The sequence below is a fragment of the Salidesulfovibrio brasiliensis JCM 12178 genome (assembly GCF_001311825.1).
Classification (GTDB): Bacteria; Desulfobacterota; Desulfovibrionia; order Desulfovibrionales; family Desulfovibrionaceae; genus Pseudodesulfovibrio; species Pseudodesulfovibrio brasiliensis.
On the sequence record NZ_BBCB01000014.1, the window covers coordinates 1 to 51230 of the forward strand.

The 51230-nt window shown below is 53.2% G+C and carries 51 protein-coding genes, 1 tRNA gene and 1 pseudogene; 32 read left to right on the plus strand and 21 right to left on the minus strand.

Annotated features, from left to right (window positions below; all coding sequences use genetic code 11):
• A partial coding sequence (locus JCM12178_RS18615; protein WP_172677073.1) for a hypothetical protein occupies window positions 1-1061 on the plus strand: 1061 nt, incomplete at its 5' end.
• 103 nt (window positions 1062-1164) lie between these two features.
• On the opposite strand, the gene JCM12178_RS05960 is transcribed toward JCM12178_RS18615, so the two are convergent.
• The gene (locus JCM12178_RS05960) at window positions 1165-1521 is read right to left on the minus strand and encodes a hypothetical protein (RefSeq protein WP_054649625.1); all 357 of its coding nucleotides are present in this window, start codon (window positions 1519-1521) and stop codon (window positions 1165-1167) included.
• Window positions 1522-1563: 42 nt separating this feature from the next.
• Here JCM12178_RS05960 and JCM12178_RS05965 point away from each other — a divergent pair, with 42 nt between their 5' ends.
• Window positions 1564-1815, plus strand: a complete 252-nt coding sequence (locus JCM12178_RS05965; protein ID WP_054649627.1) for a WYL domain-containing protein — start codon at window positions 1564-1566, stop codon at window positions 1813-1815.
• Window positions 1816-2017: 202 nt separating this feature from the next.
• Here the strand turns inward: JCM12178_RS05965 and JCM12178_RS05970 are convergent, their stop codons facing one another.
• Window positions 2018-3292: a terminase large subunit domain-containing protein gene (locus tag JCM12178_RS05970; protein ID WP_054649629.1), complete on the minus strand. Its 1275-nt coding sequence runs from the start codon at window positions 3290-3292 to the stop codon at window positions 2018-2020.
• Between the two features lie 52 nt (window positions 3293-3344).
• Here JCM12178_RS05970 and JCM12178_RS05975 point away from each other — a divergent pair, with 52 nt between their 5' ends.
• Entirely contained in the window at window positions 3345-4256 is a 912-nt protein-coding gene (locus tag JCM12178_RS05975) for a tetratricopeptide repeat protein (protein ID WP_054649631.1), read from the plus strand.
• On the opposite strand, the gene JCM12178_RS05980 is transcribed toward JCM12178_RS05975, so the two are convergent.
• A complete protein-coding gene (locus tag JCM12178_RS05980) occupies window positions 4253-4468 on the minus strand; it encodes a hypothetical protein (RefSeq protein ID WP_054649633.1) in 216 nt (71 codons plus the stop codon). The genes JCM12178_RS05975 and JCM12178_RS05980 overlap by 4 nt on opposite strands.
• Complete coding sequence (locus JCM12178_RS05985) at window positions 4465-4872, minus strand: hypothetical protein (protein WP_054649635.1); 408 nt, start codon at window positions 4870-4872, stop codon at window positions 4465-4467. The genes JCM12178_RS05980 and JCM12178_RS05985 overlap by 4 nt, the downstream gene beginning before the upstream one ends.
• A gap of 157 nt (window positions 4873-5029) precedes the next feature.
• On the opposite strand from JCM12178_RS05985, the gene JCM12178_RS05990 reads away from it, so the two are divergent.
• Entirely contained in the window at window positions 5030-6226 is a 1197-nt protein-coding gene (locus JCM12178_RS05990) for an HD domain-containing phosphohydrolase (RefSeq protein ID WP_054649637.1), read from the plus strand.
• Between the two features lie 51 nt (window positions 6227-6277).
• Here JCM12178_RS05990 and JCM12178_RS05995 read toward each other — a convergent pair whose 3' ends face one another.
• Genes JCM12178_RS05995 through JCM12178_RS06005 form a run of 3 tightly spaced genes read right to left on the minus strand, consistent with a single transcriptional unit; the run spans window position 6278 to window position 7761 of the window.
• Window positions 6278-6565 carry a helix-hairpin-helix domain-containing protein gene (locus JCM12178_RS05995; RefSeq protein ID WP_083465758.1) on the minus strand — a complete coding sequence of 96 codons (288 nt, stop codon included), beginning with the start codon at window positions 6563-6565 and terminating at the stop codon, window positions 6278-6280.
• Window positions 6566-6567: 2 nt separating this feature from the next.
• On the minus strand, window positions 6568-7497 hold the full coding sequence (hemC, locus tag JCM12178_RS06000; protein WP_054649639.1) for a hydroxymethylbilane synthase: 930 nt from the start codon (window positions 7495-7497) through the stop codon (window positions 6568-6570).
• Between the two features lie 21 nt (window positions 7498-7518).
• Window positions 7519-7761 (minus strand): FmdB family zinc ribbon protein, encoded by a 243-nt coding sequence (locus JCM12178_RS06005; protein ID WP_054649641.1) that lies wholly within the window; start codon window positions 7759-7761, stop codon window positions 7519-7521.
• Between the two features lie 189 nt (window positions 7762-7950).
• On the opposite strand from JCM12178_RS06005, the gene JCM12178_RS06010 reads away from it, so the two are divergent.
• Window positions 7951-8835 (plus strand): tetratricopeptide repeat protein, encoded by an 885-nt coding sequence (locus JCM12178_RS06010; RefSeq protein ID WP_054649643.1) that lies wholly within the window; start codon window positions 7951-7953, stop codon window positions 8833-8835.
• 100 nt (window positions 8836-8935) lie between these two features.
• The gene (locus JCM12178_RS06015) at window positions 8936-9415 is read left to right on the plus strand and encodes a hypothetical protein (RefSeq protein WP_054649645.1); all 480 of its coding nucleotides are present in this window, start codon (window positions 8936-8938) and stop codon (window positions 9413-9415) included.
• Here the strand turns inward: JCM12178_RS06015 and JCM12178_RS06020 are convergent.
• Complete coding sequence (locus tag JCM12178_RS06020) at window positions 9400-10410, minus strand: YheT family hydrolase (protein ID WP_439646695.1); 1011 nt, start codon at window positions 10408-10410, stop codon at window positions 9400-9402. The two genes, JCM12178_RS06015 and JCM12178_RS06020, sit on opposite strands and share 16 nt — an antisense overlap.
• A 37-nt stretch (window positions 10411-10447) precedes the next feature.
• Between JCM12178_RS06020 and JCM12178_RS06025 the strand changes: the two genes are divergently transcribed.
• Complete coding sequence (locus tag JCM12178_RS06025; RefSeq protein ID WP_054649647.1) at window positions 10448-11461, plus strand: heparan-alpha-glucosaminide N-acetyltransferase domain-containing protein; 1014 nt, start codon at window positions 10448-10450, stop codon at window positions 11459-11461.
• A 60-nt stretch (window positions 11462-11521) separates the two neighbouring features.
• Window positions 11522-15061, plus strand: coding sequence for an ABC transporter substrate binding protein (locus JCM12178_RS06030; protein ID WP_054649649.1), 3540 nt, complete (start codon window positions 11522-11524; stop codon window positions 15059-15061).
• Here JCM12178_RS06030 and JCM12178_RS06035 read toward each other — a convergent pair.
• On the minus strand, window positions 15058-17352 hold the full coding sequence (locus JCM12178_RS06035) for a PAS domain S-box protein (protein WP_054649651.1): 2295 nt from the start codon (window positions 17350-17352) through the stop codon (window positions 15058-15060). The genes JCM12178_RS06030 and JCM12178_RS06035 overlap by 4 nt on opposite strands.
• A gap of 164 nt (window positions 17353-17516) precedes the next feature.
• On the opposite strand from JCM12178_RS06035, the gene JCM12178_RS06040 reads away from it, so the two are divergent.
• A complete protein-coding gene (locus JCM12178_RS06040; RefSeq protein ID WP_054649653.1) occupies window positions 17517-18731 on the plus strand; it encodes an EAL and HDOD domain-containing protein in 1215 nt (404 codons plus the stop codon).
• Window positions 18732-18735: 4 nt separating this feature from the next.
• Here JCM12178_RS06040 and JCM12178_RS06045 read toward each other — a convergent pair whose 3' ends face one another.
• From JCM12178_RS06045 to JCM12178_RS06055, 3 genes and pseudogenes are all read right to left on the minus strand, one after another.
• Window positions 18736-19422 carry a response regulator gene (locus tag JCM12178_RS06045; RefSeq protein WP_054649655.1) on the minus strand — a complete coding sequence of 229 codons (687 nt, stop codon included), beginning with the start codon at window positions 19420-19422 and terminating at the stop codon, window positions 18736-18738.
• A complete protein-coding gene (locus JCM12178_RS06050; protein ID WP_083465760.1) occupies window positions 19419-21422 on the minus strand; it encodes an ATP-binding protein in 2004 nt (667 codons plus the stop codon). The genes JCM12178_RS06045 and JCM12178_RS06050 overlap by 4 nt, the downstream gene beginning before the upstream one ends.
• A pseudogene (locus tag JCM12178_RS06055) lies at window positions 21419-22622 on the minus strand (ABC transporter substrate-binding protein). Before JCM12178_RS06055 ends, JCM12178_RS06050 begins: the two are co-directional and overlap by 4 nt.
• Before the next feature lie 171 nt (window positions 22623-22793).
• Here JCM12178_RS06055 and JCM12178_RS06060 point away from each other — a divergent pair.
• Window positions 22794-22869 (plus strand) — tRNA-Thr (locus JCM12178_RS06060).
• A 94-nt stretch (window positions 22870-22963) separates the two neighbouring features.
• Here JCM12178_RS06060 and JCM12178_RS06065 read toward each other — a convergent pair.
• The 4 genes from JCM12178_RS06065 to JCM12178_RS06080 all read right to left on the minus strand — a co-directional run bounded on the left by JCM12178_RS06065 (window position 22964) and on the right by JCM12178_RS06080 (window position 25584).
• Complete coding sequence (locus JCM12178_RS06065) at window positions 22964-23467, minus strand: hypothetical protein (protein WP_054649657.1); 504 nt, start codon at window positions 23465-23467, stop codon at window positions 22964-22966.
• Window positions 23468-23487: 20 nt separating this feature from the next.
• Window positions 23488-24498, minus strand: coding sequence for a tyrosine-type recombinase/integrase (locus JCM12178_RS06070; RefSeq protein WP_054649659.1), 1011 nt, complete (start codon window positions 24496-24498; stop codon window positions 23488-23490).
• Window positions 24495-24725, minus strand: coding sequence for a helix-turn-helix domain-containing protein (locus JCM12178_RS20725; protein ID WP_054649661.1), 231 nt, complete (start codon window positions 24723-24725; stop codon window positions 24495-24497). The genes JCM12178_RS06070 and JCM12178_RS20725 overlap by 4 nt, the downstream gene beginning before the upstream one ends.
• A gap of 64 nt (window positions 24726-24789) precedes the next feature.
• On the minus strand, window positions 24790-25584 hold the full coding sequence (locus JCM12178_RS06080) for a hypothetical protein (RefSeq protein ID WP_054649663.1): 795 nt from the start codon (window positions 25582-25584) through the stop codon (window positions 24790-24792).
• A gap of 1303 nt (window positions 25585-26887) precedes the next feature.
• Between JCM12178_RS06080 and JCM12178_RS06090 the strand changes: the two genes are divergently transcribed.
• The 14 genes from JCM12178_RS06090 (at window position 26888) to JCM12178_RS06150 (ending at window position 39397) form a co-directional block, all read left to right on the plus strand.
• Window positions 26888-28057: a site-specific DNA-methyltransferase gene (locus JCM12178_RS06090; RefSeq protein WP_218185631.1), complete on the plus strand. Its 1170-nt coding sequence runs from the start codon at window positions 26888-26890 to the stop codon at window positions 28055-28057.
• Window positions 28058-28061: 4 nt separating this feature from the next.
• Window positions 28062-28400 (plus strand): hypothetical protein, encoded by a 339-nt coding sequence (locus JCM12178_RS18940; RefSeq protein WP_218185632.1) that lies wholly within the window; start codon window positions 28062-28064, stop codon window positions 28398-28400.
• Between the two features lie 3 nt (window positions 28401-28403).
• Window positions 28404-28883, plus strand: a complete 480-nt coding sequence (locus tag JCM12178_RS20255) for a DEAD/DEAH box helicase family protein (RefSeq protein ID WP_054649667.1) — start codon at window positions 28404-28406, stop codon at window positions 28881-28883.
• Window positions 28880-31036 carry a DEAD/DEAH box helicase gene (locus tag JCM12178_RS06100; RefSeq protein WP_054649669.1) on the plus strand — a complete coding sequence of 719 codons (2157 nt, stop codon included), beginning with the start codon at window positions 28880-28882 and terminating at the stop codon, window positions 31034-31036. Before JCM12178_RS20255 ends, JCM12178_RS06100 begins: the two co-directional genes overlap by 4 nt.
• 10 nt (window positions 31037-31046) lie before the next feature.
• Window positions 31047-32855, plus strand: a complete 1809-nt coding sequence (locus JCM12178_RS06105; protein WP_054649671.1) for a PIN-like domain-containing protein — start codon at window positions 31047-31049, stop codon at window positions 32853-32855.
• 9 nt (window positions 32856-32864) lie between these two features.
• Complete coding sequence (locus tag JCM12178_RS06110) at window positions 32865-33707, plus strand: GIY-YIG nuclease family protein (protein ID WP_054649673.1); 843 nt, start codon at window positions 32865-32867, stop codon at window positions 33705-33707.
• Between the two features lie 29 nt (window positions 33708-33736).
• Window positions 33737-34261, plus strand: coding sequence for a tetratricopeptide repeat protein (locus tag JCM12178_RS06115; protein ID WP_054649675.1), 525 nt, complete (start codon window positions 33737-33739; stop codon window positions 34259-34261).
• A 22-nt stretch (window positions 34262-34283) separates the two neighbouring features.
• Complete coding sequence (locus tag JCM12178_RS17620) at window positions 34284-35240, plus strand: restriction endonuclease (protein ID WP_157054788.1); 957 nt, start codon at window positions 34284-34286, stop codon at window positions 35238-35240.
• A gap of 19 nt (window positions 35241-35259) precedes the next feature.
• On the plus strand, window positions 35260-36072 hold the full coding sequence (locus JCM12178_RS06125; RefSeq protein ID WP_054649679.1) for a restriction endonuclease: 813 nt from the start codon (window positions 35260-35262) through the stop codon (window positions 36070-36072).
• Window positions 36073-36594: 522 nt separating this feature from the next.
• Entirely contained in the window at window positions 36595-37212 is a 618-nt protein-coding gene (locus tag JCM12178_RS06130) for a tyrosine-type recombinase/integrase (RefSeq protein ID WP_083465763.1), read from the plus strand.
• Window positions 37213-37290: 78 nt separating this feature from the next.
• On the plus strand, window positions 37291-37650 hold the full coding sequence (locus JCM12178_RS17625) for a DUF2958 domain-containing protein (protein WP_218185633.1): 360 nt from the start codon (window positions 37291-37293) through the stop codon (window positions 37648-37650).
• Window positions 37604-37816 (plus strand): hypothetical protein, encoded by a 213-nt coding sequence (locus JCM12178_RS06140; RefSeq protein ID WP_157054790.1) that lies wholly within the window; start codon window positions 37604-37606, stop codon window positions 37814-37816. The genes JCM12178_RS17625 and JCM12178_RS06140 overlap by 47 nt, the downstream gene beginning before the upstream one ends.
• A gap of 39 nt (window positions 37817-37855) precedes the next feature.
• Complete coding sequence (locus tag JCM12178_RS06145; protein WP_157054792.1) at window positions 37856-38344, plus strand: cysteine peptidase family C39 domain-containing protein; 489 nt, start codon at window positions 37856-37858, stop codon at window positions 38342-38344.
• 33 nt (window positions 38345-38377) lie between these two features.
• Complete coding sequence (locus JCM12178_RS06150; RefSeq protein WP_054649689.1) at window positions 38378-39397, plus strand: hypothetical protein; 1020 nt, start codon at window positions 38378-38380, stop codon at window positions 39395-39397.
• On the opposite strand, the gene JCM12178_RS17630 is transcribed toward JCM12178_RS06150, so the two are convergent.
• Window positions 39342-39590, minus strand: a complete 249-nt coding sequence (locus JCM12178_RS17630) for a helix-turn-helix domain-containing protein (protein ID WP_245628650.1) — start codon at window positions 39588-39590, stop codon at window positions 39342-39344. The two genes, JCM12178_RS06150 and JCM12178_RS17630, sit on opposite strands and share 56 nt — an antisense overlap.
• Before the next feature lie 165 nt (window positions 39591-39755).
• Here JCM12178_RS17630 and JCM12178_RS06155 point away from each other — a divergent pair, with 165 nt between their 5' ends.
• A complete protein-coding gene (locus JCM12178_RS06155; protein ID WP_054649691.1) occupies window positions 39756-40043 on the plus strand; it encodes a hypothetical protein in 288 nt (95 codons plus the stop codon).
• 15 nt (window positions 40044-40058) lie between these two features.
• Window positions 40059-40634, plus strand: coding sequence for a hypothetical protein (locus tag JCM12178_RS06160; RefSeq protein ID WP_157054793.1), 576 nt, complete (start codon window positions 40059-40061; stop codon window positions 40632-40634).
• Between the two features lie 550 nt (window positions 40635-41184).
• Here the strand turns inward: JCM12178_RS06160 and JCM12178_RS06165 are convergent.
• Both JCM12178_RS06165 and JCM12178_RS06170 read right to left on the minus strand, forming a co-directional pair.
• A complete protein-coding gene (locus JCM12178_RS06165) occupies window positions 41185-42195 on the minus strand; it encodes a hypothetical protein (RefSeq protein ID WP_157054795.1) in 1011 nt (336 codons plus the stop codon).
• Window positions 42196-42336: 141 nt separating this feature from the next.
• Window positions 42337-43047 carry a hypothetical protein gene (locus tag JCM12178_RS06170; protein ID WP_054649697.1) on the minus strand — a complete coding sequence of 237 codons (711 nt, stop codon included), beginning with the start codon at window positions 43045-43047 and terminating at the stop codon, window positions 42337-42339.
• 244 nt (window positions 43048-43291) lie between these two features.
• Between JCM12178_RS06170 and JCM12178_RS06175 the strand changes: the two genes are divergently transcribed.
• From JCM12178_RS06175 to JCM12178_RS06180, 4 genes are all read left to right on the plus strand, one after another.
• Window positions 43292-44332, plus strand: coding sequence for a GSU2403 family nucleotidyltransferase fold protein (locus tag JCM12178_RS06175; RefSeq protein WP_054649699.1), 1041 nt, complete (start codon window positions 43292-43294; stop codon window positions 44330-44332).
• A 268-nt stretch (window positions 44333-44600) separates the two neighbouring features.
• Window positions 44601-44729 (plus strand): hypothetical protein, encoded by a 129-nt coding sequence (locus JCM12178_RS20450; RefSeq protein ID WP_284690204.1) that lies wholly within the window; start codon window positions 44601-44603, stop codon window positions 44727-44729.
• 30 nt (window positions 44730-44759) lie between these two features.
• On the plus strand, window positions 44760-44897 hold the full coding sequence (locus JCM12178_RS18620) for a hypothetical protein (RefSeq protein WP_172677074.1): 138 nt from the start codon (window positions 44760-44762) through the stop codon (window positions 44895-44897).
• Between the two features lie 541 nt (window positions 44898-45438).
• On the plus strand, window positions 45439-47295 hold the full coding sequence (locus JCM12178_RS06180; RefSeq protein ID WP_054649701.1) for an ankyrin repeat domain-containing protein: 1857 nt from the start codon (window positions 45439-45441) through the stop codon (window positions 47293-47295).
• On the opposite strand, the gene JCM12178_RS06185 is transcribed toward JCM12178_RS06180, so the two are convergent.
• Complete coding sequence (locus JCM12178_RS06185; protein WP_054649703.1) at window positions 47288-48400, minus strand: hypothetical protein; 1113 nt, start codon at window positions 48398-48400, stop codon at window positions 47288-47290. The genes JCM12178_RS06180 and JCM12178_RS06185 overlap by 8 nt on opposite strands.
• A 526-nt stretch (window positions 48401-48926) precedes the next feature.
• Between JCM12178_RS06185 and JCM12178_RS06190 the strand changes: the two genes are divergently transcribed.
• Both JCM12178_RS06190 and JCM12178_RS06200 read left to right on the plus strand, forming a co-directional pair.
• Window positions 48927-49301, plus strand: coding sequence for a hypothetical protein (locus tag JCM12178_RS06190; RefSeq protein WP_054649705.1), 375 nt, complete (start codon window positions 48927-48929; stop codon window positions 49299-49301).
• 72 nt (window positions 49302-49373) lie between these two features.
• Window positions 49374-50539, plus strand: a protein-coding gene (locus JCM12178_RS06200) for an IS3 family transposase (RefSeq protein WP_439646696.1) whose coding sequence is annotated in 2 segments (ribosomal slippage) — window positions 49374-49649 and window positions 49652-50539 — 1164 coding nt in all. Because the reading frame shifts where the segments join, the coding sequence is not laid out codon by codon here.
• A gap of 152 nt (window positions 50540-50691) precedes the next feature.
• Here JCM12178_RS06200 and JCM12178_RS18210 read toward each other — a convergent pair.
• The coding region (locus JCM12178_RS18210; RefSeq protein ID WP_218185634.1) for a hypothetical protein at window positions 50692-51230 on the minus strand (539 nt) is incomplete at its 5' end.

The window sequence follows — 51230 nt, forward strand, 5'->3', positions numbered from 1 at the left end:
CCGGCTCTGCGGGCAGACTCTCGGCTCCGCCAGTGGGTCTCTCCCCCATCGTCGGCGCGGGCGGCGCCATTACCGTCCCGCCCCTCGGCTTTGGCGCGGCACCCGACATCTCCGGCTATACGCCAGTCAGCCCGAGCGGCTACGTACGTCCGCACAAGATGACCGACTGGCACGGCCCCGGCATCGGCCACACTTTGAACTGGCCCGCCAAGAACACCCAGCGCATCGTGGAAGAGAAGGGCTGGGAACCTGAAGAGACCGACTTCCTGTGGATTCCCGTGGGCAGCGGCTACGCATCGGCCAACATGCTCGACACCGTCAAGGGCGGCCAGCCGCCGACCAAGGAAGAAGCCAAGGGCGGCGCATACTACGATTTCAGCAACACGAACTCGTACATCAACAACAGCACCAGCGACATCACCATGGACAACGGCGTGACCGAAAACATCACGCGCGAGTTCAACCCGGACTACAGCACCCGGCGCAACATCAACACCGAAAACGTTGAAGAACTGAACCAGAACATCGACAGCTCCAGCGACACCACCATGGACCTGTCCGAAACCAACGTCGAGAACAACAAGACCGAGAACAAGCAGATAACCCAGAACGAGCACACCTCGAACCTGAGCTATGAAACGCAGGCCCACTACGACAGCGAGACCAACTTCGTGAACGACGTGGACCAGCACCGCACGAGCAACGTGGAAAACCGCGAGATCAAGAACGTGGACGCCTCCACCACGGAATTCGCGCATGACACGAACATCACCAACCGTCCGGACAACTCCACCACCTACAACATTCAGGAGAGCAGCCGGACTTACAACGAGGACAGCTCTCGGCAGGTGGTCAACAATGTCGAGGACCTTGACACCCACACCACTGAATACACCTTCGTGGATCAGGACCTCTCTTCCACCCGCTCCGTGCACACCACCGAGACCAATTTCAACAGCGAAACCCACCCGAACTTCGACTTCAGCATGTCCATGGACATCACCCACGTGAACCGTCAGGCTCCCGAGCTGGGCGGCAACGTCATGGCCCTCTCGGCCTAGCACCTCGATCACGCTCCGCAGTAAAGGCGGAAACCATTCCGTGGATACGTGCGCCCACCGCCCGAAAAACGGGCCGCCGGAACATTGTCCGACGGCCCGAAAGCTACAGTTCCAGCGTGGCGGTCTGCACCACGCCGATATTCCCGAATCCGAACAGGCCCACGAATTTTGCCCAGCGCGGGTCCGGGTGTTGCCCGGCCTCGGCTTTCAGCCCGATGAGCCGCCGTTTGCCGCGCCTGCGGGCCTCGGCCTTGACCCACTCCAGATCGCTGGTCATCGAACGCCGCGCCTGCGGTCCCCAGCGGACCGCCTCAAGATGCAGCTCCATGTCCTCGCCGCTCTCGGCAAGCGCCACCCACGCGAACAGGCCTTCCTCGTCCTCGGCCCGAAACCACTCGTACCGCTCCGGCGAGGGGAAGCCCTGGAAGGGCTGGGGTGCTTTTCTATTTTTTATTAGCAAAACAATACTCCACATGCTATCAGTATAAAAAAGGAGGGCCACATGGTCACGAAAATAGCTCAAGCCATCAGAAACAGACAAATCTTGATCTGCCAGTATAACGGAGGCGAAAGGATCGTTGAGCCACATTGCGTCGGCTACGGCAGGGAGCAGCAGCCATTGCTTCGTTGCTACCAGACGGCAGGGCATAGCGAGAGTGGTAGACTGGGCTGGAAACTCTTTCGCGTTGACCGGATTGATGAGTTGACCAATAACGGTGAAACCTTTGAGGGCCCCCGCCAAGGCTACAACTGACGGGGACAAGGCTATTCCTGAAGTCGTCGAGATGCTTTAGCCTTCTCGACCCCGCAGTCACACTTGCCCGCCCTTTGTGCGGGCAAGTTGTGCAGCGAACAGTCACTCATGTGAAACGTCCTGTCAGGGCACGTTTTGCAAATTCTGCAAAGATCATCCCTTGTCCTGTCCCCGCGAGGACAGTTGTTGATGCAGTTTTCCATTAGTTCCTCCTGAATGGGTTGTAGTCGTTGTTCGTTCTCCCGGGACGCACGCCCGCCCGTTCCTCACGAAATCCCACCGCAAAGTAGCGGAAGGCGTCCACGGCGTGGCTGGTCCAATCGTGAACCGGACGGGGCGTGAAGTCTCCGACGCGTTCGTTGAATTCGCGCCGGTAATGGCGCAGGGCGTCGATGCCCGCCTCGCAACGTGCTGCATCAAACCGAAAGCGCGGCAGCACCTGCCGCACCGCGTTGATGCCGTCCTGCACCGGGATGTTCGGGCAGATGTCGAAGCGGATGCCGAGCTTGAGGGCCGTTTCCAGCCGGGACCGGCCCGTGCCGAGCTCGCGCACCCGGATGTCGTGCGGGGCGATGTGGCGGCCGTATTTGTACCCCTTGCCGTCCAGCACCTTGGCGTAATGATCCAGCCCCTGACCGGTGGCCTCGTAGTAATCCACGGCGCGAAACTCCCCGCCCGGCCCCGCCTGTACGAACCAGATGGCCGTGGAGTCGCTCATCCCGAGGTCCCATGCAGTGTGGACCGGCATGACCGGGTCCACCGGAACCGCGCCGATGCGCCCGTCCCGTTCGGTGTCGGCCATGAGTCCGCCGAAGTATGCGCCGCGAATGGCTGCGGTGAACGAGCACTCGAACTCCTGTTCATATTCTTCCGGGCTCATCTCCCGCCGCGCCGCCTGCAACTCCGCATCGTCCAGCACGCCCGTCTCCGAGGCGCGAAACATTGCCGCGTACCATTCATCGTCCAGTTGCGCCCGCTTCCAGAGCTCATAGAGGGCGTTCTTGCCCTGCGGCGTTCCGATGAACATGCCCCACCCTTTGCGGTCCGAAAGCGCGGGCCGCACCACTTCGCTCCAGATGCGGTAAGGCATCTGGGCCACTTCATCGAAAACCACCGCGTCGAGGTAGAGACCGCGCAGCGAGTCCGGGTTTTCCGCGCCGAAGAGCCGGATGCGCGCGCCGCTTGCAAAATCCGCCCGCAGCTCGGACTCGTTGAATTTCACGTCGCAGCCATCCAGCCCCAGCCCGCAGAAATGCTTGAGGTGATCCCAAACCACGGCCTTGGCCTGTTTATAGAGCGGCGCGATATACGCGCCCCGCCAGTCCGGCAACGTGGTGCGCCGGGCCTCCTGTATCAGGCGGTTGACGGAAAGCACGGTCTTGCCGAAACGGCGGTGGCAGACCAGAACGGAAAACCTCGCAAGATTTTGTTCGATCCGCGCCTGATGCTTTCTCGGTGTATAGAGTTCGTCCATCATGTCCTTCTTTCTTCACGTTGACGCCCGGCCCCGCCGGGAGTATCCCCAACGGATGTTCGCACGTCTCACGATTGTTCTCCTCATTGCCGCGTCGCTTCTCTCCGGCTGTGTTCTCAAGCGCATCGTCAACAAGGGCGAGGTGGAGCACCACCCCATGTCCGAGCAGGACCGGCGGGAAGCCACGGCCTCCCAGAAGGTCTCGGAAGCCCTCTCCATGTTTCACGAAGGCGACTTCCTCGACCGCGAAAGCGCCATCGGCATCCTCACCGAGGCCGTGCATCTGGACCCGGAAAACTTCGACGCCCGGTTCTACAGAGGGCTGGCCTATCTCCGCTCCGGCCTGCCGCAACCCGCTGAACGGGACCTGAGAAAGGCCGTGGATATCAAGCCCTCGGACGCCAAGGCGCGCTATCTGCTCGGGTACACGCTCTTTGAGCTCGGCAAGTCGCAGGAGGCCATCAAGGCCCTGACCGGAGCCATCGAGAAGAACCCCTCATTCTCCGAAGCCTATGCCCAGCGAGCCACGATCCATTCACGGCTCGGCGACCACGAGCGCGCCATCGAGGACTACCATCAGTCCATCGCCCTCGCGCCCGGGGCCTTTGATCCGTGGTTCAGCCTCGGCGTGGCCCTGCTTGAGCTCAAACGCCATGACGAGGCCTACCGGGCCTTTTCCGAGGCCATGTCCCTGCGCCCGGACTCGGGTGCCGCCTTTGAGGGGCGCGCCCGTGCGCTCACCGGACTCGGCCGGTTCGAGGAGGCTGCCCGCGACATGCACTTCGCCCTGTCCATCAATCCTGAAAACACCGAACTGCGCGCCCTCTACGCCGAGGCACTTGAGAAGTCCGGCGACAAGGGCGGCGCGCTGCGCGAATACCGCCGGGCAGAAGCCCAGTTCTCCCGTCAGGGGGAGACTGACGATGCCGCGCGCATGAGCGCCGCCATCAAACGCCTGACCCGCTAGCGAAACACATCGTAGAGCAGGCGCACGCCAAGTCCGGTCACGCAGGCCATGCAGCCCCAGAGCATCCGTTCCAGCGTGCGGATGCGTTCGCGGTGCGAGTGGCACCGCCTTGTGTCGTTGATCTCGCGAATGTCCTCCTGAACCGCCCGGACCCGCTCGTCGATGCGAACCAGAAGCTCCCGGACCTCCTGCGCCGACTCCGCCGGGGTCATGACCGGCCTCCGAGGGCGTCGCGCAGGCCGCGCGCCATGCCGGGCAGATAGTCCCCGATCTTCTTGACGCCCAGCACCGCGGCCACGATCCAGAAGGTTATCTCCAGAAACCACTGGGGCAGCAGCTCCCACGCGCGGATGACCTCGCCCGCCTTCTCGGGGAACACCCCGCTCCAGATGAAAAATCCGATCCATGCGAAAAAGAGCACGTCGTCCTTCCAGCCGGTGTTTTCCAACTGGCGCATCTCCCATTCGTGATTGAACTCGCGGTCGCTGGACGCCAACCGCATCCTGTTCTCCATGACCGTCTTCTTGAGTTCCTGCCGCTGCCTGAGGTGTCCGGTCACGCCGTCCACCACGGTGGAGAAGAGCCCGGCCAGCGCGGCCACAATGCCCACTGCCATGATTTACCTCCCGTTTTCGGGGTTTTCTCCCCGGCCCGGCAAGTATGACACGGGTTTTTCGGTCAGGAAGAAAACGCCCTCCCAGAGGAAGAAAAAGGCATGGACTTTCCTATTGACAGGGTCTTGAAAAAGGGGTCAGGCTTCAAAAGGACGTATTATGCACGTAAAAATCATCGACCTCATGGTCGGCATTTCCGGCGCGCTGGACCTCATCAGTCCCGAAGTGGTTGGACACCACAGACGCACGGCCGAAATCGCCACCACACTGGCCCATTCCCTGAACCTGCCTGAAAAGGATCTCGGCGACCTTTATCTGGCCGCTCTGCTCCACGACATCGGTGCGTTCAGCCTCAAGAGCCGCATCGACGCCCTTGACTTCGAGTTCTCCGACATCCGACACGCCGAGCTGGGCTACCGGCTCGTGGCCCGGGTTCCGCACCTGCAGCGCCCGGCCCGGCTCATCCGCCTGCATCACACTCCGTGGAACGGCATCGGCGAGGACGTCCCGGCGGACGAGGCCCTGCTGGCCAACATCCTGAACCTCGCAGACCGCGTTGACGCCGCCGACGGGCAGCCCGAACACATCGACCGCCTGCACCGGCTCTCCGGTACGGTCTTTTCGCCGCGCACCCTGAGCACCCTGACCCGGGACATTCTGATCCTGCACCACAAGCTCGGCAGCGGCAGCAAGGGCAGTTGGAAAGACACCCTCGAAGACACCATCATTCCGCAGAGCGAACTTCTGGACTTTGCCGACGCCTTTTCGCACGTCATCGACTTCCGGAGCCGCTTCACCGCCACGCACTCCTGCGGCGTTGCCGAGACAGCAGCGGCGCTCGGCAGGCTTGCCGGGCTGAGTGAAACAGAAACCCGCACCCTCAAGCTCGCTGGGCTCCTGCACGACATCGGCAAACTCGCCGTCCCCTCGGAGATCATCGAGAAAAAGGGCGGACTGACGGACAGTGAATTCGAAATAGTCAGAAGCCATCCGGGAATCTGTGAAACCATTCTGTCAGGCATCTCCGGCTTTGCCGACATCTCCCACTGGGCCTGCCAGCACCATGAGCGGCTCAACGGACGCGGATATCCGCACGGCCTGCTCGCAAGCCAGCTTTCCACCGGCTCGCGGATCATGGCAGTTGCCGACGTGTTCACCGCCCTGACCGAAGACCGTCCATACCGCGCAGGCATGAGCAAGTCTCAGGCTCTGGAAGTCCTGGGCTCCATGAGCACCAGCGGTTTCCTCGACCCGACCCATGTCTCGCTGCTGCACAAGCACTACGAAAACATCGACACCATCAGGGTCGAATCGCAAAGTGTTGCCATGAAGCGATTCTGCTCTCTGGCGGCCTAGCCTCCCCTGAACAGACAAATAAAAAGGCCCGCCGAAGCGGGCCGTACATTGTCATGCTTTTTCGATGATCTCGGTGTCTTTCCAGTTCCACCACTTGAGTTTGTCGGGGTCGTGGAAGGTATGTGAGGCGTAATATACCGCGCAGCGGAACACGTAGAGAACGCAGCGGTCCACGTGCTCGCCCATGAGGGCCATGAGGCTGCGATAGATGGCCTCTGGGTCCTGATCCCGCAAATCCTCCACCCGGCGAAACCCGAGGTCGTAGAGATCCTGCGCGATGCTTCTGCCCACCCCCGGAATCCGGGTCAGCTCATCCATGGCTGCCGCGTGTTCGTCCACGGCTAGCAACGCTCGTAGACTTCGTCGAGAATCTCCTTGGCACCGGCGGCAAGCACCTTGTCGGCAAGACGGGAACCGATGTCCCACGCCTCGTCCACCGGGCCGGAGAGTTCCATGCGGATGGGCCGGGAGCCGTCCACGTCGGCCACGAAGCCCACAAGGGTGATGCTCTCGCCGTCCAGACGGGACCACGCCGCGATGGGCACCTGACAGCCGCCGTCGAGGCCGGTCAGGAAACCGCGCTCGGCCAGCACCTGATGCTTGGTGGCCTGATGGTCGAGGAAGGCGAGCATGTCCTGCACTTCCTTGTCCTCGATGCGGTATTCGATACCGAGCGCGCCCTGCGCCACGGCCGGGAGGAACTCCGGCGGGCCGAGGATTTCGACCTTGGGCGCGGAAATTTCGAGACGGTTGAGGCCTGCGGTGGCCACCACGATGGCGTCGAACTGGCCGTCGATGAGCTTGCCCACGCGGGTGTCGAGGTTGCCGCGCAGGGACTCGATGGTCAGGTCCGGCCGCAGATAAAGAAGCTGGGACTGGCGGCGCAGGCTGCTGGTGCCGACCACGGCCCCCTGGGGCAGGTTCTTCAGGCCGTCGTACTTGACGGAAAGAAGCGAGTCGGTGGCTGCCTCGCGCTCGGGGATGATGCCGACCTCAAGGCCTTCGGGCAGTTCGGTGGGCACGTCCTTCATGGAATGCACGGCGATGTCCGCGCGTCCGTCGAGGAGCGCTTCCTCGATCTCCTTCACGAAAAGGCCCTTGCCGCCGACCTTGGCCAGCGGGACGTCGAGGATCTTGTCGCCTTTGGTCTTGATCTTGAGCAGTTCGACCTCAAGGCCTTCGTGCTCGGCCCGGAGCAGTGCGGAAATGTGCTCGGCCTGCCAGAGGGCGAGCTTGGAGCCTCTGGTGGCGATGGTGATTTTCTGTTTCATGTCGCTCGGGATGTAAGAAGTCTAGCCGCAGCTGGAGCAGTCGCCGCCGACGCAGCCTGCACAGCCTGACGGCGCGCTGGGCGCTGCGGTCGATTCGGATTCGGTTTCGGGAGCGGCTCCGCCCATGCGGGTCCTGCAGGCGGAGATGAGCTTTTCGGTCGCGCCGGACTTGCACTCCGAGCACGCCGGGATTTCGTCATGACTGAAGACCAGTTCCTCGAACTCCTTGCCGCAATCCTTGCAAACGTATTCATATATGGGCATTGATTCCCCCGTGTCGGTTACTCTTCGCGCGCCGGGCGCGGTGTTTCTGCTTATCGGAAAAGACTCCGGCTGGCAACGTCCGGGAAACAATGGTAAGACTTCGGACACAAATGTCCACACGCTTTTTCAGCATTATACTGGCATTTTGACGTCCTCCCCTGTACTCGTAGCTTTCAGGACGAGCAAATAATGCAGAGAAAACCGCCGCGTTTACCCCCCAATGAGCCGGACTTCGGACATCAGGGCATCGACAGCCTCGACGAGCTGGTCCGGTGTGCCTTTTCCACCACCCGGGAGTTGACCATCGGCACCGGCACCACCAAGCGCAAGCAGGACAGCAAGATCCTCTGGATGGTGGAGCAGCAGGCCGAGGACGCTTACGCGGTGCGCAAGATCAACTCCCAGTTCGTGCCCGTAGGGGAAGAAACCATCATCACTGGCGACAAGCTCTTCCGTGAATTCACCCCTGAGGTGGAGATACACCTCACCAAGGTGGAGCCCGCCATGGTCAAGCTGCACCGCACGCTTGAACGCGGGGACCTGCACCGGCTGGTAGGAGAGCGCGACGAGGCCGAACTCGAATACAGCAGCGCGCTGGAGATCGACGAACTCAACGTCCGGGCCATCTTCGGCCTCGGCATCGTTCTGGCCCAGCGCGGGGCCAAGCGCCGGGCAAAGGCGGTCTTCCGGGACATCGTCAAGCTCGACGCCGCCTTCAACGAAGAGCACAAACACCTCTTCAACGAGTTCGGCATCAGCCTGCGCAAGGCGAAACTCTTCGACGAGGCCGTGCAGTACTACACCCGGGCCATGGAGCTCACCGAGAGCGACGACCACCTGCACTACAACATGGCGCGCGTCCACTACGAGCTTGGGCAATGGGGCGAATGCGCCGACCACCTCGACCACAGCCTGCGGCTCAACGGAGAGCTGGAAGAGGCGGTCATGCTCTGCAAGCTCATCCTCGCCATGCATCTGGACAGGAAGGTCCTCGACAAATACGGCAAGCCGCCCATACCTGACGAGGTCGGCAAGCTGGTGGACGAACTGATCAAGGACGGGAGCCGGACATGAAACTCGACATAACGCTGGTCGGCAACTACTTCGCCCTCGGCCTCCTGCATCTCAGGCGCCCCACCATCAAGGCGGGCGTGAGCGCCTTCGGGAGCAGACGATGGGGAGAACTCCTGAACGGCATAGCTACGGGCCGGAACCGGAGAAGCTGCAGCAGGCCGTGGAAACGGCCATCGGCAAGCGCCTCGACGTGCCCTACAGCGGCGGCGGGGTCTGCCTTGACGACCAGTTCGGCATGGAGGTCTTCGTGGACAGCGAAGAGCACCCCTATGAACACGTGGACGGAAAATCCCGCATGATCCGGCTCGCCAGCTTCATGCGCGGCTTCACGAAGAACGACATGCTCTGCGAATGCAAGGCTACCGGCATCGGCTCGCTTGTCTGCCGCTGGAAGGACGTGGGCACGTTCGACGAGCGCAAGATCCGGCTCGAATACGACGACCTGCGTCAGGTCATCGGTTCCAACGATCCCTTCGAGGTGGTGACAGGCGTGACCTATGACGGCCATGAGCCCGACGTTCTACGCCGTGACGACGGCGAGGGCCTCAATCCCGAAAAACCCGTCTACCGCATCTCCTGATCCGCGGCAAAGAACGCCGCGAGGCGTCTGTCCGACCAGTACAGGTCTCCGCCGAAGGCCACGAATCCCACATGCCCGCCGTGTCGAGGCGTTTCCAGCAGCAGGTTCCGGTTCGTCCGGGCCGCCCGCTCCGGGTAGCACGACGCCGACAGAAACGGATCGTCACAGGCGTTGACCAGCAGCGTGGGCACACCGACATTCTCCAGGAACTGCAACGACGAGCTGCGGGCGTAGTAATCCTGCGCTCCGTCGAACCCGTGCAGTGGCGCGGTGTAGCGGTCGTCATAGACCTCGAAGGTACGAATGTCGTCCAGCCCGTGGAGGGAGATGTCGAGCTCCGGAAATCGTGCCGCCTTCTCGCGGACCTTTTCTCTGAGGCCGCGCAGAAAATAGGCCATGTAGACGCGGTTTGCCGGGCGTCCCATGACCTCTGCGGCTCCGGAGAGGTGGCAGGGCACGGAAAAGACCACGGCCCGGCGCACTTCGTCAGGCACAAGGTCGGGGTTCTCGCCGAGATACTTGAGGGTCTGGTTGCCGCCCATGCTGAAGCCCACCAGCCCGGCTTCGGCGTACCCGCCCCGCTCCAGCGTGTGGGTCAGCACGGTATGCAGGTCGTCCGTGACGCCGGAGTGATAGAGCCTCGGCAAACGGTTGGGCTCGCCGGAGCAGCCCCGGAAGTTCAGATTCACCGTATCCCAGCCCGCACGGTTCAGGGCCAGCGCGGCCCCGGCCACGTACTTGCGCCGGGAGTTGCCCTCCAGCCCGTGGGAAATGACCGCCACGCGATCCGACCCCACACGGCTCCAGTCGAGGTCGATGAAGTCGCCGTCAGGTGTTTCGATACGCTCCCGCTCAAAGGAAACAGGAGGGTGAGGGCGGGCCAGCACCGGGAACATGGTCTGCAAATGACCGCTGGTGAAGGGAAACCGGGGATGGTATGATGAGTCGTCGATAATGGGCATGCATTGGGCAATGCCCCATTTGATCCAAGACATCAAGCGCACGCCTTGAAATCGGTGTAGAGGTGCGCTCATGAACAAACACGTTTCCCACGACAGGGTCGCGGCGATGGATGTTGCGCGCGGGTTCGCGGTCCTCTGCATGGTCATGATCCACGTCGAGATGTTTCTCGCGCCAGAAGGCCCGGACCTGATTTCGATGCGCGCCGTGGTCGAATTGCTCGGATCGGTCCCAGCCGCTCCGGTCTTCATGTTCCTGATGGGCGCGTCGCTGGCCTTTTCCTCGCACACCGCGCCGGGACAGCTCATACGGCGCGGCCTGCTGCTCCTTGGCGCAGGATATGCGCTGAACGTGCTGCGGCTCATGCCCGAGGCAGGATATGCGCTGACCAAGGACATCCCGCCCATGGAGGTCCTGCCCCAGATGTACGAAATCGACATCCTGCACTTTGCGGGACTGGCGCTAGTGATTTTCGGTCTCTTCCGGCTGAACCGGCTGGGACGTCCGGGGCTGCTGCTTCTGGCGGCGACAGTCGCCCTGTGCTCCCCCCTGCTCTGGGGGCTGCATACCGGCATACCGCCGGTCGACATGCTGCTGGCCCCGATATGGGGAAAGCGGCCGAACACTTTTTTCCCGCTCTTTCCGTGGCTTGCCTATCCCTTGGTCGGGCTTGCCTTCGGGCGCACGCTGACCTTGGCCGAAGACCGCAGACAGTGTTTGTTCCGCCTTGGCATGGCCGGACTCACGGTCGCCACGGTGACAGGACTGCTACTACTGGCTTTTCCTGATCTCGCCCGCTCGTTCTACCGGCCGTACCCGCTGCTGGTGCTCTTCATCATCGGCTTCGTCCCGTTCTGGACGTGGTGCTGCGGTCTGGTCGCGCCCCTGCGCGCCCTGCGACAGCCCGTCCGGCTTCTGAGCGAGTGGAGCCAAGGCGTCACCGTATTCTACGTGGCCCACTGGATCATCATCGGCTGGATCGCAGTTCTGTCATTCGACATCGAGACCCGTACCGAATTCCTGCTTGTCTCGGCATTTGTCGCGGCTGGCGCGCATTGCGTCATGCGGGCTTGGCGCAAGGAATAACCACACAAAAAATCGACTATTATCATTGCATCTTCGTGTGCTTTGTATAGTAGATATTGAATGACCTTCCGAACCGGATCGGCCCTGCTTCTGGCCGCTGCACTCCTTGCGCTTACCGCGCCTGTGGCCTTCTGCATGGGCAACCGGGCGCTGCTGATCTGCTCGTACCATCCTGCGTTCCCGACATTTTTCAAACAGGCGAAGGGGTTGCACTCCGTCCTCGACCCCGCCGGGGTTCAGCTCGACATCGAGTTCATGGACTCGAAACGTTTCAACACGCCTTCGGACATCAGACGCTTCAAGGGCATGCTGAAGACCAAGCTGAGCGCGCTCGCCAAGTACGACATTCTGCTCACGGCAGACGACAACGCCTTCAACTTCGCCATAGACAACCACGAGGAACTCTTTCCCGGACTCCCTCTCGTCTTCTTCGGTATCAACAATCGCGATAACGCCCTGCGGCGCATCCGGGACAAGGACTATGCAACCGGCGTGTTCGAAGAGCTCTCCATTCGCAGGACCATCGCACTCATCACCGAACTCCTGCCCGAAACGCGAGAGATCATAGCCATATCCGACCCGACACTGACGGGGCAAACCGACCTGCAATCCTTCCTTGAAGAACAGCGGCGGACCAAGGCCAACCTCCGGGCGCTCGACCTCTCAATCCTCAGTTGGGAAGAGCTGGCAGAAAGGCTGAATGGCCTTGAAAAGGGACAGGCCCTGCTTTTGCTCTCGGCCTTTCATGACCGCAGAGGCAGCCTGAAAAGCTTTGAAGAAGGAGCCAAACTCATTCTTGACCATGCACCAGTGCCGATCTTCCACCTGTGGGAGCACGGCGTGGGGCAAGGGCTGGCAGGCGGGCACGTGGTGAGCCACTATAATCAGGGACGTCTCGCAGCCCTCATGGCCACGGAGATTCTTGACGGCCGCTCACCGGACAACGTCCCGGTCATAGACGGGGATGACGCCAACGTCTGCATGCTTGACAGAAAAGTCATGGACCGTTTCAACATGCAAATGCGCCGCCAGCGCCACGACGCCATACTGCTCAACGACACCCCGCCGATCTGGGATCGTCACTGGGCCATCATCCGTACTGGCGGACCGATAATGGTCGTGCTGCTCTTGGCAGTGGGATACCTGCTGTACCTGAACAGGGCGCTGCAAAAAGCCAGAGACAGGCTGCGGGCCAGCGAGACCCGCTACCGCACCTCCATCAACTCCGCGCCCGATGCCGTGTTCATGACGTCCACGGAAGGCTCCATTCTCGAGGCAAATAAGGCTGCATACTCGCTGACAGGGATGGACGAAGCCCGCAGGAGGCTCGAAGGGCGCAGCATCTTTGACCTGCTGCCTCAGGACGAGTGGCAGCGGGCCCGTGAGGCGCTTATCACCCTGAACGAGAAGGGTGTCTATCGAGGCGGGAGCACTTCGCTTGTTTTCGGCAACACGGATCGGTACGCCTATGTGGATGCCGTCAAGATGCCCGAAGGGGCTCTCCTCTGGTTCTGCAAGGATGTTACTGAAATACGGACCGCACAAAAGGCGCTGGAGGAAAGCGAAGCCCGGTTCAGAAGCCTTATCGATCAGGCCGCGGACGCGATCCTGGTGCTGAACATGGGCGGGGAGATCATCACTGCCAACCGCAGCGCGTGCTTTGCCCTCGGATACGGCTCCTCCGAAATTCTGGCCCGCCGCTTCGAGGATCTGGTCCCGGACATGGAACTGGCAAACGGCTGGGGCTCCTGGCCGCAGCAGCCAGAGACTCTGGAGCGCGACCTCAGGCGCAAGGACGGAACAATCCTGCCCGCCGAGATTCGCGTCGGGGGCATCTCATACGGTGGCAAGCACATGTTGCTGGCCATCGCCCGCGACATCACCAAGCGCAGGCGCAACGAGAACCGCATCCTGCGGGAATCCGCGGTGAACCTCGCACAGGCGACCATCGCAAGGGAGCTCACGCAGCCCGACATGAGCCTTGCCGAGATCACCAGACTCATCCTGCAGCACACACTTGAAATCACCGGCAGCGAGCTCGGCTTCGTCGGAACCATCGATCAGGAAAGCGGCGACCTGATCGTGCACACGTTCCGCTATATGATCGAGGATCAGCTGTGCAACATGAAGAAAAAGAATCCGGTCTTCCCCAAACGAAACGGCATTTACCCGGGCCTTTGGGGCGCACCGCTCAACTCGCTGGAACCGCTCCTGACCAACAGCCCGGAAACACATCCGGCCGCCATCGGCATGCCCGAAGGGCACGTTCCCCTTCACCGGTTCGCCAGCGTGCCGGTGGTGCACGAAGGACAGCTCGTGGGGCAGATCGCCGTGGCCAATTCCCCGGAGGATTACACGGATGCCGCCATCAACGCGCTCTCAAGCATGGCCAGCCTGCTGGCACTTGCGCTTAGCCGCAAAAACATGGACGAGGCCATGGTCGCGGCCAAGGAACAGGCCGAGGCCGCCAACCGGGCCAAGAGCGAGTTTCTGGCAAACATGAGTCACGAGATTCGCACCCCCCTCAACGGCATCTTCGGCATGTTGCAACTGGCCCTCTCCGAAGACCTGCAGCCGTCACTGCGTAGGTATCTGGAAACCGCGCTGGAGTCTGGACGCAACCTTCTCGGCGTCATCAACGACATTCTCGACTTCTCCAAGGTCGAAGCGGGCAAAATAGAACTTTTCAAGGAAGACTTCTCGCTGGCCTCCACCGTCTCCTCAGTCATGGAAATGTTCCGGCTCTCGGGAGACCAGCGCAACATCGCGGTCACATGGCATGTGTCACCCGCATTGCCGTCGCTGGTGCATGGGGATGCGGGTCGCGTGCGCCAGATTCTCTTCAACCTCGTGGGCAACGCCATGAAGTTCACGGAACAGGGCTGTGTCTCCGTGGAGTGCCACCCACTGCCCGGCGGCGCGGACGAGGTCAGAATTCTGATGGTCGTCGAGGACACCGGCATCGGTATCCCCGATGACAAGCTGGAGGATATCTTCGAGGCCTTCTCGCAGGTGGACGGCTCTCACAGTCGGCGCTATCAGGGCTCCGGTCTGGGCTTGCCCATCGTTCGCCGCTTCGCGCAGCTGATGAAGGGGGACGCGCTCCTTGAAAGCGAACTGAACGAGGGCACGAGCGCACTGATATGCCTTTCGCTTGAGCAGGCCATGGGCCGCGCCGAGGCGGATCCCCTTCAAATCTCGGATGCGTCAAGGCTTACGGGCCTCAAAATTCTTCTGGTGGAAGACGAACGCGTGAACAGGCTTGCCGCAAGCAAGATGCTGGAGCAGGCAGGGCACGAAGTGCTTACCGCGGAAAACGGACGGAAAGCTTTGGCTGTACTCGCCGAAACCAAGCTCGACGTAATTCTCATGGATATCCAGATGCCGGAAATGGACGGCATGGAGGCAACTCGAACCATCCGCGAAGACAACGTGGGAGGACAGGGCGACATCCCCATCATCGCCCTGACGGCCCATGCGCTCAAGGGTGACAAGCAGGCGTTCCTCGCCGCAGGCATGGACGGATACATCGCCAAGCCGGTGCAGAACGACGACTTTGACGCCGAATTGCAACGCGTGCTTGGAAACAGGTCCGACTAACCGTTGAGGGGCAGGAGGATTGTGAAAGTGCTTCCCCGTCCGAGAGCGGAGACGACCTCGATGCTTCCACCATAGTGGTCAACGATTTCACGGGCAATAGTCAACCCGAGACCGGAGCCGCGCCGCGTGCGCCGGAGCGTGTCGCCCTGCTCCACGCGATGAAAGCTTTCGAAGATGCGGTCCAGTTCGTCTTCCGGAATACCCCTGCCCGTGTCATTGATCTCGATGCGCACCTGCGCATCCTCGACGTTCACCAGAAGCGAAACAGTACCGTTTTCGGTGAACCTCGCGGCGTTGTTGACCAGGTTGAGCACGGCCTGCTCCAGCCGCACGGGATCAAGTCGCATGGTCGGCAGCGCGGCGGGCATGTCCCATTCAAACGCGACGTCCTCATTTTCGCTGAACAGCCGCTCGCCTGCGGCAACAGCTCCTTCCAACGCCTTGCCGAGGTCGACGTCCTCATCGCGCCACTGCATCTCGCCGCTTTCCAACTGCGTAAGGTCAAGAAAATCGTTCACCAGCTTGGTCAGGTGCTCGCCCTCTTCCTCCACAATGCCGAGTTTGCGCTCCAGTCTGCGCGCGGCAGCGCTGGACTGATCACAGGAGTCGCCTGCGGAGAGAACGGCCTCCACATCCTTTCTGAGCAGCTTTGAAAAACCGATAATCGAGGTCAGGGGAGTGCGAAGATCGTGGGAGACCGTTGTCAGCATGGATGATTTCATCTGGTCCAGCTGCAACAGCCGGGTTCTTGCTTCGTCCAGTTCACGCGTCTTTCCGGCAAGTGCGTGGCTCCTGTCCTTCAGGTCTTCAGCCATCTTGAGGTTGGCCTGCAACTCCTGCTCCTGAAGGCGGCGCTTTTCTGTGACGTCCAGCATCATGGCCAGATCGGCAGGCTCCCCGCCGTGGTGGACCGTGCGGGAGAAAATCTCCACCCAACAGGTGCTGCCATCCTTGCGCAGCCCCCGGAAAACATAATTCTCCCTGACGTCGGGCTTTCCTTCCTGCTTGCGCTCCATCTGTTCGGCAACCATGAGACGGTCATCCGGGTGGATGATCGAAAGCACGTCGTCGGGAGCAAAAGCCAGCAGCTCGGCCCGCGTATAGCCGAATATCTTTGCCATGGCCCTGTTGACGTACTCGAACCGGCCATTGCGCAACACGCAAATGCCGAGCAGGGCTTGGTCAGTATAGATCCGAAACCGCTCCTGACTCTCAAGCAGGTCACGGCGGGCCAGTCCCTGCTCCAACGCCCTGTGCAGCCGGTCACCCATGGCACGAAAGAGCGCCTTCTCCCGTTCGGTCCAAACCCGATCGCACGAGCACTGGTGAAGCCCGAACAGCCAATGGGTGCCGTCATCGGTTCTGATGGACATGGCCAACATGCTGCGCACTGAAAAACTGGCCGCCAGCATGGCCGGGACCGACACCTTGCCGCCAAGCTCCGCTGCCGTGGGCTCCTCGTTTCGCAACACCACGTCCAAAAAATACTTGTCGGAATCGGCTATGGAGTATTCGCCTCCCACGCTGGCAAGACCCGGATAATCCATGGCCGTGCGCTCCGCCGGAATCTCCCACGACTGCAAGTCTTCACTCGTTGCGCGCATGAGCCACGCCCTGTCCGAACCGAGCGCCTGCCGGACGACTTCGAGCGCCCTGCCCGCGGCATCCTCCAGACTCCCCCCGCATCCGAGCGCGTGCTCAAGGGACTCCATGGCCTCACGGTGCCAGCGCAGGTCCTCGTGCTCACGCTCTGCTTCCTTGCGGGACATGATGTCCACGACAAGCGCATCCACAAGCACCGTATCGCCTTCACGCACAACTTGGCCCCGCTCCTGCAGCCAGCGCAACGAGCCGTCTTTGTGAATCATGCGATATTCGATCTCGTAGGCGTCCTCAGCCTCGACGGCCTTCCGGACAGCCGCAGCCACCGAGGCTCGGTCATCTGGATAAATGAACGGAAGGTAGGCTCCCCGATCCATGAAGCGCTCTTGGGAAAAGCCGGTCAGCGCCTCAATCTGGCTGCCCATATACCGAAGCGTCCGCTCCTCGTCCGGCTGGCAGCGCAAGACCATGCCGGGCACGTTTGCGGCAACGGTGGCCAACGGATCACTGACGGCGACGCTTGCAACCCCGGCATCATCCTGCCTCTTGAGCAGCCCGAACCCGGCGGCAGCCGCAGCGCCGATCGCGGTCAGGCCCCCAGCGGCATGACCAGGCAGCGCAAAGCACAACACCGCAGACGAAGCGGCAAGCACGCATGATGCGGCAAACCAAGGCTGGCGCGAACTCATGGGGACAGCTCCTCCGGTTGATTCCCGACGAGATTAGCAATGTTTTCATGGAAATGCCATCACAGGATTGTCCTCGAAATAATGGACTCGGATTCATCTGACGTGCTATGCGCATTCATGCGGGACCAATCGACATACGAGACAGCTTTATTGGAGAGAATCACGTGGCAACCGAACAGTTGAACGACGCGAAAACCATTCTGAACCGTACCCCTGTATTTGACCGCGACAAGAACGTCTGGGCCTATGAACTGAGCCTGCACAACACCACCCCCGAGGCCGACTCCGAAGAGGAAACAAGGCTCATCCTCGAAGAGTTCGAGGCGCAGCTTGCATCGGACAAGCGAATCCTTCTGGAGTTCGACAAGCAAACCCTGCCCGAAGACCTCGGCCAGTGGGGCATCGGCCCGCGTCACGTCCTCACCCTTCCCGGCTCAGAAGAGGCCGACCCGCATTCGATGCTCGAAACCGCCCACAACATCGGCGCCAAGGTCGCCGCGAGCTTCGATGCCTTGCGAAACACCAACGGCGGCCTGCTGGAAAAAAGCGACTACCTGCGGGTTTCGATCCGAAACAAAAGCCCCCGCGAGGTCATGAGTATCCGAAAGGAAGCCGAGGCCTTCAACGGTGAAATCCTCGCCGTGGACATCGACTCGTGGGAAGCCTTTGAAGGCACGCGAGCCCTCGGGTTCCAGTATTTCCAAGGCCCCTTCTTCACCAAGCCCTTCTTCAGGCCGGGCGAGCCGGTGAGCGCAGCCGCCGTGGCCAAATTGCAGATTCTGCGCGAGCTGAACATGCCCGAGTGCGACATGACCAGACTGGCCGAGTCCATCGCCTCGGACGTAGCCTTGAGCTACCGTCTGCTCACCTACATCAACTCGGCATCCTTTTGCATCGCGCATCGCATCAAGTCCATTCAGCAGGCCGTGACGCTCCTCGGCCTCAATGAAATCAAGAAATGGGCGATGGTGGTACTGATGTCCGGCATGGACGACTCCGAACGGGGCAGCGAACTGGCTTACATGGCCCTGCAACGCGCCCGTTTTCTGGAATCCATGGCCTCGCTCGACAGCGTGAAATACACCGCAGGGACCATGTTCATGCTCGGCCTCTTCTCCAAGCTTGACGCACTGCTGGCGCATCCCATGGAACAGGTACTGGAGAACCTGCCCATTGACGACGAAGTCAAAGGCGCGCTGACCGGCGGCGATGTGCCGCTGAGAAGCTGGATTCGGATGCTTGAGGCAATCGAATGCGATGACTGGAAAAAGGCAAACGACGTGCTTGTGTCACACGGAGCCTGCCTGCCCCACGCTGCCGCCAACTACCTGAAGTCGTGCTCATGGGCCAATCGGCAGTGCAGCCTGATGCGCGGATAGCGTGCTACTGGCGCAATTCAGCAAGACGGAACAGGCCCATCATGTCGAACACCGTGCGGAAGTTCTCGGACAAGCCCGAGATGTAGACGCGGCGGCCACGATCCACGCACTCGGACATCTGCGACGCCAGTGAAGAAAGCCCGGCGCCGTTGATGGAAGTGTTGTCGTCGAACCGCAGCACGATATCCCCTTCCAGACGGCAGGCATCCTTGAACGCCCGCGCCAGAGTCGGCCCGCTCAATGCCGTGACGTTGCCCCGCACGTGAATGGTGGTGTCGTTCCCGTCTATCTCCACACGAACAAGGCTGTCCTCGTTGCGGGAAAGCGAGATACGCTCCTCGGCCCTGCGCAGGGCCTGCTCCAGCGCGTCGCGTCGCACGGGCTTGTCGATGAAATCCGTGGCGTCGAGGTTGAGCGCCTTGATGGCCAACTCCATGTCGCCGTGACCGGTGATGACGATGACCTCCGCCGCGGGAGAAGCCTTCTTGATGGCCCTGAGCACCTCGATGCCGTCCATAATGGGCATCTTGATGTCCGTCAGCACGATCTCCGGCCGCTCCTCCATAAACTTGTCCACCCCCTCCTGTCCGTCGGACGCGCACACGGTCTCGTAGCCCATGGCCTCCAAGAGAAGCGTGAACATTTTCAATGTCGGCTGCTCATCATCGATAATCAGTATTTTTCGCGTCATGCTGACTCCCTCTCCGGCGCGGCAGGCAGTTCAAGGATGAACCTCGTCCCCTGCGGCGGATTACTCTCGATGTTCATTGACCCGCCGTAGTCCTTGACGATGCCGTAGGATATGGCAAGCCCGAGGCCCATGCCCTGCCCCGCTTCCTTGGTAGTAAAAAACGGTTCGAAGACTTTGTCCAGCACATCCGCCGGAATGCCGCCCCCGGAATCTTCCACCTCGATGAACACTCGTCCGGAATCGCTCCATGTTCGGATGCCGATGCGCCGGCCGTCCTCTTGATCCTTGTCGTTGATGGCGTCACGAGCGTTGGTCACAAGGTTGAAGAGCACCTGCTGCAGCCGGTTGTTGTGTCCGAGCACCTCAAGCCGCCCCTCGGCCAGATCAAGATCAAAGGTGATGTTGTCCAGCTCGAACTGCCGCTTGAGGATGGAAAGCACGTCCGTGACCACCGCGTTGACCGGCACACGCTCCCGCACGAAGTCAGACTTGCGGCCAAAGGAGCGGAGGGTATTGATGATGCCGGAGGCACGGTCCACCTGCGCGCTCATCTCCCGCACCACGTCACGGTACTGTTCGGGAGTTACGGGCACGCCGCCGTCATCCATCATAAGCATAAACTCGCTGCCCATCTTGATGGCGTTGAGCGGTTGGTTGAGCTCATGGGCGATACCGGCGGACATCTCGCCGAGCGATTTCATCTTGCCCGCCTGAATGAGCTGGGCGTCCTTTTCGATCATCTCGGTGATGTCGGTGGCGGACACAATTACCGCCCTGCGCCCTTTGTACGAGATGGCACAGGCATGCATGTTGACGTAAAAAGGTTCGCCCCGGCGCTTGTAGTGCAGCACTTTCGGGTAGTAGATGCAGTCGGAACTCGAGGTGTGGCTGTCGAAGCTCCCAGCCACGTATTCCGGCCAGAACTCGGAAAAAAGCACGCCGGCCACCTCAGTGCGATCATACCCATAAAGATCCTGCACACGCGGGTTGGCGTCGATGACCTGTCCGGTCTCGCAATCGAGCACGAACACCGGGTCCGGACCGGAATCGAACAGCGAACGGTACTTTTCCTCAGATTCCCTGAGCCGACGCCGGTACAGCTTGATGCTCCAGACCATATTGCGGAACGAATCCGCGAGCTGGACCACCTCGTCCCCCTTTCTGACTCCGTAAAACAGACAACGGTTGCAGGCCTTGTATGTGTCCGAACTGACAAGGTCGGCCCGCTCCTGAACGGAGAGGTCGAAGTGCCAGCAAGGCAGATTGGAGTCGCAGAAGGCCGGACAGTCCGAGGGGTCCCACGCCTTGGCGGTGCCGAGGTTGATGGGAATGTCGAAGTTGCCCCGGCTGATCTCGTCGGCGATTTCCGTAAGGTTGCTGATTGGTCTGGTAATGTAGTGCGACAATCGGTTCGACAGGTACACCGCGATGAGCACGATGCCTGAGATGAAGCCGAGGAAAGCCACGCGCAGCTTCGAGATGAGGTTGTCTATGTGGCTTTTGCTCAAGCCCACATGCACCGTGCCGATGCGGTACAGCCCCTCCTTGATCGGCACGGCGATGTCAATGGCCGGGTTGCCGAAAAAGCTGACGATCTCCACACTGCGCACTGCGCCGTCGGGCACCGAGTTGACGGTCAGGCTCTCGGGCAGGGGCTGCGTCAGGGTGTGGGCCACGATGTCGCCCTCAAGGTCTTCGATGAAAATGTATGAAACGAGCCGCCGCCGTTCATGCAGCCGGGCTTCGTCGAAAATCAGGGCCAGCAGACGCGGGTGGTCTCGGTCAAGGATGTAGCCGCCACCTCGCTCTGCTATGGAGTGGGCGATGGCGCTCCCGCGCATTTCAAGCTCTCTCGTCAGGGACGAAACGAGAATCCAGCGTGCGATGAACGCAATGGCCACGCTGATGAACATGACGCCCACGAGCATGGAGAAAACCAGCTTGTTCTTGAGGCTGGCCTGATCGAACCGCTTCCACGCGGAACGGAAGAGACTCATCATGACGAGCCTCCGGAGCCATTGGCATCCTCAAACACGCCCCAATCCTCCAGCGGCACGAACTTCCCGTCATGCAGACGGGTGAAATGCACGCTGTCCATGCCCTGGTGGTCTCCGGGGCCGAATGAAATGGTCATGCCTGCCCCGACACCGTACTGCTCGATGGACTCAATGGCGTTGATGAATTTTGCACGCGTGAGGTCGCGCCCGGCACGCTGCAGGCCCTCAACGAGGACTCTCGCGTTGAAGAACCCTTCCAACCCAACATAGCTCGGCCGTTCGCAGGGTAATACTTTTCAAGCAGTTCCACATATTCAAGCGCAACACCAGACGGCTCGTACGTCCCGAAACCGAACGGCGAGGGGACCACCTGCGACATAACCACCGGTGCATCCGGCTCGGTACTCAGCCTGCGAGCAAGCTCCTCCGCGCCGACGAACGAAACGGTATAGAAAAGAGGGTTGTATCCGTTTGATTCGGCCCGCAGAATAAACTCGGCGCACGCCCCGTAGGTTCCTATCATGACAACGGCTTCTGCGCCCGACTCCATGATGCGCGACAAACCTTCGCCCACGCCGAGGGTGCCGCGGATGTAGGAGCCGCGAGCCACAGGCTCCAGACCGAACCGCTTCAGGGCCAGCTCAGTGCCTACGAGGCCGTCGAAGCCGTAGGCATCGAACTGATAGAAAACCGCGATCTTGCGCAGCCCGAGTGTCTGGACCATCTGCCGCACGGCTGCTTCGGTTTCCTGATAATATGACGCGCGGATGTTGATGACGTAGCGATTGAACGGCGTCCGCAGGGCCTTGGCTCCGGTGAACACGCCAAGCAGCGGGATACGCGCCTCCTCAAGCATGGGCAGCACACGAACAGTTGTCGGGGTACCGACGTAACTGAACAAGGCAAAAACGTTGTCCCTGATGAGGAATTCCTGGGTATTGGCAAGGCACTTGGGCGGATCGTAGGCGTCATCCTTGACGATGAGCCGAATTGTCCTGCCGTGCACGCCGCCATTTTCGTTGACGTGCCGGATGTAACTCATGGCGCCGCGCAGGGTCTGGGTGCGAGGTAGCCCGCATGCCCTGTCAGCGCAAGCGACGAGCCGAGGACGACCTCATTGTCAGTAATCCCCGAACGGCCTCCTCTCGCCCTTTGCTGCTCGGCCTGCGGCGAGCAGGCCATCAACAACACGGCGAGGGCCATAAACAGCACGCGCTTCACACCAACCCCCTCAAGCAACCAGAATTACGGTCACGTTACGTTCCAAAGAGGTAAAATACAAGTGGCGAAGCGTAATCCTCCCTTTGATCCCATGAAAACCCTCTGTTTCCCCTTGACCCGCGCCGTTTGATCGATTAATCATCTCCTCCCTCAGCCAGAGTAGCTCAGTTGGTAGAGCAACTGATTCGTAATCAGTAGGTCGTCAGTTCAACTCTGATCTCTGGCTCCAGGGATAGTCAAGCCCCACAAAGACTTATGTCATTGTGGGGCTTTTCTTTATTTGGTTATATTGACAACTGTACGCAAAATGTACGCAATATTACTCATTCAACCCTAAGGTGCTCCAGTTTGCACGCCAGCTCTTCCGCAACCCCTGAGATCATACAATGCAGTCGTTTTTGGGCCGCTATATACCCATCCAGTTTTTCAGCTAAGGGAACAAATATCGAGTCCTCATAGAAATCCCAACACCTATACGCGAACTCCATTTCCACATAGTGAATAGTCGGACACAACTCCTTAAGGGCTTTAATGTTGTGCTTCGCCCTATCTATTCCATAGTCAGCCATCGCAAAAACTTCTAACTTTTGCCCTTTTGAATTCAAGATCAAAATCTCTTTTGCCATCTCAGCGCAAGCGTCATACTCGTTTGCACTGACCAGAAAGACCACAACGTCATAATCGTCTTTCCACATGTAGTCTTCTGGTGACAATATCACAAAAAAACCTCCCCCATTTTTCGAATCAGAGTATGAAGTAAAGATTCCTTGTGACCAGCAAATCATAGAATCACCCTGTTCACCCTTTCCTACGATCGCAATTTTCATTTTAAACTCCTTTAAGTTGATCAATTGTCCAGCTTCAAACGATTCAACGAAGCCCGGAGATGATGATCAGACAGATGAGCATAAATCTCCGTAGTTCGCTTATCAGTGTGTCCCAACAACTCACCGATAGCCTGAAGCGATTCACCAGCCTCCGCCAGATTCGACGCAAAGGAGTGTCGAAGGTCGTGTAAACGCATGTCAGGATGTCCGGCATCTACTAAAGCTTGCTTCACAAGCCCTGTTAATGTGTCCGGGTGTCCAAAGCACTTGAAAACGCGCCCCTGGCGGTCATCGAAGGATTCCAAGATTGCACGAAACTCGGGATGCATTGGATAACGCTTTGCCAAGTGGGTCTTACTCTTCCGAACAAGATAGCAATCTCGCTCGAAGTCGATATCTGCCCATTCAAGCGCAAACAGCTCTCCTCTGCGCCGCCCTGTGTACAACAAAGCAATCACAAAACGGCGGAGGTCCATATCCTCTATGGATTTGATGAGATTCGTGCATTCCTGTGCGGAAAGAAACGCGGGTGGCCGCTTGGCAGTCCTCAACTCCTTGTAGCCTTTGAAGGGATTCTCGTTCACGTATCCCCAATCAACTGCCTTGTTGAAGACAGCCCTCACATGCCGGATGTAGACATTGATTGTTGTAGTCTTCAGCTTCTTGCCCTTGCATTTCGCTACAAGGGTATCCAAAGACTTGAACCCGAGCTTTTCCAGGAACACAGAACGCTTTTCGACCTCAAGCAGCTTTCTCAAAGCAAGTCTGTTGGCCTTGAAGGTCTTTGGTTCCTGGGTAGACTCGGCCCATTCGAGGTATTCGTCTTCAAACTCGCCGAGGGAAACTGTGCTTTCCTCTTCTTTCAACTCTTCGAGTCGGCCAGCCAGATATTGGCGTTTGATCTCCGCGAAAAGCAGCTTGGCTTCAGACTTTTTCGAGGTACGAAGACTCATCCGTTTCCGGTTGACTTCGTAGTACCAAACACTACCCCGTTTAAAAGGTTCACGGAGTCCCATTATGCCCATAGTCATAGCATAAGTCTCCGCAAATGTTCAACAACTAGCCTGTCTCGACATTGCAGAAGTTGCTCAATACTCCCCTGCTCGATACGCCAATGACCAGACGGTAACTTTTCCGCACGAACAAGCCCCTGAACACAATAAGAGCGCATGGTATCGCGGCAGACGTTGAGCATGCTCATCGCCTGTCCCATCTTGAGCCAACGGCTCCGCTCTGTGTTTAAGGGCTTATTAGACATGAAATCCTCCTACGCAAAAGCATAGGAGGATTCTTCTAGACCTCAAAAGACCAAATGAGTTAAACTAGTCTAAACCACTTACATCAGTTGGCTTAATCATCTTCTCTTGGAGTTGATTCTCGTAGTCATAGAGTAGATATTTATACAATAGGTCGACAGAATAAGGTTTTATATCATTGGGATCGACCGCCACCTTAGTACGAGAGTGGACTATATTCAACAAATGCGCTTTGCTGACAAGCTTCTTCTTGCCCACATCTTTGGCGTGCTCATAGTCTAAACAAAACTCTTTATACTCATACGCTAAGGCAAGAAATCGATCCAAACGCCTTTCAAATTCGATAGACGAACTAGCAGACGTAGGACAACACCTTATATGAGCAGCGCAATACGGCAAGGCGTCTCTGTGATCTTTCCGGCTCTCGTCTGCATATGTTTTTGAAATATTAAATTTGAATTTCTTACCTTTCTTTTGGGCTTTTCTCTGCTTATCCGCATACCGCCAAGAGTACAGAGATTTTGCTTTGTTTATACCAGGTTCAGGAATGTCGTAATGTCGCATTGAAAACAACAGATGAAGAAACATCCCTGCCACATTTGACGACAACTTTCTCTTTCGCATGTCATCTAAAAATGTCTTTTTCCCAATCAACTTGGATAGACGGATAGCAATTTTCTTATAGGGTATCTTGCCAAAATCGAAGGCTTCGTTGTTTCGATGCTTGATAAGAAACCGGTAGTGTAGATAATCATATGCCTGCTTTTGGCGAAGGGAATTGTCAGGAAAAAGCATCGCAGCTCTAAGGCGAAACCAATTTGAATAGATCGATTGGTCCTCCTCGATAAAAAACTTGGTCATGTCTACCTCAACGCCACTAATAATTTGTACGCCAATTTGACTTCATCATTCGGACACTGGGCTATGTAATCGATCAAGAGTTTACGAAGGGTATCAACCTCTTCTTCATGCTCACATTGAATTAATTCATGGACTTTCATCCCAAGAGCACTTGCTATCTGATCAAGAGATTGGATAGTCAGATTGACCTCACCTCGCTCGATCTTGACCTGCCCCCAGTTTATGTTCCGGGCTTATGTTAGTCTGCACTCTTCTTGGAGATGCCCCCCCCGAACATGGCATGTGAGTTTAGTTACGATGGAGGCGAAATCTCCTTCAAGCGATAACAACTCGCACTTTTTAAGATTTTATACGAAATCTTAAAAAAGTGATCTCCGCAGAAGGGACATACTGTCAGATCAAGTATGAACCACTACATGTTAACAGCCCTCCCTGTACTATGAAGAGTCGCTTGGGGCTGGCCTTGCTCGGTAAGCTTCTTGAGGTACCGATTTGTTTCGCGCAATTCTGTCAAGATGCTTTCCTGACCACTGTCTATGACTGATTGCATCTCCCGCAATTGCTCAACTGTCGCTTCCCTGTTGTCAGTAAAATGAACAGCCAACTCATCTACCAAATCACTTTTCAGCATAGTAACTTCGGATTGGAACAAGCGAATCAAGCCCGCATAGGGGGACAACTTCCCCTATTCCTTCAGGTCTTTTTCCATCTGGTATTCTTCTTCGCTTATAGCCACGGCATCCTCACAGGCGGTAAAAACAAACTTATAACAATCCAAAACTTGAATTTAGAGTGTTTTGAATTGTTTTTCTAGCCCTAAAAGTCAGTATCCTTGCTTAGGGGCTAGATATGTCTGATTTTTCTGAAAGACTTGGCAAAAGAATACGCGCACTACGGCTGCAACGGGGGCTAACACTTGATGGGCTGGCTGAAATAGCTGCGTAAACGGGAAACACCTCGGCAAGTGCGAGCGTGGCCAAGCTAATGCTACGCTGGAGTTCCTCGAAAAGGTTTCAGCAGCCCTTGGAATTGAGCCTATTGCACTTTTTGACAATGCCCATGAGATGGATCGAAAGTCGCTTGCCGATGGATTAAAGCGGCATATTGACACGGCAAATGATCAAGAATTGAAGCTCATCTCCCGCATCGTTACTGCTGTTCTCAACTAACCGGATTCCGGTTGCCCTCACTCCCCCTAATATGTCATCACTTTTCCGAGGTTAATTGCCTCGGCTGGTTGACATTTTTCTTTTTTCTACTCACGATTCGTTAAATATTTAATCGTCGAATTTGGACTTGATATATGCCCACATTGCATTGGCTCACCCGTGACAAAGATATAGCAGCATCTTCGTTAGCCCCCTATCGCCTTCTTGAGGCCGTTGAGACATATGGCGATGATCCTGAAACGCAAAACATGTTGATCCATGGAGACAACCTTGATGCGCTTAAAGCATTGCTTCCGTTCTATGCTGGTAAGATAAAGTGCATATACATTGACCCGCCGTACAATACGCAAAGCGCGTTCGAACACTATGATGACAATCTTGAGCATACCGAATGGCTCTCTATGATGTATCCCCGGTTTGAGCTGCTAAGAGATTTGCTTTCTGAATCTGGCCTCATTTGGGTCAATCTCGATGACAACGAAGCGCACTACACCAAGATTATCCTAGACGAAATATTTGGACGAAAAAACTTTGTTGCAAACGTAATCTGGCAAAAAAGGACTTCGCCAGATGCTCGCGCAACAATCTCTGACGCTCATGATCACATACTTGTCTATGCAAAAGATTTTGAGACAATAAGGGCTAACCTAAACAAAATCGAACTAGATGAGGCTCAACGAGCTAAATACAAAAATCCAGACAACGACAGAAGAGGACCGTGGGTTTCAACCGATTTCACTGCACAAGGTTATCGACCGAACCAAATGTACAAAATCACGACTCCAGGAGGAACAGAATACCATCCCCCCGAAGGTCGATGTTGGGCCAACCTTGAATCTGTTTTCAACAATCTCGTTGCCAACAACAAAATCTGGTTTGGCAAGAAAGGCAATTCACGTCCACGAATCAAGAATTTTTTGTCTGATGCTCAGGGACTAACACCTTGGACGTGGTGGGGAAACCAAGACGTAGGACACAACCAGGAAGCGAAAAAAGAAATCAATAAGCTTTTCGGTGCTGGCAATGCTTTTGACACACCGAAGCCTGAGCGGCTCATTAAACGCATACTTCACGTTTCAACTACACCTGGCGACATCGTACTCGACTCATTCCTTGGCTCAGGTACTACTGCCGCAGTTGCCCACAAAATGGACCGCAACTACATCGGGATTGAAATGGGGGAACATGCTGAAACCCATTGTCTTCCGCGGCTAAAAAAAAGTGATCGATGGGGAACAGGGGGGAATCTCCGAAGCACTGGCATGGGAGGGTGGTGGCTCATTCAGATATTGCCAATTGGGTGATCCAGTGTTTGATGACGATGGCAAAATCAATCCGTCAATTAGATTCCCTGCCCTTGCTGCCCATATATGGTTCTGCGAAGCAAAATCTCCTTACACTGGCGATGCCGATTCACCACTTCTCGGCATCCACAATGGGATTGCTTATTACCTCCTTTTCAATGGCATATTGGGCGACAAAACGGTTAATGGCGGCAACATCCTCACGACTCCCATTCTGAAAAGCCTTCCCCCGCATGATGGCCCTAAGATCATCTATGGTGAAGGATGCCGATTTGGGGCCATGCGACTCAAGAAAGAGCAAATTATGTTCAAACATATCCCATACGACATCAAGGCTCGGTAATATATGTTCCAGCTCAAATCATACCAACTCGACACTCTTTCTGCCCTTGAGGATTACCTTGAGGACTCACGGCTTTCTGGCGATCCCAAGAAGGCTTTTGAAAATTTCGTAGCCGACAACCCAACCGACACCGGGCAGCAGTATCGCATCAGGCAGGGCATGGATGGTGTTCCGTATGTTTGCCTCAGACTTCCCACTGGTGGTGGTAAAACCGTCCTCGCGTCCCACACTATCGAAGTAGCAGCAAGAGCTTATCTCGAAGAAGAATTTCCCGTTGTCCTCTGGCTGGTCCCGACAAATACAATCCGTGAACAGACTCTTGAAGCCCTGAAGCAGAATGATCATCCCTACCGTGAGGCAATAGATAATGCTTTTGACGGGCAAGTCTCTGTTTTCGACATTGCTGAAGTAACTAGGATCAGCCTAAAGACATCGAAAGTCGGGTATGCGTCATTGTCGGGACACTCCAGACATTACGGGTGAAAAATACTGATGGGCGGCGCATCTATGCCCACAACGAGAACTTTGAACCGCACTTCACCCAAATTCCCGATAGCACGCCTGGACTGGAAAAGGATGATGAGGAAAATGTCAAATTTTCCTTCGTAAATATCCTCCACTATCATCGTCCGCTCATAATTATGGACGAGGCCCACAAGGCACGGTCGAGACTTTCGGCTGAGGTCGTTGAACGTATCAACCCGGCTTGCGTTGTTGAGTTTACCGCAACGCCTACCATGGGGAACGTGCTTTACCGCGTCTCACCGACTGAATTGAAGGCCGAGGAAATGGTCAAGCTCCCCTTCATGCTCACTGAGCATAAGAATTGGCGCAATGCTATCAACCGTGCTGTCACTGAAAGACGCAGCCTTGAAAAAACAGCCAGCGGGGATGCCGATTACATCCGGCCAATAGCTTTGATCCAAGCCGAGCCGCAAGGGCGTGAAGCAACCGTAGATGTCATCAAACAGCACCTCATCGAAAATGAAAACGTGACCGAAGCCGCCATTGCCATAGCCACGGGCAGCCAGCGGGAGTTGGATGGCATCGACCTTTTCGACAAGCGTTGCCCCATCAAATACATCATCACGATTGAAGCCTTAAAAGAAGGATGGGATTGCCCATTCGCCTATGTTTTTTGCTCGGCGCAAACTGTTCGCTCTGCCGTTGATATTGAGCAATTACTTGGCCGCGTCATGCGTATGCCCTACGCCAAGCGGCGTGAGATTGATGAACTGAACAAGGCGTATGCTCATGTCATATCTCCTGGCTTTGCTGAAGCTGCCGAGGAAATGCACGACAAGCTCATGAACATGGGCTTTGAAGACGATGAGGCTTTGGACAATATTATTCCAACCCAAGGCACATTTGAGGGTTTCGACGACACTCCACTTGGCAGAGCCGCCCAAGAAACGCCACCGCTTATTTTTCAGGTGACAGAAAAGCCTGATCTCTCCAAAGTGCGGACCTTTGAAGATGAAAAGGTTCAGGTCGAAAGGACCGATGACGGCTATCAAATGAAAGTCACCGGACACATTTCAGAAGACCAAGCTGAGGAGTTGGTTAAAATCATACCAGAGCCTGAGCAGGACAAAATCCGTAAAACCATCAAAATCCACCGCGACAAATTCCAAAGAAGACCCACCCCATTCGAGGCAGGCGTTCCCTTCGCTGTTCCCCTCCTGGGAGTCCTTGTAGAAGGAGACTTGGAACTTGCAAGCCCAGACTTGTGCCTTGAACTCCATGGATGGGACTTAAATGATTATCCTGCCCGTTTTGAGGGGAATGAATTTGTCTACGACGATGATGCCCAAACTTTCGAGTTTGACATCAAGGGCAACAAGGTCGTTTACAGCCACTCCGACGACACGCCCATATTTAGGCGCGGCTACATCAGCGACAAGTGGGATGAACCTCGCTTGGTCCGCTGGTTGGATCGTGAGCTTCACAAAATGGGCAAAGGGGCCGAGTTCCGGCAGGAAGTGATGATGGAGTTCATCCGAAAGTGCATCCACTCCCTCTTGAACTCAGGCGAGTTTGACCTCCTAGCCCTTGTCCGAGCGAAATTCCTGCTTGTTAAGGCGTTATTTGAAAAGATTGGCCGCTATAGGAAACAGGCTTACGAGAAAGGCTTCCAAGCTACTCTGCTTGAGGGCGGTGCGCCCGTTGAAGCGAGCTTTGATTTCAGCTTCGACTTCAAGAACAACGTCTACCCTTCAGCCGGGGAAGCCTATCGCGGTGCGTACACGTTCAAAAAGCACTATTACGGCAACGAGCGTATTCGTGACCTAAAGAACAACTCCGAAGAGTTCCGCTGCGCCCAAGCTATCGATACAGCCAAACAGGTTAAGCATTGGGTCCGCAACCTCCCATGGGGCAAGGAGGCATCATTCAGGCTTCCCACCTCCACGGATTATTTCTACCCCGACTTTGTTGCAGAGCTTGTTGATGGCCGCTTGTTCGCTCTCGAATACAAGGGCAAGCACATAAAAGACACCGCCGACACTCTTGAGAAAGAGAATATCGGCAAGCTTTGGGAAGAAAAGAGTCAAGGTAAGTGCATCTTCCTCCTCGGTCTGGATAAAGACGATATGGGCCGGGACATTCATGCTCAGGTAAAGAATAAACTAGCATAAGAGAGCAAACATGAAGTTTCCTGAAACGACGATTGCTGTCGACGAGTATTGGTCTAACGTAAAATCCGTTTTAAACGATGAAGGGTGTCGCATATTCTTTGACACAAACATCATTTCATTCTTTTTTAAAATTAATGCGTCTGCTCGGAATGAACTATTCACTTGGATCAAAGATCATGATGAGCAAATCAAAGTACCCAAGTACTGTATTAGTGAGTATTCGAAACGATACATCAGAAATAATCTCAGAGACTACCACTCACTTGAGCAAGATATAAAAAAGATTTGCAAAAGGCTTGAGGGAGCTAATGGATACGTTCATTTGCGCATCGATGATGACTTAGTTTCAAAAAATGTAAAATACGATGATAAGGATGACTTTCTAGATAAATACAGACAAGCCACCGGAGTCATTAATGACCTCGCTAAAATGGCGAAAGAAGAAAGTGAGTACTATTTTAACATCGCCAAGGAAATTAAAGACAATCTCGAAGACAAAATTCTTCCAACCGACCTTTTTTCCATTGTCTCAGAGTCCCACGAGACCTACGCATCACGATACCACTGCAGTATCCCACCTGGATTTGAGGACCAAAAGAAAAAAGAAGACAACCACTACGGCGATCTAATTATCTGGAATGAAATCCTTAATTTCTCTAAAGCTGAGGCAATTGAGAAGGCGATATTTGTTACACGAGATTGGAAAAGAGACTTCGTATACGCACCGCTGAAAGTAAAAAACGAGCGGGGTATTTTTATTAATAACAACAATGGGCAAGTATTAAAAATCGCCGATCCGAGATTAATCTCTGAGTTTAAAGTTCATACTGGCTCAGAGGAGTTTTATGTAATCAATTTAATCGACTTGATCGAGCTTCTTTCAAAAGAAGCCCCACACGACTATGCAAACATAGCAAGAGCGGTCCAAATTGCTATTTCTATCGATAGAAACGAGGCAACACAATCCGACCCAGAAGATCAGCCTCCAAGCGAAGAGACATGTGAGATCGAGCAAGAAGCTATTGAGCAGGTTGTAAATCAAATAGTTGATGAAATTGAAGAGGATTCATACAGCGAACGGGCGATCAAAGATTCATTATACACTATTTCTGAAGACGACGAGCTAGATTCCGTCATCGAAGACCTGAAAACTATTAACTGGCACACCCAAAATCCTGCAATCAGCAAGGTTCGAAATCTAGCCGTCCATTGCTCTCATGAGAACTATTCTAAAGACCAATGGTTTGTTCTTGGAAGAAACATCTATCAGTCCGCATGTGGAAATGCATTTAAAGCTGTTGAATTTATCGAGTCGTTGCATAGCACGCTTGAATCGTATCCTGAAGATGTACCCATGCATATTTTCAATGGCATGTTATTTGAGGTATATTTTGACAGTAATGGTGAATTTAGAGGTGACAACCTCAAAGACCGCTTGATTGGGCAACTCGCAAAGCTCCAAAGATACGAAAAATTTTCTGAGTGCTTCGAATTTATCCATGATCGCCTTGGAGATTTCGCCAAGGATGTTGTCTTCGTTCCACGCCATCCACCAGAGGGTGTTACCCTGAGGCTCAACTTCACAGCAGGTACTCCTCCGCAAATAGACTCAATTCAAACTGAAAGCGGTATGGAACTTTTGGTTGAGGAAGAGGAAATTTTTAGCCCCTTTAGCAGTAATCATGAGTACGACATTATATCTTTCTCCAAAAAATTAAGGGAAAGGTATCATATTCCGAAAAGTCAGATGGAACTGGATTCAAACTTTGACGATCTCCCTCATGCCTTCACCTTTGACGGCCATTATGATCTAAAATAGAAGGTGGTTATGCCTACCAGTGGAAAAACAATCCAAATCTTTCTACCCGATGGCAACCCTCGCGGTGTAAAGGTTGCAGACATCACAAGTAGAATAATCCAAGCTACACTTATTCCTCGATCAATGCTGGCAAGTGTTTCAAAAGAGTACATTGAGGGTGTCAGTCTCTACCTCTTACTAAGCGACCGCAGTGAAACAGGAAAACCCAAAGTATATATTGGGGAAACAGAAGATGGCCAAGTTCGTTTAAGGCAGCATTCGAAGACTAAAGATTTTTGGCAAAGTGCCATTGTTATCACCTCTAAAACGCAGCACTTCACGAAGGCTCATGTTAGATTTCTTGAGTGGTACTGTTGGGAAACAGCAACCGCTGCAGGACGCTATACCGTTGTGAACACAAACACTCCATCGAAGCCGCACATACAGCCTCCTGCCGCTGCAGATTTGATGGACAACTTTGAGACAATCAGGATTCTAACCTCAACACTTGGCGCACCCGCATTCGATGAGATTAAAAAGCCCAAAGAAGCAGACATTCTTTGCTGTAAGGGCAAAAAAGCCCACGCCAAGGGTGAATATTCCGAAGACGGCCTCGTGGTATTCAAAGGCTCCACATGCAACCTCAAAGAAACGAAGACAGCGGGTTCTTGGGTAATTGGGATGCGCCAAAAACTGATTGATGAAGAAACCCTCATTCCAACTGGGGATGTATTGGAGTTCTCATCTGACTATATATTTTCTTCTCCAAGTGCAGCCGCTGCAACGGTATTAGCTCGCCGCGCAAACGGATGGAAAGAGTGGAAATACCCTAATGGTGACACGCTGGATAAGCGAATCCGCCAAGAAGACTAAAGGTTCCTGCTATGTCTATATGGAAAGAAATGCTTGAGACTAATTTGAAGGTCTTAGGGGAAGTAATCGTACAACAGATTGCCGACTACAACTATAAAGAGGGAATTTCGGCTTGGCTTTCTCAAGATTATGCGACTGCCTACGAACTTTTTAAAGAGTCAGCAAAAACGCATCCAATAGCCCAATACCACATGGGCTGTATGCTTTACTGTGGGCAAGGAACTAGCAAAGACTATCTCAGAGCAGTAACCCTTTTCGAAAAAGCAGCTACTCAAGTCCCTCAAGCAATTTATGCCCTCTCAAAAATATATTTATATGGCTCTGTCGGCGTTGTTCGGGATAAACAAAAAGCACTCAAATGGCTGAATATAATAGCAACTGAAGATCAAGAGTACGCGGCAGTTCTACGAGACACCGTTGAGCAAACTTTAAACCATGATCAAATCCTCAAAGCCCAAAGGGCTTCCAAAGAATGGATCAAGGAGAATCCTTCGTGGAATCAATGGATTATTTTAACAACAACAGAGAGTGACGATACTCTTATGTTGGAATAAACAACTGACCACGAGGTCTGTCTTGGATATTACTTTTCATTACCCGCCAGAACTATTTAATCTACTGGTAGATACAATCCCCCGGCTGTGTCGCTCTAAACTTGATGTCATTTTGTTCTTCAAGGGGGCAGGAGTTCCTCAAAGTCTTACTGCAAGCATCGAAACGCAGCTAAAACAGGACAAAGATAGCATCAATAAGTTTCAAATTGTTCGCAGTGTCCTTACCGCATTAAATGAGCAAGGCGAAAAGACCTTGCGTGAACGCCGTGAAGTTCTCAAACGGGTAGTCGAATTCGAAAATTTCAGCTCATGCTGGCCAAACGACCAGCTAATCGCAAAAGGGTTAGTTTCCGAAATCCAACAAGTCATTAACGTAAAGGATTCCTTCACACGCATGAATCTCGAGCGTGAGAAAGAAAGAAAAAGCCATCTCGTCAAGGCCGAAGAAGAAAGGCAAGCCATAGCAGAACACAACGCAAGGCTTGAAGGTATCAAAGAAAACTTCGCAAAACTGTTCACTCTTCAAAATGCTTTCCAACGGGGAAAAAAGCTTGAAGAGGTTCTCAACGATCTTTTTGATGCGCATGGGATACTTATTCGAGAGGCATTTTGCCTTACAGGTGATGCCAAAGAAGGCATTGTTGAGCAGATTGATGGAGTGATTGAACTTGACGGCCATGTGTACCTTGTCGAAATGAAATGGTGGAAAGACCCCATCGGCGTAGCAGAGGTATCTCAACATCTGGTGCGCGTTTATCATCGAGGACATTCACGAGGTATTTTCATCTCTGCCTCTGGTTATGCCGACACAGTAATCCCTTTGTGCAAAGAGTCTCTTCAAAAAACCGTAATCTGCTTAGCTCTCTTGGATGAACTCTACTTTGTAGTTGAGAAAAAAGCGGATCTAAAACAAATACTCCGTGAAAAAATCAGAGCAGCAATTGCCGATAAAAACCCCTTCTGCAAGCAACTTTGCTGATGAAGACTAAGGACAATGTATGGTTAACACTGGCAAAGAATTCGAGGACCACATCCACTACATTTACGACATGCTCCTTAATATGAAAGATGAAGGTGTGGTCGTTGAGAAGAATATCAAGCTTGAAACGAAGCTTGGAAGAAAGCACCAGATTGATGTTTATTATGAATTTTCAAGGGCTGGCATAACGCATCGGGTCGCCATCGAATGCAAAAATGAAAAACGGCCTATCGAGAAAGGCGAAGTGATCGAGTTCCATGGGAAAATCAGAGATGTGGGCGACATTACAGGCGTTATGGTATCGACCTCTGGCTATCAAAGTGGTGCCTTGGAATTTGCAGAAGATCACGACATATTGTCACTGACACCTCAAGACCTTCCTTCAATCGGGTTATTGCTGGGTGGTCGCATCATGGCTGTTGCTGGCCCAGGTGAGTCCAACATTGGGCAACCTTTTTGGGCGATTATGGAATTGCGCGATGGTATTAACACTGGGACATACTACGCCCTTCCAACTCCAGGAGGTGGAATTCATATCCCGCTCTTTTTTTCTAAAAAGCATGCGGGAATGATGATTGAGAGTTTAGGACCGACCTCTCAAAGGTGGACTGCTGTTGGCCTTGAGCAACACAACCTTCGCGCTTTCATTCTCACCTTAAATGGCTTCTCTTGGCAGACAATGCTGTACTGGCAACCACCGTGGGGTATGGGGGATGCTTTGCCTGATGGGGCTGAGCAGGGACTAATAAGGATACCCATTGATGCCGAGCAGCTTGAAAAGGACTACTATTTAGGAGAAGTCCCCTACATAAAGCCTCTCAGCGAATACTAATAGATAACTACGAAGGGATTTAACTAAATGTTAAATCCCTTTTTTGAGACGTATTTTTCTAACACCCAACAAGCTCAACCGCGAGAATTCATTCTGGGGGTACCCAGGGGCCGGGATGGGGATGCAGCACTTCCAGCCAACGAGGCAGCAACCCACGCAATACAACCACCCTTCTCACCAATATGAGTGGAGCAATTTGCCATTTAAGCGTGGGGACTAGTGTGGGGACCACCAAAAACAGGCAAAAGAAAAGGACTTACAAATTCATGTAAGTCCTTGATCTTTAGTGGCGGAGCCGACGAGACTCGAACTCGCGGCCTCCGGCGTGACAGAGGACAAGCCGCCATCACAAAGTCACTCAGTTTACCAATCTCATTTTTTAAGATTTTGTATGAAATCTTAAAAACTCATTTGCAGATTATGAAGTCCAGTCCCCACCCCCTCAATTCTTTCACCACCAAGTCAAAACAAGATACAGCAATAACATATTGACTTTTATTGCTATTATGGTATAATGATTTTATGAAAAACTACCGCATAACGCGCGACATGTTTTTCTCCGAATCACAAGCCAAACGAATCCTTACAACCTGCTGCCAAAAGGCACGAGGACAACCTGAGCGGACCAAGCGACTATGGCTAGTCCGGCATATGGTTGTGCTTTTGGCTTTAAACAGTGGCCTGCGAGTTAGCGAGCTTGTGGCTTTGTGCATTGGAGATTTGTTTCTTGAGGAAACTGAAAACTATCTAATCGTCAGACATGGAAAAGGAGGAAAAAGACGCGATGTATATCTCGACAAACGACTAACGCGACAGCTGAGGCAGTTTGTCAAGAAAAAGGAAGAATGGGGAGAACTCGTGTCTTCAAGCGCCCCCCTCTTTGCTGGCCGTGGAGGAAAGCACTATACCACCACTGCCCTTTACTTGAGCTTCAAACAAGTGCTTATGGCGGCAAGGCTACCAAGCCATTATTCCATACACAGCTGCCGCCATACATATGCAACTATACTCTTGGCAAAGACCAACAACCTCCGCTTCGTTCAGAAGCAACTCGGCCATGCGAGTATTAACATGACGGCCCACTATGCCGACGTTCTGCCTGAAATGAATCAGGCACTGGCTAACGCCATCCTTAACTAAACTTACAAAATCGAGATGCTACCTGCCGACGGTCCTTCACCGTGGGCTTTGTTGGGTCCAAAATTAAGGAGGCTTCCCATGTGGAACGAACCTTCACCGGAACAGCTTGATGCTATCCCGCGCCTGTATGAAACCGAGACTATCCCACTCGAAAACAAGCTCATACACCTGCATTTCTTTATCGGCGGGTGTGACTGGTACGCTGTCGAATTCGACGGCGAGGATACCTTCTTCGGATACGCCATCCTCAACAGGGATTGGCAGAACGCCGAATGGGGGTACTTCTCCCTCTCTGAACTCAAAGCCATCACCGTGGCTGGGTCGAAGTCGATTGCGAAACGCACTGGACGACAAAGCCCGCCAGTCAGGTTCCCGAAATTCAGAGGGTTTCATGATGAATCAACACGACATGGAAGACCTTCTGGTAAGCCTTTTTGACCCGCTGCTTACCGTTGCCGAGAAAACCGATCTGCTCAGGGAGCACCCGGTGGACTTCACTTGGTGTTTGAGTGACATCGACGGTCCGGTCGTCATGGATGGCGTGGAGGTTGTTTTCAAGTCCGGTGAGGCCTTCCGGTTGATCATTATTCCCGGAGGCGACTGAAATGCGCCAGATTTGCGCCCTAAAGCTTTGCGGGCTCGTTTGGCTGGTCGAGCCGACACTGCGGCTGAAAAACGCGCTGAACCCGCAAAAGAGCGCGAATTTCCAGATATCGTGATGAGCATGACGGCCATGAAACGTGTCCTTCAAGAAGATGCCACCGGATGCGGTCTTGCGTGTGTGGCGATGGTGGCGGGGAAAACCTACCCTGAGGTCCGAAAGCTTACGTTGGAATATCTGGGATTTGACCCGGATGGCCCATTCTACACAACTCTAGAAGACCTCCGCTACTTGCTCGATTGGTACGGCTACAAGGTACTGCGCTGGACACCGTTCAAAACCTATGAATCGCCAAGCCCCATCAGCATTTTGGAGGTGAAGCGAACCGGGCTGCACACTCACTGGGTCCTGCTCGTGAAATGCGGCCTCGACATGTACGTTCTCGACCCATCGATGAACGTGAAAACAGAGCGACGGCGCGACTGGCACAGGCTGCGCCCGATCAGCTACGCGAATATCATCAAAGCGTAGGTCTTTCCTATCAAAATTTCCCGAGGAGGGGATATGAATCATCCCGATTTTGGCTATGGGAGGCTTCGTCGTGTCCAAAATTGGCTACATGGAAATGAGGCAGCCTTCGGCCTGATAAAGCGCAACCCGCTTGCGCTGGACCTTGCTGAAAACAATCCGGTCTTGCTGTGGCTGCTCGCCAACGCCATTGAGACACGCGTGATCTTGATGAAGACCGCGAGAAAACTTGTTCTAAGAAAGCAAGCAGTCATATTGCGAAAGCTCTACCCTGAAAACCGAGCGATCTCCTTGAACCTTATTCGGAAGATTCAACCGGAAGGATACAACCTCACGGAATACGAGGACTTGGAATGGGTTTTGCGGCATGAATCCGTCACCCGGAGCCTGCTGCACTGCAAGCAAATCTACCTGCGCACGCTGTCATTTTTCGTGCCCTTTGCGCCACTGCTGAGGGTGGAGGTTATCCGCAGGCTTCTCGAAACGCCCTTGGTCGATTCGGCCCACTGTGAGCAGGTGCGGCGAGTTGCCTTGAGAGGTTGTGTAAGTGCTTATGCCATCGACCACGACGACCCTTGGGGGGCGATGAGTCGGTGCTCTACTTTGAAGGAACTCAACTGCTTGGTTGACCGCTGGATGCGGACTCCCCAGGCTGTTGTAAGCGTTGCGGACGAATGGGTATCTGCGGGGTCGACCATTTTGGGAGTTTTCCCGCCACTTGCTCCGGGAACCCCAGACATTGAGCCAATTATCAGCATGTGGGGCCTGTTCATCGAAGGCCGAGAAATGCGCCACTGCCTGTTCAACTACGCAGGAAACGTGATGAATGGAAAAGCAACGGCCTACCGTGTGCTGAAGCCCCAGCGCGACACGCTCCTGATAGCCCGTGGCGAGGGAGAGCTTGAAATCGAGGAATTCAGGCTAGAGGCCAACGCAGAACCTGATGAAGCAAGCTGGCGGAAGGTCCGGGACTGGCTGGAGCACGTAAACCGCTCAAACCCTATGTGTCTTCAAAAAGAGTCGCCAGCGATACGCCAAGCACGTCTGCCAATCTGATCAAAATGGTCAGGGAGATGTTCTGCTGCCCGCGTTCGATGGTGCTGATGTACGTCCGATGGACATGGGCCAGTTCTGCTAGCTTCTCTTGCGACAAGCTTGAAGCCTCGCGCAATTGGCGGACCCGGAGGCCCATTTTCTTCATGATCTCCTGCTCGTGAGCAGAATACCTGTGTGAATTGTTGGTCGGCACTGGAACTCCTTCTTCAGGAATTCACAGTGCTTGACTTGTAGAATATATATCTACAGAATATCTTCTACACGATAAGAAATGAGCCTTATTCGCTGCCCATCTTCATGGCGGTGTTGTGGAGGCTGAAATAAGCACGTCCGATGACACGGACAAAAAGGAGGAAGCATGACCCAGGCTAAGGAGAAAAATGGATTTAGCTGGATGGGGTTGCTGTTCGGCGGCGCATACTACGCCGGTTACGGTCAGTTGGTTAAAGGTCTGATCATGGGGGCAATAACAGGTATCTTCTTGCTGCCGGGCATTTTCGTCCACCTCTATGCTGGCATCAAGGGCAAGAAAGACCTCCCGGTCGGCCAGCAGCCCTTCTCTTGGGGCAAGGCGATCATTGCGGCACTGGTCCCGGGCATTGTTTATGCCTTCCTGCTCGCAATTCTCGGTTCAATCGTCAGCTAATTGGAGATGTTCATCATGAATAGGTTGTATTTCAAACGGATTTGCCTGCTGCTTTCCCTGCTTCTCGTGCTGGTGGCTGGCTGCACCGGAAGTGATATTGATGTGGTCAAAAACGGAGTGATGCGTGGCTACCAAACCACCACTGTCGGCGCGGCCTTTGATGCCAGTTTCGACAACCCTCAATGGTCTGAGTTTGAAGGAGAGAAGGGTGAAAGGGTCGTGGAATTTACGGGCAAAATCCGAAAAGATGTTCTTTTGGACTTGATCGGCAATGTTGTTAATGAGCCGAGCATCCAGAACAGCTATGCTAAAAACGTTCTCTCTGAATCAGAATATCAGCAGTTCTACGAGGGTGCATCTGGAGAAGGAACGACTCCAACTGACGAGGTCTACAAGGTTCTGTTCAACATCGCGTTAGACAAGGTCTGTAAAAATGATGCGGTCTTCCAATGGATTGTCACTCCAGACGGAAAAGGGTTCTCGCTGAGTTACGTTGACAATAATGCGTGGGGTCCGGGCGTTGCCGAATACGGAGCTAGCAAGAAGCTATTCTATAGAGACCATGCCATACTCGACGCTGTCTACAACTAGCTGAAACTAGGCAAAATGGTCCATGAAGAAAACATAACAGGGGGAGGGCAGATGTCCTTCCCCTGTTACCTTTTCCTACGGCGCCTACTTAATGGGCTTTGCTGTTCCTTTCTTCCAACTTTGAGCGGCCTTCCCGGATGCCACCAGCATACGCTTGCGGAAGCCTTTCATGCATGAGGCATCCCGCAGGTACTGACTTGAATTATGGACCAATTCCTTGGTCTCTCGATATTCCGCCTGAAAGCATTGGTCATACCCGCTATCATCAAGTGTTTTATACCTATCAATTCACCCAGAAGCACATTCGACCCCGTGAAGCACTTAAACTTAAGCTGAGTGTTTCCAGTCAGTTTTTTCCTGTTAAAATCGAAAAATGGAAGCTGACGAGGAGCAGGTATTCCTGGAACTGCAAAACGGCAATATCGTAACCTTCAGCTTCCTCGATGACGGCAGGCTAATGTTTGTCAGCGAACAGGGAACAGCTACCTGTCCTTTATCCGTGGGCTGTAAGGATGAGGGCCTGAGCCAATGAATCAGCTCAGCCCCTCTTTCATCGTATGACCGTCCAAGGGTTAACTCGCCCCGCAGGGATTAGCTTCAACCCTAGAGCCTTTTCGGCCTGCTTCGCCCACCTTTCGTCATAGCGTACAAGCTCACTACGTATTTTCCGCATCAGGGGAGCCATCAACGCTGAATCCCGATGGCACTGGTGGGCATTCTTGAGCTTGCGAACTGCTGCCAGCCACTCAACATGGAACGACTCAATACCCCGGCCCCCGTCTAGTTCAGGATAGTGATCCCATTCTTGGGGCAACTGGCTGCTTTTTTGAAAAACACAGAAGCGGAACGTCCCCTCCAAGACATCCGACATCCGGGGACAGTTTCGAAACCCTTGCAAGAATTTGACTCCGAGCCTTTTCCGTCTAGCGGCCAACTTGCCATTACTGACCACGAACTCCAGCCTGACCCTATCCAAATCCTCCATTCGCCAGAAGGGCTGTCCATTGTCTTTGACTCGTTTCAAGGCGTCAGGGCCACGCTCATAGATCTTCACTGCGTTAGGTTCGCGCCTTGAGTTATTCCAGAAGTACGAGACACTATTTTCGTCGCCTTCGTCATCAATCCCTGTGAAGACTCGTCCAGCGGAGTTGACTGCCCCCGTGTATCCGGGGAAGTGGCTGTATCGCCTGAGCAGCCAGTGAACTAGAAGCACATCCACAGCGGTCTTACACATGAAATCAATTGCGTACTCTACAGAGGTCATGTTCAGAGCTCGTAACCTCTGGCTCAAATCCATCAATGCAGCTGGGCTAGGGCTCACCGCTTCGACCATGGCTCCAGCCTTGCTGGTTTCTGTCCAATAGTAAATTTTGAACTCTATACCCTGTAGATGGAAGAAAGCCATATACCGGTATCCTGGCCTTCTACTATCCGCACCAAGCTGCCTGAACTTCGGCAGGCGAGAACGCAAGAGGTTCACCGGGGCATCTCTCAAAGACATGGTGACTCGATGGATAAGTGGAATCACATCTGTGATTTTCGAGAGAGCTTCCCTAACCAACCCACAGTGCCTCCGGGCAGCATTCTGAACTGTCCTGCTTTCGTATTGCAATTTCCAATCTCTATACAATGAGCATCTCCATACAACCCAGGGGGGCTACAACTAGTATATATATGTATATATTTTACTTATAGTATATGACTATTCAGCCTCTTGAAAGTCCGACCGTCGGACTTTTGATGGAACAGGCCCGAACTCCCTAGAGAGCTTCCGTAGGAGTCTGAAAATAGAATCTATCCAATCATAGTCTTCTTTTGTAGGCTCTTCAGGCCAGTCTAGATCTTTGACCTCACCAACAATCGTGGTCAGGGACTGCCAGATGTCTTGAATCCCTAGTTGGTATGACAAGCCGTCGTCCTCGTATGATTGGTCTAAATTGGGTTCCCAACTCTCATCGCTGACTTCTTTTGGTTCAGGGGAGTCTTGTGCACATTGTCTTTTAAAGACAATTTCCTGATAGGTAAATTTCTCTCCGCCCAAAGCTTTGTCGATGATCTCCTCACGAAGTTCTGCAGGGAAATTTGGCCTGGCCAGAGCATATAGAGCCTTTGCTTCGAACAAAGCGGCGATTTCGGCAGATTTGATATTTCGCGCTACATTTCCGTAATCGTTGGCTGTTGAATAGCTGAAGGGAAAAAATTCATCGATCGTCGCCTGGAACTCGCCGTGTGAAACAAGCTTTTTCATTTTATTAAGGCGGATTCCAATATCGATGATACACTCTGCTTTCTTTCCACTCAGGGAAACGATTTCCCTTCTCAACTTAACGTATTCTGGCTCTTCTAACTTCCAACCGCCGGCCTTTACTTTTAAGGACTCCAGATCATCCCAATTCTCTTTTCCTCTCGACATGAGGCCTCCTTCTTGGAAAACAATTTGGCCTCAACATTATCAACTCATGGCTCTCGGCAGCAACCGATCAAACAGCTTGAACCAGTTCATCGGATTAATTCAGTTCACCTTGATAAAGCATCATGTCGAAACCCAATGGCACAAGGACTCGCGAAGCCCCACACACTGCTAGAGTCCGGAACTCAATCTCCCAAAGTAGCCATAGACACTATACTTCATTTTCAAATTGAATTATAGTCGCTTCATGAAACGACTTCCCATCATAACTCACAGCCTGTTTGCCGAACTTGTTGATCAATGCAAAGCCGAACCGCTTGATCGAGAACTCTGGCCTTTGAGCGGCAGCATCGTCACGGTTCCCGTTGACGGCCAAGACCATTGGTATTTCCAAAAGAGCAGGCGTACGACTCCTGGGAAATATCAGCAGAGGGAATACATCGGCCCCGTAGGCGACCCGGAACTGGTCCTCAAGGTGGAAAGATTCGAAGCGGCCAAAGCTGGCTACACAAGCCGGGGCGAGATAATCAGCACCCTCAAGTCATCAGGAGTGGCGGCCCCGACGGGCAAGCTGGCCAACCTGCTCCTTGGGCTGCACGAAGCGGGAGTGCTTGAAAAAGCCATCCTTGTCGGGACCATTGCCTTCCAAGCCTATGGCGCGATGCTGGGAGCAAAATTCGGGCAGGCCGCATTCTACACCATGGATGTGGACATGACGCAGGCCGACGCGATTTCTCTTGCGGTTGAGGACTCGCTCGATGTCCCTTTGCTTGATGTCCTCAAGCAACTCGACGACACATTCAGCGAGGTCCCTGGGATGGACCCCAGAACGCCGCCAGTCTCATACATCAATAAAGACAAGATTCGCCTTGATGTGCTCATGCCCTTTTCCGGTCCTGCCAGGGGGCCGATTCGTTCAGACAAACTCAAAACGCATGGATACCCCCAACGCTTTCTTGATTTCCTCGTGGTGAATCCCGTTCAAACCGTCATGCTCGTTGGGGGCGGCGCCTTAACGCATGTGCCATCACCTGCACGGTTTGCCCTGCACAAACTGATCGTCTCCCAACGCCGTGACTCCATTGAAACAGCCAAACGCCGCAAGGACTTGCTGCAAGCCCAGCAACTTATCGAAATACTCATGGAAGACGATCCTGACACCTTGTTTGAAGCGTATGAAGACCTCAAGCAACGCGGCCCCAAATGGAATAAATACTGTCAGGGCGGCTTGAACTCGTTGGACAACTCTGTGACCAAAGAAGCCATACTCTCCTTTTTTGAAGAGTAACGAATATGCAGACTCAATCGCCACTTCAAATGAGGACCGACTGACCAACAATCAGTAAGTCGTGACGCCAAATTACTCACCACAAAATGCAAGCCTTGCTCAAAGGCTGACATACTTCCCACCCCAAAAACCGCCCCCATCCACCCACCAATTCCCCCCCACTTCTGTTGACCAATATTCTTGTCCAACCGGACGTCTGGAAGTTTTCAAAGATTCACCTAGGCTCTGAATTACCCAATCCGGGTCAACTTTTAACTAGGAGAATACTATGAAACCCAAGGACAACTCTTCGAACATGCCCAACGCCAACAAAGGCACGAAAGGGACCAACCAGCAGTATGACAAGGCGCAAGGGAACAAGGGAAAGCAAAAGAATCCCACTTGGAACAAAAAGTAATCAATCATCAAATTTGAAGGAGAACATGAGATGGACACTTCCAACATGACCCAAGAAGAACTTGACATTTATTCGGACATCAACAACCCCAACAACGATGCTGACATGAATGACTGGGCTGATGCTCACAATCCGAACAACGACGACTATCTCGGCGACAGCGAGTAACTACCACTCGCAATAAGTGGATGCGGTGTGTATTTATCAGTACGCACCGCATCCAATGAGAAACCGGACGCTTATGAAACATTACTCACCGACAGCTAAGACAATTAAAGCCTTTCTAGAGCTAACTGATTTTCAGCCTCTCCTCACACCTGACAAAAAGAAAAGAATCTCCAGATTCATGGATGACACAGGAGACTTTAGGTATCGAGAATTGGTCCGGCTTACAGCTGACATTATAAATCGCCCAGAGACGAGTTGCCAGCTACTGCAGCAAGTCTGTCTTGAACTATTCGAAATATTCGATTGGTGCAGAGAAGGGGTATATCCAGACGTAGCATGGGTTTCACCGCCTAAGACTTGGAGAGGGATACTCCAGAATTTGAGCTCCCGCATGGCATATGCAGCATTCAGGACTTTGCTCATTCACAATATTCATCACCAAAACGCAATTCAAACACCACGATCCCCCTTGTGGTTTATACCCCGAAAGAATGACTCTTGCGTAGGGAGCACCCTTCTCTGGTGGATTCATCACGCGGGTATGAAAGTGAGCACATTTTACGATTTAATGCAGGACAAGCTTCAGGAAGCGACTCTAAAAAAATGGCGCAATGGAAAGGTAATTCCACCCAGGTCGAGCTTGATGAAAATAGTTGAGCAAGACTTAAATCTTGGCTCCAAAGAAGCTAAACTTAAAAAAAGCTTCCTCGTATGCATGCAAATAGCCTGCACCACGAGTAGATTTATCAGACACGTTGAGAGGAGCCTTGGAACCAAGGCTAAAGATTCATTCGTCAGGGATTTTCTGAGGGCTTACCAGCACTTCATTAGGACTTACTACTCAGCTTGTGAAACAAGCATTCAAGCGAGCGGACACGACACGACAGGCCTCGGCTCGTCCCGTTCACTCACATGCCAATGCATAAATGAGATCACCAACGCTAGAAGACAATCCGACTCCATCGGAGCCGAGCTAATCCAAGGAAGACCACCTAAGAAGCAGCCGAACCTTGATGGATTCGAAGAAATAACGAGCCACTACAATGCCGCCCTTCAGGTTCTTCCCCCAACAAACCCCGATACCGTTATGGCAGCACACCATATCGAGTATCTAGAACGGGCACCTGAATGGGGAAGCTTCAAAACATTCAGCATTCCATTTCTAAAGGGGCTTAACCACATCGGCATGCTCGACATAAAGCAAGCTCATGAGTGTTTCTGGGAAGCATATACCCATGCTCGATTTAATGCCTGCCATCTAACTGAGGGCTATACTGAAACCGCTTTGTCATCGGCTTGCTTTCTATACTCAAAACAAGCCGGATCAGGAAAGCCAAGAGGCGACCTATGGCTGCGCATTAAGCAAATGATTTCGTGGTCGGAATGGCACGGCATGTGCCACAAGTTTCGAGACGTTGCCTATGATGATGGCACGGAAATCGGGCATGACCTCGATGACAAAGAATACCAGCGGAGAATTATTGAGAAAGGACGTCGCTTCTTTGAACAACGTTTCGCTAAATGGATTCAAGACTCCCAAGACGACTCTATTCTAATCAATGAGAATCTCGCTTGTGGTAACATGAGTAGGTCAACCAGCTCTCGTCCTTTCAAAGGACACATGAACACCCTGTACAAAGATACAATACGAGATAATAGCCAGTTAATGGAAGCCATCGTGAACCGAGATTACGAAAGGATACTCCAACTTATAGAAAATGGTGCAGACCTCAACTTCCGCAACACTACGGAGGACAACGCTTTCTATTACGCCATGGATCAAGACCTGTGGTCTGAAAAGATAGAAATAGCGGAGGCCATTCTGAAAAGAGAAGCTGATCCTATTCTTCCTGAGACCCTGGAGACTCCTTCGCGAAGGTGGCGAACAACAGCTATGCGGCTTATCCTCACGAACCGAAATCCTCACCTGTTGGAGCTTCTTCTTATGCGCGGAGTTAATGTGAACAGGCAGTTCCCATTTGATGACTCACATATATACCCATTATGCTACGCTGTACTAGCATGCGCCCCGATCGGGCAACGGCCTTGGCCCAAATTTCCGGGGGACACCTACGGCAGTGACGAAGACGCTATTGAAGCAGTAACCATACTAATCGAAGCAGGTGCTGACGTGAATGCAACGAACAGAAATGGGATCACCCCGCTCTCACTAGCTGTACAAATGGACAACATAGAAATCGCCCAACAGCTTATTGCTGCTGGAGCAAATTGCGATAGAGTCCTTGATGATGGAACATTTATTCTTGAGCTTTGCTCATCTGCACAAATGAGGAAGATGCTTGAGAAAGGGATTATGATGGTCAGTGTTCATCTGAGTTCTTGCTCTAACAAGCCCATAACCCCAATCAATGCCACCCTGGGCTACAACGCTAATTAGCAGAGTATTCTGGATTGTAGTTCAGGAATATCTCAGCCATGAACTCCTTCAACAAAGCATCAGGAAGGAGACCCCTAAAAAAATTGATTCGAGCAACCATCGGACACTTGTTACCGTTAAATTTCAAATCGCGACCTTCAAGATTCACTTGGACTGCATTAGTATTAGCAAATACTTCTTCTGGCAGTTCTACGTTTGCATTGGGATTATGAAATACAAATAGTCCGTCGGACAATTCTTCTGGAGAATTCCTGTCAACATGAAGCATTTTATAGTGAGGAGGCTCAGAATCGTGCCAAACACTAATCACACGTTGGAGCTGAGAGCTTGACTCCATCGAAGAATTGACTAGAGCCGTCAGCTTTGCGAGAGAGACACTGCACGAAAACAGTATAGCAGAAACATCTTTCATTTCCGGTCGTTCAAAAAGAGCAACGGGAATTTCAGAAGATGTACCAGGTTTAATAATCTCTTCAACTCTTTTGTAATCATTCGTAGTTTTATCAAAAGCAAAACCATACAAAAGCTGCAATGACGGATACCAAAATTCTCTTCCATATTTAATTTGAGCATAAGAACCTAGGGCAATAACAAACGGAGTGTCTTTTTTTACCCAGTCACACTTCGAATAGCTCTCAACATATTTCCTTGCTTTTCCGCCAATTGCATTTGAATGACGCGTAGTAGACTCGTCTACAATTGCTTGAAAAGCATCTTCTAAATATAATGGTTTCGTCATACTTAAGATATCGTCTAGGGTCCTTTCTCCCTCAGCAGGACCGCCTTGCTTTATTTCTGCCACAACAGCCTCAACATTCACCTCAAACGGCCGTTTTATAATAAAATCTGGACGATTTTGTGAAAAATCAATCAAAAAATCAGCTTCTCTAAACACCTGGTAGAGATAAAACTCCCAAAGCGATGAATGAAATGACGTCTGAAATTCTTTAATGATTTTATTATCCCGATCTTCAAAGCCTTCAGTCCAACTTACAACCATTTTACGTTCTGCATGCAACGTAATTTCATCTCTTAACAATTTGAATTTTGGATGGAGAACATCCTCAGAAACATCATCCAATTTTTTGAACAAATCCAAAACCATAAAATCTCCACTTGAGTATATGCCAAAGAAGGAACCGCTAATGTAGACGACAGAACCTACATTCAAATCCTGACAACTATCTATCTGATATCAACTACAAAGTCATCAATACACCTCATTCTCTGTACGCAAAGTGTACGCAGAAGTGCGTACAAAACTCGGTAGTACTAGGTAGTTTTCGGCAGTATATAATAGACACCACCCAACTACTTCACTCAGAAATTCAAACAATTACGGTAAATTTTGAAGAAAACCACCAAACTCCCCATACTACTTCGTAATCAGTAGGTCGTCAGTTCAACTCTGATCTCTGGCTCCAGGAAAATAAAGGACTTAGGCAAAAGCTTGAGTCCTTTTTTTATGCCATTTTGAATTTTTGCTCCAATTTTGCTCCAGTCGAGTTGTTAGGGACAGAAAATACCCAACAAATATACTAAACTGAGGTATGGCGCTCATCATCGCTTCTTGAAAAAATCCCCCCTCTCCGATATCTTTTGGCACCCTCAAAAATCAAGGAGAACACTATATGGCCAAACCAGCAATTAAGTTTAGCGTTAAACCAGGTCAAGGAGGCTACTACGTATGCATAGAATGGTCAGGCGTCATCATTGAAGGGCCTTTAACCAAGACGGAGGCAATCAAGCTGGCCAATGCCTACACGAATAACGAAATTATCCGAGAATACCATGAATGGGCTCAAGAACAGTTGGCCTTGACGATGCGTGACCAAGAGCGTCGCTATGTTGAAGAACTGGAAGCCCAAAGAGTATTCTTCGAAAATCTGCTGAAGGAGCATGAGGAAATATTACAGCTGATGCATGAAATTCTCGAGCGCATCCGAACTGAGTTCGACGTCGAAGAAGAGGAGGAGTACATACCTACTCCGGATATGGGGATGTGAGTATACAGAAGTGGGGCTAAGAAACTGGACCACAGTTTAAGGTGGACGTAAGAAGCCTGAAGGAGGCTTTCGATGTCCAGGAAAAGAAGAGGATTTACTGCCGAATTTAAGACCCGTGTAGCCCTCGACGCTCTGTCGGGGGAACAGTCCCTTTCCGAGCTGGCCGCCAAGTATGGCGTGCATCCCAATCAGATTTCCCAGTGGAAGAGGCAAGCCAAGGAAGGCGTTGCCGCTTCATTTTCAGGCAAAGCTCAGAAAAACCAGCAGAGCGATGAGGCGCGGATCAAGGAGCTACACGCCAAGATCGGTCAGCTCACTGTGGAGAAGGATTTTTTGCAACAAGCCTTCGCAAAAATCTGAGCTGCGAGCGAAGGCGTGAGGTCGTCGATAAAGAGCATCCCATGCTCAGCGTGCGGCGACAATGCAGAATTCTTAAACTGCAACGCTCAACGTACTATTATCAGCCTGTGGGCGAGTCCATGTACAATTTGTCGCTGATGAAACGCATCGACGAGTTGTTCATGGAATTGCCGTTCTTCGGTTCCCGACAGATGCGCAACATCCTGCGGGATGAGGGTCATCAGGTCGGGCGGGGCCGTGTGCGTCGCCTCATGCGTAAAATGGGACTGATGGCAATCTATCAAAAGCCGAGGACGAGCCAGCCGCATCCGCAGCACAAGAGGTATCCTTATTTGTTGCGCAATATGGCGATCACAAGGCCCAATCAGGTCTGGTGCGCTGATATTACGTATATCCCCATGAAACGTGGTTTCCTGTATCTCGTGGCAATCATGGATTGGCATAGTCGTGCTGTCTTGTCCTGGCGCTTGTCGAACACGATGGACGCCGACTTTTGCGTCTCGGCCCTGGAGGATGCGATGAACCGCTATGGCGTTCCTGAGATATTCAATACTGATCAGGGCAGCCAGTTTACAAGTTACGAGTTCACAAGAACTCTCAGGGATGCCGGAGTCCGGATTTCAATGGATGGCCGTGGTCGTTGGATGGACAATGTGATGATTGAGCGGCTCTGGAAGTCGCTAAAATACGAATGTGTTTATCTGCGGGAACTGAAGACGGGCTCTGATCTACGGAATGCTTTGGTCTGGTGGTTTGACTTCTACAACAACCGCCGTCCGCACAAGACCTTTGACGGCATGAAGCCGATGGAGATATATCAAACGCGACCCAAGCCAGAGGGGGTACCCCCTCTGGCTTGGCCCTGCCAAGCGGCGTAGAACCGAAAACTGTCCACCTTAAATTCGCCGCTCAGTGGTCCAATAAAGTGGCCCCACTTCTCTGTTTCTTGCCTGTTCCCCAGATGCTGGTGGTACGAAACGGCAGTGATAATTGTTCATACCAATGCAAACGTTACTGGCAAGCTCTATTACTACGGAGTCTGTTGTTCTGCAGGTGTAGGGCTCACAGCTAAATCAAATACTTCTTCCTTTAAATGTTGCTGGTGTGGCCGAAAACCACCAGGCGTCCAACGAACAATGGAGACTATTGGTCCGTTTTTATCAGGATCAATATACGAAGAGTAGTGAATGAATGGATTTACCCAAACTGGTTCGAAATCAGCTTCGGTAAAGGCTACCCGATCTGACCAATCACGGAGTTTACAGTCTTCAGCTGATGCCCCTAAAAGAACACGTAAAGAATCCATGATGTAGTATGGAATTGCACCCGCTAACTCTCTTATCGTTCCAATAAGAGGGAAGCCACCGATCTCAACATCAAATGCTAACAGTGTGTCTTGTTCTGGCCAATTTAAACTAAAACCTGCCTCCAGGATTTCTGGTGAAGAAGCCCTGTGAGCAATGATGTTTCTCAAACTAGTCTCATTGTCGTGAGAAATAACTGTCTTAACAAGTCGCGGCATTACCTCTTGCAACACTCTTAGGAGCTCAACACACCTTACCCCCCCCC

Coding starts and splice junctions, on each gene's coding strand:
- JCM12178_RS20255 (WP_054649667.1), top strand. CDS start 28,404: ATGTTCCAGCTCAAATCATACCAACTCGACACTCTTTCTGCCCTTGAG.
- JCM12178_RS06065 (WP_054649657.1), bottom strand. CDS start 23,467: ATGAAAATTGCGATCGTAGGAAAGGGTGAACAGGGTGATTCTATGATT.
- JCM12178_RS06090 (WP_218185631.1), top strand. CDS start 26,888: ATGCCCACATTGCATTGGCTCACCCGTGACAAAGATATAGCAGCATCT.
- JCM12178_RS06140 (WP_157054790.1), top strand. CDS start 37,604: ATGATGAATCAACACGACATGGAAGACCTTCTGGTAAGCCTTTTTGAC.
- JCM12178_RS05975 (WP_054649631.1), top strand. CDS start 3,345: ATGTTCGCACGTCTCACGATTGTTCTCCTCATTGCCGCGTCGCTTCTC.
- JCM12178_RS06185 (WP_054649703.1), bottom strand. CDS start 48,400: ATGGTTTTGGATTTGTTCAAAAAATTGGATGATGTTTCTGAGGATGTT.
- JCM12178_RS05970 (WP_054649629.1), bottom strand. CDS start 3,292: ATGATGGACGAACTCTATACACCGAGAAAGCATCAGGCGCGGATCGAA.
- JCM12178_RS18620 (WP_172677074.1), top strand. CDS start 44,760: ATGGACACTTCCAACATGACCCAAGAAGAACTTGACATTTATTCGGAC.
- JCM12178_RS20725 (WP_054649661.1), bottom strand. CDS start 24,725: ATGTCTAATAAGCCCTTAAACACAGAGCGGAGCCGTTGGCTCAAGATG.
- JCM12178_RS06155 (WP_054649691.1), top strand. CDS start 39,756: ATGACCCAGGCTAAGGAGAAAAATGGATTTAGCTGGATGGGGTTGCTG.
- JCM12178_RS06170 (WP_054649697.1), bottom strand. CDS start 43,047: ATGTCGAGAGGAAAAGAGAATTGGGATGATCTGGAGTCCTTAAAAGTA.
- JCM12178_RS06115 (WP_054649675.1), top strand. CDS start 33,737: ATGCTTGAGACTAATTTGAAGGTCTTAGGGGAAGTAATCGTACAACAG.
- hemC (WP_054649639.1), bottom strand. CDS start 7,497: ATGAAACAGAAAATCACCATCGCCACCAGAGGCTCCAAGCTCGCCCTC.
- JCM12178_RS06160 (WP_157054793.1), top strand. CDS start 40,059: ATGAATAGGTTGTATTTCAAACGGATTTGCCTGCTGCTTTCCCTGCTT.
- JCM12178_RS06110 (WP_054649673.1), top strand. CDS start 32,865: ATGCCTACCAGTGGAAAAACAATCCAAATCTTTCTACCCGATGGCAAC.
- JCM12178_RS06045 (WP_054649655.1), bottom strand. CDS start 19,422: ATGACGCGAAAAATACTGATTATCGATGATGAGCAGCCGACATTGAAA.
- JCM12178_RS06125 (WP_054649679.1), top strand. CDS start 35,260: ATGGTTAACACTGGCAAAGAATTCGAGGACCACATCCACTACATTTAC.
- JCM12178_RS06070 (WP_054649659.1), bottom strand. CDS start 24,498: ATGACTATGGGCATAATGGGACTCCGTGAACCTTTTAAACGGGGTAGT.
- JCM12178_RS06190 (WP_054649705.1), top strand. CDS start 48,927: ATGGCCAAACCAGCAATTAAGTTTAGCGTTAAACCAGGTCAAGGAGGC.
- JCM12178_RS17625 (WP_218185633.1), top strand. CDS start 37,291: ATGTGGAACGAACCTTCACCGGAACAGCTTGATGCTATCCCGCGCCTG.
- JCM12178_RS06150 (WP_054649689.1), top strand. CDS start 38,378: ATGAATCATCCCGATTTTGGCTATGGGAGGCTTCGTCGTGTCCAAAAT.
- JCM12178_RS05965 (WP_054649627.1), top strand. CDS start 1,564: ATGGTCACGAAAATAGCTCAAGCCATCAGAAACAGACAAATCTTGATC.
- JCM12178_RS06005 (WP_054649641.1), bottom strand. CDS start 7,761: ATGCCCATATATGAATACGTTTGCAAGGATTGCGGCAAGGAGTTCGAG.
- JCM12178_RS06080 (WP_054649663.1), bottom strand. CDS start 25,584: ATGACCAAGTTTTTTATCGAGGAGGACCAATCGATCTATTCAAATTGG.
- JCM12178_RS06020 (WP_439646695.1), bottom strand. CDS start 10,410: ATGTCTTGGATCAAATGGGGCATTGCCCAATGCATGCCCATTATCGAC.
- JCM12178_RS06025 (WP_054649647.1), top strand. CDS start 10,448: ATGAACAAACACGTTTCCCACGACAGGGTCGCGGCGATGGATGTTGCG.
- JCM12178_RS05980 (WP_054649633.1), bottom strand. CDS start 4,468: ATGACCCCGGCGGAGTCGGCGCAGGAGGTCCGGGAGCTTCTGGTTCGC.
- JCM12178_RS06180 (WP_054649701.1), top strand. CDS start 45,439: ATGAAAGTGAGCACATTTTACGATTTAATGCAGGACAAGCTTCAGGAA.
- JCM12178_RS06130 (WP_083465763.1), top strand. CDS start 36,595: ATGAAAAACTACCGCATAACGCGCGACATGTTTTTCTCCGAATCACAA.
- JCM12178_RS06050 (WP_083465760.1), bottom strand. CDS start 21,422: ATGATGAGTCTCTTCCGTTCCGCGTGGAAGCGGTTCGATCAGGCCAGC.
- JCM12178_RS06030 (WP_054649649.1), top strand. CDS start 11,522: ATGACCTTCCGAACCGGATCGGCCCTGCTTCTGGCCGCTGCACTCCTT.
- JCM12178_RS06010 (WP_054649643.1), top strand. CDS start 7,951: ATGCAGAGAAAACCGCCGCGTTTACCCCCCAATGAGCCGGACTTCGGA.
- JCM12178_RS05990 (WP_054649637.1), top strand. CDS start 5,030: ATGCACGTAAAAATCATCGACCTCATGGTCGGCATTTCCGGCGCGCTG.
- JCM12178_RS06035 (WP_054649651.1), bottom strand. CDS start 17,352: ATGAGTTCGCGCCAGCCTTGGTTTGCCGCATCATGCGTGCTTGCCGCT.
- JCM12178_RS05985 (WP_054649635.1), bottom strand. CDS start 4,872: ATGGCAGTGGGCATTGTGGCCGCGCTGGCCGGGCTCTTCTCCACCGTG.
- JCM12178_RS06175 (WP_054649699.1), top strand. CDS start 43,292: ATGAAACGACTTCCCATCATAACTCACAGCCTGTTTGCCGAACTTGTT.
- JCM12178_RS20450 (WP_284690204.1), top strand. CDS start 44,601: ATGAAACCCAAGGACAACTCTTCGAACATGCCCAACGCCAACAAAGGC.
- JCM12178_RS06015 (WP_054649645.1), top strand. CDS start 8,936: ATGGGGAGAACTCCTGAACGGCATAGCTACGGGCCGGAACCGGAGAAG.
- JCM12178_RS06105 (WP_054649671.1), top strand. CDS start 31,047: ATGAAGTTTCCTGAAACGACGATTGCTGTCGACGAGTATTGGTCTAAC.